The following is a 57671-nucleotide window of genomic DNA, read 5'->3' as shown; positions in this document are numbered from 1 at the left end:
AGATTTCAACCTGTTATACCCTGACTTCAATGATAGCCTGGACCCGATAGTGCCTAAAAACACCCACTTCGATCCGGTTACCGTAAAAGCAGTAGCGCCACCTGACAGCATTATCAAACTGGCCGGTGCCTTACAACATTTTAAAGAAGAGAAACCAGATCCGGATAATGGTAGTAACAACTGGGCGGTAGCTGGTTCCAAAACCCGCTCCGGTGCGCCGATCTTGTGTAATGATCCTCACCTGGGCCTGAGCCTGCCTTCCCTCTGGTACGAAGTGCAACTGCATACACCGCAGCAAAACACTTATGGTGCTTCGTTGCCCGGTGCGCCCGGCGTGATCATTGGCTTCAATAACGATATTGCCTGGGGGGTAACAAATGGGGAAGAAGACGTAAAAGATTTCTACAAACTGCAATTCCGCAATGGCCGAAAACAGTATTTATTTAACGGCACCTGGCGCGATGCAGACCTTCGTATAGAAAAAATCAATATCAGGGGACAACAACCTTACTACGATACCGTTGCCTATACCGTATGGGGACCTGTTGCCTACGATAATACCTTCCCTAAAGAACAAAAAGAAGAATTTCAGTTCCTCGCCATGCGCTGGAAAGCCCATGATCCATCGAACGAACTGCGTACTTTCCTGCTCCTCAACAAAGCAAAAAATTACGACGATTACCTCGCAGCTATCAAAGATTTTCAATGCCCGGCACAGAACTTTGCCTTCGCATCCAAAGATGGTGACATCGCTATCTGGCACAATGGAAAATATCCTTTGCGCTGGAAGGATCAGGGTAAATTCGTGATGCCTGGTGATGACAGCACCTTTGCCTGGCAAGGGTATATACCACAAAACGAATTACCACATCTGCATAATCCTGCCCGTGGTTTTGTTAGCTCTGCCAATCAAAATCCGACAGACGATACGTATCCATACAATTTTGTCGGTGGATATGATTTGTTCCGTGGTAAGCGTATCAATGAAGTGCTGGCGGCAGATAGCCAGATCACTATCCAGGATATGATGGCTTTGCAAAATGACTACACCAATCTGCTGGCAAGGGCTGCCATTCCTGTATTTGGTGCACACCTTTCCCAATCATTACTCACAGCCGATCAGAAAAAATACTGGCAACTCCTCACATCCTGGAATCAGCAAAACACTGCTGACAGCAAGGCTGCGACTGTGTTCCAGTTAGTATGGAATAATCTGCAAAGCGAAATATGGGATGATGATATGGCACAGTTCGGAGAAGATGTATACCAGATGCCATGGGAAAAAACAACGCTGAATCTACTTATAAAAGATACTGCATTTCACTTTATTGACAACATCAACACACCAGAAAAAGAAACTTTCTCCGGGCTAATGTACGCTGCCCTGGCCAAAGCGGCGGATACTGCAAAAGCGTTGGAGGCCAAAAATAAGTTAGAGTGGGGGCGTTACCGTGGTACAGATATCAGACACATCACCCGAAGTATAGTTCCGTTTGGCGCATATCATTTATATACGGGTGGTGGCAGACATATAGTGAATTGTATAAAGGAAAATCATGGTCCTTCATGGCGTATGATCGTGCAGATGGGAGACCCTGTAGAAGCTTACGGGATCTATCCTGGCGGGGAAAGTGGTAACCCTGGAAGTCAGTATTATGATAATGCGGTGCAGGATTGGGTGAATGGGAAATATTATGTGTTGCATTTGTTTAAGCGCGACCAGCGCGAGGATCCGGCTGTGAAGTATAGAATGATTTTAAATTAATTTAAAAAATAATTGCGTTTGGATTTGGAAGAAATAATTTAATTCCTATCTTTGCACTCCCAATCACGAAGAAAGGGAATGATTCCGTAGCTCAGTTGGTAGAGCAATACACTTTTAATGTATGGGTCTTGGGTTCGAGTCCCAACGGGATCACCTCATGGGACAAGTCTAAATTTATAAGACTTGTCCCATTTTCTTTCCCCCCAAAGCCTTATCCATACTGTATATTAGCTGAACTGCAAAATTTATTCTCGGAGTTCGATATGCGTCACCAGTAAATTCTAGTTTTTTCGGGGTATATCGAACTTATGATCTGCTGCTGGGTTTCTATTCCCCCATATTCATATAAAGAATCAAGTTGTGAAAGGTTTTTCATACCTTTTTCGAGAATCCCTTCAATGTTATAGTTCTTCTTCGGAACCTCCCTCAACCGATCCTCTAGCTTTGCAATTGACTGTTCATATTCCTCTTTACTTTCGTAATAATCCTGATCTGTGATTTTATTTTGGAATAGGCACTTGCGGGCTTCCCTTATTAGTTCGGTATAAGCATCGATCTGAGAAAGTAAACTTTTTCTTTCGTCATTGGTGCTTTTAGTTTGGGCTTCAAAATAGTATTCTAAGGCAGGACGGAAAATGTCACGAAATGGAGATTGTGGCACAAACTTGCGAAGCTCTTTAGAAAAAAGCTGATTCGCTCTCTCTGCGGGAAAACGGCATCCGCATGAGGTTATACAGTGGTAATAATGATAATGTTTGTATTTGCCCTTCGATGCGCTGCCAGTCAGTACCCTACCGCAACGTGGGCAGACCAAAAAAACGCGTAGCGGCAGTTTGGTGTCTACCACCATCTTTGTACGTTGTTTTTTCCGTCGTCCATCAAGAATTTCCTGTACCTGATAAAAAAGGGTTGAAGATATGATGGACTCGTGTTTTCCTTGAACAAATATGCTTTCCTCATCCCGGTATTTAGGAATATGAATTTTACCACAATAAACAGGATTACGGATTGCAACCCAAAAATTATTCTTACAACACTTCAAGCCCCTTTTACGCGCCATATTCAGGATCTGTTCTGTATTGAATCTACAGGCCGCAATTTCTTCAAAACCCATTTCATTATCTCTGCCTCCGGTGGGAATGGACATATATATTTGATCTTTCCGGTTTCGTCAGTTTTATTTTGATAGCCAATAGGGGCTGTTCCCATCCATCGCCCTTCCTTCCTAGCACGGCGCATCCCATAGAATACATTTAAGGCCCGGCGGTCGTTTTCTGCTTCAGGGACAGCTAAGTAAACCGCCATCATGATTTTGCTTTCTGGTACTGTCATGTCAAGCGGTTGCCCGATATTATAGTGGTATCGTATATGCGGTATCATTGAAAGGACTTGTCAGAGTTGTTTTTATCATTGACCGTGAAACTGGACGGTATGATATTCTGCTGTGTACTGATCATGCATTGCCAGCAACGACTATACTAAAATATTACAAACTGCGGTTCCAGATTGAATTTTTAATCCGGGATGCCAAACAGCATGCAGGGCTGGATGATTGCCAGGCACGGGATCTAGCTAAGCTATCTTTTCATTATAATATGGTACTCAGTGCCGTCAGTATTGCCAAAGCCGCTTGCTGGATCAGACGACCTATTGACCTGAGAGGTCCCTTTTCTATGCGAAATATTAAAGTCGCCTGGTACAACAGATTTTTGACGGAAAGAATTTTTTCAAACTTAGGCCTGGACCTGAATTGCAGAAAAATAAAGCGGCTATATCACCAATGCCTGGATACGGGTAATTTAGCTGCTTAGATCTTACCTAACTATTGATGTATAATTTTATTAGAGTATCGGCGAAATCAAGAGAAGTAATAAAAAACTCGCATTTGGCGCGGGGTAAGACCCGGATTTTCTCCCATACTAATGGCTGTTAAGTTAATGTAAAAGTCTGGCTCAAAAATGATGATGGGTACAAAATGTTATAAGATGGAACTGATGAAAATCGTTTCATCGGCCTGAAATGGCCAGGGAGCTTATCATTACGCTGCTATTTCGCTCTGCTAGATAAAATTTGTCAAGAATTTACAAAGTTTAGAAATTATCTAAAAATAAATCCTCTATATTTACCATACGTTTGATAATCTTAACACTGATTTGTTAATCTTTCTAAATAGCCAGACATGAAACTTCCCTACGATAAAAGACTGTGAATTTGCTCAGGACCCGAGTATAATGTTTGCTTTTTTGTATCAAGGGTAGTTGGCAGTTGCCGGATAGTAAATATTTTTTCTCAACCTACGCCTGAAGTTACCCTGTGTCGTTAAGGTAGGACTCCTTAATCATTTTCGGGGATGCCTGTGAGGTGATATGGTAGCGATTTTTCAGAAGTGAAAAATTCTAATGTAATCATGTATTTAATAGCCTATTGACCCTTTTAAGCAGATTTGTTAATCTGTCTGAATGATATCATTCCGGCATTTTCGTGCTTATGCCCCATCGTTTTTTATTCAAAAATCCTTTTTTATGTAAATGATAGTTAGCTCATTTATAGATAAAAAATAACCCGATCAGAATAATCAATGAGAGTGCCCTATTCTTTTGCACGCCACCATGCCGGATAAATAATGACGCAATAAACTAGCAAATGGCAACCTATTTGAATGATGTCGCTATCATAGGGATGGCATGCCGGTTCCCTGGAGCGAGCAACTATGAACAATATTGGAGGAATCTGATCTCCGGAATTTCCAGCGTACAGGAGATTCCCGCTACGAGATGGAGATGGGAAGACTATCAGGGAAATCCCTTAACTGAAAAGAATAAAAGCAACAGCAAATGGGGCGGTTTTATAGATGATGTTGATCGTTTCGATCCCGGGTTTTTTGGACTTTCCGGGAAAGAAGTGGAAGCAATGGACCCGCAACAAAGGATAATGCTTGAATTATCGTGGGCTTGCTTCGAGGATGCAGGTATCAATGTAGCTCGTCATTCGGGAGCCAAAATAGGAATTTATACAGGCGTCTTTAATTTTGATTATAAAGAGATACAGGAGAAAGGGAACAATAATAGTATCGAAGCGCATCACTCGACGGGAACAGCGGCTGCTATCATACCTAACCGGCTTTCCTATTATTATAATTTCAGCGGACCGAGTGTGCCGGTGGACACTGCATGTTCTAGCTCCCTGCACGCCATTCATTTGGCCATCCAATCACTGCAACAAGGGGAATGTACAATGGCCCTTGCAGGTGGCATCAATCTTATTCTTACACCTACGCGGCATATTTCTTTCTCTAAAACAGGGATGTTATCTCCCACCGGATCATGTAAAACATTTGATGAAAGTGCTGATGGGTACGTAAGAAGCGAGGGCGCGGGATTTCTGTTACTGAAACCATTAACAAAAGCACTGGAAGACGGAGACACTGTTTATGCCGTCCTGAAAGGAAGTGCGGTGAATCATGGCGGCAAAAATTATACGTTAACCTATCCCAATCCTGATGCACAAGCAGCGGTGATTAGGGATGCCATAAAAAAGGCAGGCATTGGAGCTGAAACGCTTACTTACATTGAAGCACATGGAACAGGCACTCCCAAGGGAGACCCAATAGAATTTAAAGGACTTCACAAAGCATTTGAATCTGTATCGGGAAACGGAGCTACAGCCCTAAAACCTTTTTGTGGCGTGGGGTCCGTGAAAGCAAATATCGGACATCTCGAATCGGCAGCAGGTGTGGCCGGTGTGATAAAAGTTGTTTTGGCGATGAGGTACGGGCAGCTTCCCGGACTACATCATTTCAAAAAACTGAACCCCCGCATTTCTATTGAAGACAGTCCATTTTATATAGTAGATAAATTGCAGGAATGGGAGCGTATTGTAACGGCAGATGGTAAAATGCTCCCTCGCAGGGCCGGCGTTAGTTCATTTGGATTTGGTGGTACCAATGCGCATGTGATACTGGAAGAAGCGCCTGTTTTACCTTTATCGCCGGGCGCCGCTACTGACTTCCCGTTATACTTAATTTGTTTGTCGGCCAAAACAGACCAGGCATTAAAACGTAAGGTGACTGAACTGCTACAATGGCTGGAAGTGCCGGGGGGCGGGGTTAGTATTAAAGACATTAGCGCCACCTTGTTGGCGGGCAGGGAACATTTTGACATACGTATCGCTATCCTTGCTGCTGGTATTGAGCAGTTGAAAAGTGTGCTGGAAACAATCAGTGAAGGGAAAAGTTCTCCGGAATACTATAGACGAAAAGCAGATATCAAAGATTTACTGAGCCCTGTTTTGATGGAAGAAATTAGCAGGAATATCGTGAGGGAGCTATCAGCCGATAGTAGTATCAGTAAGGAATCATATATACAGAAGATTAAAATACTGGCGGAATTATATACACATGGTAATACGCCGGATCTGAATAGTTTATTTGTTGGGCATGATATCTCGCGGATTGCTTTACCTACTTATCCATTTGAAAAGGAACACTACTGGACAGGAGAAGAGGAGGTAGAAAGTAGTACTGCGGAAAAGGAAAGTCTGCGTTTTTCATGGCTTCACCCTTTGTTGCACAGGAATACATCCGATTTCTCAATGCAACAGTATACGGCTGTTTTTAATGGAGACGAATTTTTTTTTAAAGATCACGTTGTAAGTGGATTAAAAATATTGCCCGCGGTAGGATGCCTTGAAATGGTAAGGGCTGCAGTGGAAAACGCGACGGCCAGCCAACGGCAGGATAGGTCAACCATTGTTTTAAAAAATGTGGTGTGGGAACGACCAGTGATTGTACAGGATGAGCCACTGGAGGTAAACGTTTCACTCATTCCTGTAGCGGCAGATGAGATAACCTATGAAATTTATGCTACACCTGCAACTGCAACTGATAAAATAATATACAGCGAAGGAAGTATCAGTACGTTACCGGCATTGGCATCGCCGGTTATCAATTTGGAAGAACGTTCCCAGGTATGCAATAACCTGCGCTATACGGCGGAGGAATGTTATGATGTTTTCAGTAAGATGGGCTTTACATACGGCCCGGGACACCGATTGCTGGACCATGTGATGTTGGGAGATGATCAGGTGCTTGGAAAAATCTCATTAACTGCAGCTATGAATAATAGTTTGCAGCAGTATGTATTGCACCCTGGCCTGATGGACGCTGCGCTGCAGGCGGCACTTATCCTGGCCGGAAGACAACGCGGAGGAACAGATGCCGCCCCACAACTATTATTGCCTTTCGCTTTAAAACAAATAACTATTTATAAAGCCTGTACCGCGGGGATGCGGGTCTGGGTGAGGTATAGTCATGGCGAAAGAAAAAATGAAAAAATTCATCACCTTGATATTGATATCTGTGATGAAGCGGGAACTGTTTGTGTTGCAATGAAGGAAGTGGCTTTTAGAGCTGGTAAAATTACCGCAGACCATGCGATAGGTGGAGCGGATGCAATTTTTACTCCAAGGTGGTTGCCCGCTGCCGATATAGGTCAGCAATTGCCGGAATTACCTGGTAAACATATCATATTGTTGTGCGAACTGGAAAATGTTCCTGTCAGAGAGCTGGAAGATATGTTGGGGGGCGCTGTATGCCGGCAGTTGGAGTCAGACCAGCAACACCTGGGTACAGCGTATACGGATTACTGCATGGCAGCATTGGAGGCCATTAAAAATATGCTGCTGGAAAAGTCCAACAGGAATATATTGGTGCAGATCGTTGTTGGTACTAACGGCGATACCAGCGTTTTTGCAGGTTTGTCAGGCTTGTTGAAGACAGCCCAACAGGAGTATCCATCGTTAAAAGGACAGTTGATAATGGTACCGGCTGTTATTTCAGCAGCAGTACTGGCAATACAGCTGAAAGAGAGTATGCGTTTACCATCGCAGGATATCAGGTTCCTGGGTAATCAACCAGAGGTATTATCATGGGAGGAACTGCCTGCGACAGATGAAACCATTGTACCCTGGAAACCGGAAGGAGTGTATCTGATTACAGGTGGAATTGGCGGCGTGGGATTAATTTTTGCAAAAGAAATGCTCCGTGTTTGTAAAGGTGTAAAACTGGTACTGAACGGGCGCTCTGCATTGAGCAGAGATAAACAACGGGAGTTGGAAGCCCTGCAATTATCAGGAGACGTTGCTTATATGCAAGCGGATATCAGTAAGGAGGAAGACTGCCGTCATTTAATGGAACAAATTCAATCCTTATATGGCAGGTTAACTGGTATTCTTCATGGAGCCGGGGTATTGCGGGATAGCTTTATTATCAAAAAATCAACGGCTGAATTACAGGACGTTTTTTCTGCCAAAGTAACCGGATTGATAAATTTGGATAGCTGCAGCAGGCAAATGAATCTTGATTTTTTTGTGCTGTTTTCTTCGGTGTCCGGCGTGTTCGGGAATACGGGCCAGGCGGATTATGCGATGGCGAATGTATTCATGGACAGGTATGCGGAGTACCGTAATGACCTGGTAAAAAAAGGTGTTTGCCAGGGAAAAACAATCGCAGTAAACTGGCCCTTATGGCAACGGGGCGGTATGCAGGTAGATAATGCCACCTTGCAGTGGATGAAAAATAAAACCGGTATGGTGCCTATAGCAGCCGATACAGGTATCCGGGCTTTATATAAGATCATAGCCAGTGGAAAATCCCAGGCACTGGTGTTAAAGGGAGATATAGACAAAATAAAAACTATACTTATTCCGGGGCGTCCCGCAAAAAGCGTGTCACAGAAGATACTACAAGCCTATCTGGTAAAAACAGTTGCTGTTTTACTCAGTGTTCCTGCAACAGAAATTGACGTTGACGCGGAATTTATTGAATATGGATTGGACAGGGTTGCAATGGTGGCCGTTACAGATCAGCTGAATAAAACATTTCAGCTGAAACTGACGGGCAAGTCGCTATTGGACCTTCTTACGCTCCGAGAGGTGGTGCAATACCTGTTGGAACAAATGGACAATGATTTCATTGACCAATTAGACCGGTTTGCGGCAGGGGAACCAATCAATGAAACGCCCATTCCGGCTGAGGAGCAGCTGGTTTCTTTTACAGAAGACCAGTTGCAGGAGAAAACGGAACAGTACCTGATGAAGTTTCTTTCCAGGGTGCTGAAAGTACCTACCAGCAAAATGGAAGCCGGTGCACCCATGGAAAAATACGGGATTGATTCGGTGATGGTAATACAGTTAACAAATCAACTGGAGGATGTGTTTGGTCCCTTATCCAGGACATTATTTTTTGAATACCAGCATATCAAATCACTGGCAGGGTATTTTATCGAAAATCATCATAAGCAGCTGCTGGCATTGCTGGGGCAGCATAAATCTGTACAGCAGGAGCATCCGCAAAAGCAAATTACAAATGTTGCTCATCCGGCCGCTACGGTTAAGCCTTTGAAAAACCGGCTGATACCAATAGCTGTGCCTGAGCAAAAATTGAATCAGTATCTGGTACCGGAGCCGGAGTCCGACATCGCTATTGTTGGTCTGGGCGGCCGGTATCCCCAGGCTGCCGATATAGCGGCTTTTTGGGATAACCTGAAAGCAGGGAAGGATTGTATTACCGAAGTACCCAAAGAAAGATGGGACCACAGTTTATATTATGATGCGGATAAAAATAAACCCGGAAAGGCGTATAGCAAATGGGGCGGTTTTATAGACGGGGTGGATCTGTTTGATCCCTTATTTTTTAATATCTCTCCACGGGAGGCAGAGCGGATGGACCCGCAGGAGCGTATTTTCCTGGAGTGTGTGATGGCCACGCTGGAGGATGCAGGCTATACCCGTGAAACGCTGGCGGCGAACCGGAACAATGGCCTGGAGGGCAATGTAGGCGTCTTTGTGGGTGTGATGTATGAAGAGTACCAGCTGTATGGTCTGCAGGCAGGTCAGGAAGGACTGTCACCGGCACTGTGGGGCATTGCATCTTCTATCGCTAACCGGGTATCTTATTACTGCAATTTTCATGGTCCCAGCCTGGCTGTTGATACCATGTGTTCTTCTTCACTGACAGCCATTCACCTGGCTTGCCAGAGTATTATCAGGGGGGATTGCGAGCTGGCGATAGCTGGTGGTGTCAATGTTTCCGTCCATCCTAATAAATATATCTTCCTGAGCCAGGGAAGATTTGTGTCCAGCATTGGTCGTTGCGAAAGTTTTGGCGAAGGAGGAGATGGTTATGTGCCAGGTGAAGGCGTAGGAGCGGTGTTGTTAAAACCATTGTCTAAAGCTATTGCCGACGGAGATCATATCTACGGTGTTATCAAAGGCAGTGCTGTTAATCATGGCGGTAAAACCAATGGTTATTCTGTGCCCAATCCGGGAGCACAGTCGGGCGTGATCAGCCATGCATTCAAAAAGTCAGGTGTTGATCCCCGCAGTATCAGTTATATAGAAGCTCATGGTACCGGCACCTTCCTGGGTGATCCGATAGAGATAGCCGGATTAAATAAAGCATTCCGGGAGTTTACGTCAGATAAACAATTTTGTGCTATTGGCTCAGCAAAATCCAATATTGGGCATTGTGAGAGTGCTGCTGGCATAGCGGGGCTGACAAAAATCCTGCTCCAGCTAAAACACCGGCAACTGGTACCGTCTTTACATTCGGCTGTATTGAACGTTAACATCGATTTTGCCAATAGTCCTTTTGTGGTGCAGCAGGAGCTATCCCCGTGGGAGCGGCCCTTATTGGAGAAGAACGGCCGTATGGAGGAATGTCCGCTGCGTGCAGGAATCTCTTCATTTGGCGCCGGAGGCTCGAATGCACATCTGGTGATAGAGGAATACCGGGTTACGTCATCTTCACCGGCATCCACAGCTGGCCCATATATGCTGGTCTTGTCAGCCCGTACGGGAGAACGTTTAAAAGCCTATGCGGAGCGGTTATTACATTACTTCACCTCTCCTGCAGGGGAGTCGCTGCAGGATATCGCCTATACGCTGCAAACAGGCCGTGAGGATATGGAAGAGCGTATGGGTATGTTGGTGCACACCCGTGAAGAAGCTACGGATAAATTACAACGATATATAGCCGGGGAAGAAGATATAGAAGATCTCTATACGGGCCAGGTGAAGAAAGATAAAGAGAGTTTATGGTTGTTGACTGATGAAGATTTTCACCAGGGTGTAGTCAGCTGGATCCGGAAAGGGAAGTATGGCAAGTTACTGGAGCTTTGGACGAAAGGATATCATCTGGACTGGCATCTTTTATATCCATCCGGAATGGCGAAGAAGGTGAGTCTTCCTACATATCCCTTTGCACGGGAACGTTACTGGTTCAGTAAGAAAGAAACTACGGTAGCTGCCCCTGTTATTGCTGCTACCGGGGAGCTGCGTTTTTTAACGAAAAGCTGGCAACCCTTGTCTGTCCGTTCTCAGCGCGCGAGAAAAGGGCGTATACAGATCCTGGTAACCGCCGCCACCCGTTCATTAGGCGCAGCGGTGGCCGCTCAGCTGGTAAACAGCGACGTTATTGGCATAGAAGATATTGGCCGCTGGGATGCAACTAGTGAGGGACTGATTGACCTTACCGGCTGCGAAGCGCAGGCAATGCCCGGGCTGCACTGGTTACCCGTTATCCAGCAATTTATAGAAGAGAAATCCCGGGAGGGTATCCGTTTACTGGGCGTGACGTTTGACCTGGAGCGGTATGGAAACAAAAAAGTTCAGGTATCGGGAGCATTGCATGGGGGTTTGTACCGCATGCTGGGCGCGGAATACCGGCAGGTAAGTTCCTGCCACCTGGACGTGTTGTCTGAAGTGCCGGTGTCAGTAGTTGCGGAGCAGATAGCGGCAGCGTATCTGTTTGCCGGAGGCCATACTGAAATCAGTGTCCGGGAGGGCCAATATTATACAAGTGTTTTAACGGAACAAACACTGAAAAGCAAAGCGGAGAAAAGCATTGTTTTCGGAGAAAATGAGGTGTTATGGATCACAGGAGGTACCAGGGGGATAGGTTATTTGTGTGCGGAACATTTTGTACGGCACTATGGTGTTCGCCGTTTGGTACTAAGCGGTCGTGAAGTGCTGCCAGCACGTGAGGAGTGGGCCCGTGTGATTGCGGCAAACGGAGCACAGGCGTCGAAGCTAAAAGGTATACAACACCTGGAGTCGCTGGGAGCTACGGTCGAAATTCTTACTGTAGACATCACGGACGCTGCGGCAGTATCTGCACAGGTGACGGCTGTTAAAACCCGTCATGGCCGGATCGTCGGCGTTATCCATGCGGCGGGGGTTATAGACGCGGAAACGCCTGCGTTTATAAGGAAAACCCAGGCTGGAATAAACGCGGTATTGTCTGCTAAAGTAAAAGGACTGGAGGTATTATATGGATGTTTGCGGGAGGAGCCGTTACAGTTCTTTGTGATGTATTCTTCCGTCTCATCACAGATACCGGTATTAGGTGCCGGTCAAAGTGACTACACGATGGGCAATGCTTATATGGATTACTTCGCGCAGGGCCATCAGGAAGGTTTCCCTGTGTTAAGTATTCAATGGCCCAGCTGGAAAGAGACAGGGATGGGAGAGATAAAGAATAACGTATATGCACAGACGGGATTACTGAGTCTGAGTAATGATGCTGGTTTGTCATTGCTGGATGATATCCTGGCTGACGGAAGTCATCCTGTGATTATGCCGGCGATTGTGAATGTATCGCAATGGTCACCTGGTAGTTTGCTGGAAGTAGCTACTGTAAAACCACAGATCCGGGAAGCCGCAGCCACGGCGGTAGCGGTAAAAAATACAACCGTTGTTAAAACGGACCAGATTACGCCAACAATAGATTGGCTAACAGAAATATTTACCCGCGAGTTAAAAATAGAGAAGAGCCGTTTTGAAATAAGCCGGTCGTTCCCCGACTACGGAGTAGACTCCGTGTTGTTATCCCAGATTCTCGGACAAATAAATAAACAATTAGGCGAACAACTGGACCCTTCTGTATTAATGGAATACAGCAGTGTAGAGGAGTTGTCGCGTTGGCTGGAAAAGAAATATTCAGCCTCCCTGTCAGCGTTGTTAACAACACCAGAACCGGTAGCAATGGAGCAGTTAGCGGAAGCGCCGGTAGTATCCTTGCCTGCTGCTGCTATCTCTGTTGCTTCAATGCAGCCATTGCAGGAGTTAGCGGAAGCGCCGGTAGAATCCTTGCCTGCTGCTGTCTCTGTTGCCTCAGTGCAGCCGTTGCAGGAAGAAGCGATTGCAGTAGTCGGTTTATCCTGCCGTTTTCCGGGAGCAGATAACCTTGCCGCTTACTGGCGTTTGTTGTCTGAAGGACGGTCTGCAATTTCAGGAGTGCCCTATGAACGCTGGGGATATAAGAGTGATCATGTGGCAGGGTTAATAGATAAGATGGGCTACTTCGATGGGGCCTATTTTATGATATCTCCTGAAGATGCAAGGGCGATGGACCCACAGGCTTTGTTGTTGCTGGAAGAGAGTTTGTTTGCATGGCATCATGCGGGTTATACCTTGGCAGACATCAAAGGAAAACCAATTGGGGTATACATTGGTGGCCGTAGCCAACACCGTCCGTCTGACGAGCTTTTACAGGAAGCCCAAAACCCGATCATGGCGGTAGGCCCCAATTATTTAGCAACTAATATCTCCCGCTTTTTTGATTTACGGGGTCCTGCCCTGGTGGTGGATACTGCGTGTTCATCAGCCCTGGTAGGCATGAACCTGGCGGTGCAGGCATTGCAGAGCGGAGAAATAGAAGCGGCGTTAGTAGGAGGAGTAGGATTGCTGGATACGGATAACGCCCACCGGATATTTGCTCAGCGCAATCTGTTAAGCAGCGATGGGCATTTCCACATCTTTGACCAGCGTGCCGGTGGCGTAGTACTGGGAGAAGGTGCCGGTACGGTTATCCTCAAACGGGTAAGTCAGGCAGTGAAAGATGGCGATGAAATTTATGCTGTCATCAAAGGTATTGCGATCAATAATGATGGGAGAACGGCAGGTCCTGCCACACCCAATATACAGGGACAGAAGGAAGTAATGAGTCGCGCATTGTTGCGCAGTGGCATCGCTGCCAGCGACATCAGTTATATAGAGGCCAATGGCTCCGGCTCGGAAGTGACTGACCTGCTGGAACTGAAGGCCATATCCGCCGTATATGGTGGCACTGCTGCCTGTGGACTGGGCTCTATGAAACCCAATATAGGCCATCCGTTATGTGCGGAAGGAATAGCCGGTTTTATCAAGGTGGTGCTGATGCTGATGCATCAACAGCAGGCGCCCTTTTTATCCGGTCAGCAGGGATTAGCACATTATGATCTGTCAGCTACTCCATTTTACTTTAACCGGGAACTTCAGGATTGGAAAGGAAATATTGCAGCATTGAATTGTTTTGCAGATGGAGGTACCAATGCACATGTCATTATAGCTGCCGCAGATGAGCAACTGTTGACAGGACATATCAAACGCCGCACGCCATTGCCTGTTCCCATACTTCATCGCAATGATACCTGCTCTGGTGTTGATCACACAAAGGTGAAAGATATACCGGAAGTAGCGACAGAAAATATAATCAGTATCTGGAAAAGTAAAATATTGCAAGCTTAGTTATGGAAGATCGTTTTCTGATAAGTTTTGATAACCCTATTGTAGTGCATCATAAGGTGCATGGTCAGCATATCTTACCAGGATTGGCATACATTGATATCCTGTATCAGCTATTCAGGGAACACGGTTATCAATATACGAATTTGAGTCTCCGGAATCTGTCTATATACAAACCGTTGATCGTTACAGCGTCATCTGATGTGCTGTTGCATATTGTTTGTACAAAAAATGAGGCAGGTTTATGGGATATACGTATTAACGGATTTGGGCAACAGGATGGTGTAACCCTGGGTGATCCAGTGCTATATGTAACGGCTGAAATGGATACTACTCTCGTATTTGCAGAAGATACTATAGATATCAATGCCATAAGGCAGCAAAGTGAAGGAAATACGCAACTGTGGGATATTTATGCACACTTCACCAGGAATGAACTCGTACATACAGGTCTTATGCAGGCGAGGGGAGATATTTATAAAACTGGTGATGCATTAGTAATGGAGGTGACGCCGGCCCATAGTGCAGTGCAGGTATCTGAAAAATTTATGTTTAACCCGATATTGATAGATGGCAGCGGTGTGGGGTGTTTGGGGATGATATTGCAACAGTTGGAAGAAGAACATTTGTTTCTTCCTTTATCCTTTGAATCATTTTATGCAACCGCATTGCTGCAGCAGCACTGTTTTACGAGATTTCGTCATTCCTCATTGATCCGGAAAAAAGAGTTGCTCTATATGACGCTCGAATTTTTTAATACTGCCGGAAAAAAAGTAGGTGAACTGAAGAATTTTGTTTGCAAGCTGATACGTAACAAAGCTCCTTTTCTCCCGGCAGAAAGTATGCACACACACCAATTATCCGCTCATGAATCACTGCATGTCTTTTTAAAAAATATCATCGCAAAAAATCTGAATAAGGAAGCAGCTACTGTTGGCATAAACGTAAGTTATTACGACCTGGGTTTAGCTTCTTCCAATATGCTGGAGATTATTCATTTGATTAAAGATAAAATGAATATCTCGCTGCCACCTACGTTGTTGTTTGAATATACCACGATAGCGGAACTGTCTTCCTATTTATTGGAAAATTACACCGTGCCAGCCATTGCTGGCGATGAAAAAACGGCCGGAAAAGAGCAGGTCATCGCGAACCATCAGGACGGAGGGAGAAGTCCCCTCATACCGGAAAGTACAGCAATAAAGCCTACAGATGTCGCTATCATAGCAGTAGAAGGCCGTTATCCGGGGGCGAATAATATAGCCGCTTTTTGGGAGAATCTGAAGGCCGGAAAAGATTGTATCACAAGCGTTGATAGATGGAATGAAGCATGGTACGAAAGCGTGCCTGCGACATTTAATAAGAAATATTGCTACTGGGGAGGGTTTATCGATGACGTTGACAAATTTGATCCGGCATTTTTTAATATATCTCCCCGGGAAGCCGAAATAATGGACCCTATGCAGCGTCTTTTCCTGGAGGCTGTCTGGAACCTTTTTGAAGGGGTTGGGTATACGCCGGAAATATTGCGTAATAAATATAATTCTAAAGTAGGCGTTTATGCCGGGGCAATGTATCAGCAATATCATCAGTTTAATGATGATATTAACAAGGCCGCGGAAGCTTCTTTATATACATTCAGTGCTATTGCTAACAGGGTATCTTACTTTTTTGATTTGCAGGGGCCCAGTATGGCAATCGACAGTATGTGTTCTTCCAGCTTGTCAGCCATACATATTGCCTGCGAAAGCCTTATTAACGGAAGCGTACAACTCGCGGTGGCAGGTGGTGTGAATCTTTCCCTGCATCCGCTGAAATACCTGGGGTTAACGCAATTGGAGCTGGTGGGCAGCAGTGCCGGCAGCCGGAGTTTTAGTGAAGGGGATGGTTATTTGCCCGCAGAGGGAGTAGGCGTTGTGCTGTTAAAACCATTGAGTGCAGCCATTGCTGATGGAGATCCGATTCTGGCGGTAATAAAATCTACTGCGGTTAGTCACGGTGGACGGTCAAATGGCTTTTCTGCACCTAATCCTAAAGCACAGGTAAAACTGATGGAAGATAATTTTTCCAGGGCCGGCATTGATCCGCGTTCCATTAGTTATGTGGAAGCTTCTGCAAACGGATCCCAGTTGGGAGATGCAATAGAGATATCGGCTCTGAATAAGTTCTACGGCAGGTTTATTAAAGAAAATAATTTTTGTGCAATAGGTTCGGTAAAATCCACTATCGGGCACGCGGAGGCTGCATCGGGTATGTCTCAGCTTACCAAAGTATTACTGCAATTACAACATCAACAATTCGTGCCGTCTATTGCAGGCGGGATAGTAAATCCTGATATTGATTTTAGTGCCGGCCCGTTCTATTTGCAGAAAGAACTTGCCGCATGGCCACGGCCGGTATCCGATATCAACGGCGTATTGCAGGAGCTGCCAAGACGTGCCACTATTAGCTCTTTTGCTGCCGGGGGCTCCAACGCGCATGTAATCCTGGAAGAATATATTCATCATACTGAAGTACAAGCTCCTGCTATTACGGAGGATGTACCTGTATTGATGGTGTTTTCAGCGAAAGATGCTGAAGGGCTGCGCGCTGTAGTGCAACAGTCGGCAGATTACATAACGGGGAAAGGGACGATAAGTTTACCTGATATGGCCTACACTTTACAGGTGGCAAGGGAAGCGATGCCATACCGGTTGGCAGTAATCATTAATGATCAGCAAACATTGATGGAAGCGCTGGGTGTATACCTGTCTTTGGCAGATATAAAGGATTGCTCCTATCCGCTTTTTGCCGGTAATCCTGCGGTTTATAATCCTGATGAAGCACTGCATGCGGCAGCGCTGCGTAAGGGAGATGCTGAGCAAATAGCCCGGCATTGGGTGCGGGGAGGGATGGTTGACTGGGAACTGCTGTACAAAGGAGCAAACCGGAAGAAGCTGTCGCTGCCAACCTATCCGTTTAAAAAAAGTAGCTACTGGATGCCTGGCCAAATTTCTCCGGCCGGCAATAAGGTTGTTGCGACGCAAAGAAAACAGCCATTTGAAATAGATAAGGCGCAAAGCCGGCTGCAGAATGCGCAACAGTTTATTATTCATTTTTTGTCGCAGGAGTTGAGTCTGCCTTTAGTGCAGCTCACTATCCAAAAGGATTTACATGAATTGGGTGTTAACTCACTCATTGCTGTCAGGTTGTTGAGAGGAGTGGAGAAATATTTCGACATAAAGGTCTCCTTTAAGTCATTGCTGGAATATAGAACGATTGCTCAGTTGGCAGCTTTTGTTGCCGGTAAAGATAATGATAACGTGGAGAGTGCGCCTCTTGTACAACAGGACCATGATCAGCAGGATCAGGCGCTGATAGAGGCACTTGAAATGTTCAGGGAAGGCGTAGTGGATTTTGAAGGTATAAAGGATTTAATCGGATAAAAAATGCCATAATATGAATAAAGACGAGATTTTGATGGCTTATAAGAACGGGCAGTTTTCTACAGTTGAGGCGGCCGCTAAATTGCGGAAGTTGAAACAGGTGACGCATGATATGCCTCTTTCAGAAGGACAGCAGGGGTTATGGGCATTACAAAAAATAACCCCCGCATTAAGTGCCTATAATGTTCCTCTGTGCCTGCGTATCGGAACCTCACTGGATTTGCCTGCTTTGCAGCAAGCGTTTAATTTTTTGTTTATTCAACATCCTGTTCTGGCTACTTTGTTCAAAGAAGTAGACGGAAAGGTTTATCAGGTAACAGATACCGGGATAATACCGGAATTTCATCATAAAAGTGTTGCAGGCTGGAAAAAGGAGGATGTGGTTGTTTTTCTGAAAGAGCAGGCGAAACAACCTTTCTCGCTGGACAAAGGACCACTGGCACGGATGCATGTTGTATCCCTGGCAGGGAATGAACATTTTGTGATGATAACAGTTCATCATATTGTTTTTGATGGAGGTTCTATTTATCCGTTGCTGAAGACATTTATCGATGCTTATTTACAGTTGCTGTCGGGCAAGCGCCTCAAGCCCGTACCTGCTGTGGCAGACTTTATGAACTATGTGGCGTTGGAACAAACCATGTTATCCCATGATGCCGGAAGAAAGCAGCTGGTTTATTGGGAGGAGCAGCTGGGGGGAGAGCTGCCTAAGCTGGAATTGCCAGCGGATATACCCCGTGCCGTTTCGAATAACATGCATACCGAAAGCATCAGGATCACACTGCCTGCATCGCTCGCCAATAAGATCAGGACATTTGCAGTACAACAACAGCTGAACTTATCAGTTGTATTTCTGGGCATTTTTAAAGCACTATTGTATAGATATACCGGTGAGCCGGATATTATTGTAGGAATGCCTGTAACCGTGAGGCCGGAAGAGCGTTTTGATGCAATGGTAGGCTTATTCGTGAATATGGTCGCGGTGAGAAGCCGGCAGATGGACAGACTTACTTTTACGTCGTTTCTGAAACAATTGCAATTAACCCTGGCTGAAGGTGTGGATAATGCAGCTTATCCCTTTGCTTTATTGTTTAAACAGTTGAACGTATCCCGTGCAGATGCGGGAGCACCGATTTTCCAGGTAGCTTACGCCTATCAAAATGTTTTTGCCGCAGATGGGATACCAGCCCTTTTGGCAAATTATGATCATGTGCTTCCCCTGGAATGGGTGGAGGCAATTCATCAGGAGGCAGGATATGAGGTAGAGCTGGAGGTGTTTGAGCTGAAAGAGGGATTCGCCCTGCAACTGAAATACAATGCCAATGTATGGAGTTTTGACGCCATTTCTCAAATGATGGATCATTATCTGATGCTGGCGGAAGGAATTGTTGCTGATCCTGCATTAAAGTTACATGAGTATCCTTTATTATCTGCGGAGGCGGAAAGCAGCGTTAATGATTTGCTCCGGTCACCTGTGGCGCATCATCAGGATGATCGCTGTTTTCATGAAATGGTGACGGCGATCGCGGCTGCCAGGCCCGAAGCAATTGCTTTGCTGTACAAGGATTACAGTATTTCTTATAAAGAGTTGGAGGAACGGGCTAATCAGCTGGCTGCCTACCTGATAAGGCGAGGATTGAAACAGGAACAGCCGGTAGGTGTTTATCTGGACCGTTCGCCTGCAGCAGTCATTAGCTTTCTGGCTATTATTAAGGCAGGAGGTGTTTATCTACCATTGGATAGCGCTCATCCTTCAGATCGCCTGGAATTCATGATGAAGGATGCTGGTATGAAATTCCTGATTAGTGAAAGTGCTTTACAGGAACGGCTTCCGGATATTGGAGCAAGCCTTGTTTTGTTGGACCGCGATAACACGCTTATCCTGGAAGAGAAAAACTCGGCGCCACCATTGAAGATACCACTTACCGCACTTGCCTATATTATTTACACTTCGGGTTCTACCGGGATGCCGAAAGGAGTGATGGTGGAACATAAAGGACTGCCTAATCTGATCCGTGTACAAAATAATTTGTTCGGGGTAGGCAATAACAGTGCTGTTTTACAATTTGCTTCCCTGTGTTTTGACGCAGCGGTATGGGAAATTTGTATGGCGCTGGGACTGGGTTCCACGCTGGTGCTGGCAGATAAGGAGTCGCTTGTGCCCGGAGAAAAACTATTTGAAACGCTCACCCGTTATAAGGTGACGCATGTGACCCTGCCACCGAGTGTACTGGCGGTACTGCCCCAAAGGGAATTGCCGGCGCTTACAACTATTGTCGTAGCTGGCGAAGCTTGTCCCGATAAGCTGGTAAAGGAGTGGTCGACAGGCCGGAGGTTCTATAACGCATACGGACCTACCGAGTATACGGTATGTGCGTCTGTTTCTGCGGCTTTGGACGGAACCTGCAAACCGGATATTGGGAAGCCTGTTGACAATACACGTTTTTATATTCTTGACGCATATGGAAATTCACAGCCGGTGGGTATTCCGGGGGAATTATGTATCGGAGGCCGGGGACTCGCAAGAGGGTATATTAACAGACCTGAACTGCATAAGGAAAAATTTATCGCTGCCGGCGGGAACAATAAAATCAGTGAAAATATTTATAAGACCGGCGACATTGTCAGGCTATTGCATAATGGTAATGTTGAGTTTTTAGGAAGAATTGATACACAGGTAAAGGTACGGGGATTCAGGATCGAGCTGGAGGAAATAGAAAGCCATATCTGTACTTATTCAGGTATTCAAAACAGTGTAGTCGTGGTCAATAATCAGCAGGGGAATAACCAGCTGATAGCTTATTATACAGCGGACCCGGTTGCGGAAGTCAGTGATAATATAGCACAGGAATTACGGACGCATTTGTTGGCCGGACTGCCTGAATATATGGTGCCTCATGTATTTATAAAATTAACCTCCATTCCTTTAACTGTTAACGGAAAAATTGACAGAAAGGCTTTAGCCGGCAGAAAATTAAAAGTAAATAAACCGGCTACACAACCGGCGCCGCAATCGGGCCTGGAGAAGAAGATATTGGCCATATGGCAGGATATCCTGAAAACGACGCAGATAGGCATGGAAGACGGTTTCTTTGAGGCCGGCGGAGATTCTATTTCAGCTGTAATATTAGCCGAAAGAATCAGTAAGGAACTACATTGCGAGTTTACGCCAACTACGCTATTCAGGTATAGTAATATCCGCGAAATCAGCCAACATCTTTCAGCGCATAACCCTCTGGCCGATCGGGAGATAGAAAGAGGGGAGCAGGAAAAACCGGCGGAGTTTTCAGCACAACAGCAAAATGAGGCGCTCCCTGATTATTATAAAGATAGTGTTGCTATTATCGGAATGTCGTGCAGCTTTCCCGGAGCTGATAATAAAATAACATTTTGGGAAAACCTATGTGCGGGAAATGAAAGTCTTCGGTTCTTATCGGCTGAAGAATTGTCGGCACTTGGCATTGATCATAAAACTATCCATCACCCTGATCTGGTGGCGGTTCAGTCTCCAATAACGAATAAAGCCGGGTTTGATCCTGCGTTTTTTAATATTTCACCTAAGGATGCAGCATTGATGGACCCGCAGTTGAGGCATCTTTTGCTGCATTCATGGAGTGCTGTAGAAGATGCTGGATACCATATAAAGGAAGTAACAGATACCGGCGTATTTATGTCTGGCAGCAATAATATGTACCAGGGATTATTACCGGCAACAACTACCGGGCCTGCCAGGATAATGGAGGACTCAGATGAATATGTTTCGCTGCTGTTGGCGCAAGGTGGTACTATTCCTACAATGATTTCCTATAAGCTTGGATTAAAAGGTCCCAGTTTATTTGTACATGCCAACTGTTCCTCTTCCCTGGTGGCATTGCATACTGCTTATCAGCATTTGAGAAACGGGGAGATAAAACATGCATTAGTAGGCGGCGCCACTATTTTTGCCACTGACATGGCCGGATATATACATCAGCATGGCTTGAATTTTTCAAGTGATGGTCATTGTAAAACATTTGATGCCGCTGCAGATGGAATGGTTGCCGGAGAAGGAGCCGCCGTTGTTTTCCTGAAAAGGGCGGTGGACGCTGTAAATGATGGAGATCACATATATTCTTTACTCCGGGGAATAGCCCTTAACAATGATGGTGCTGATAAAGTTGGGTTTTATGCGCCCAGCGTGAAGGGACAGGCAGCTGTCATTAAAAACGTTTTAGAAACTACTAAAATTGATCCTGCATCCATTATCTACGTGGAAGCGCATGGTACCGGCACTAAATTGGGTGATCCTATCGAGCTGGCGGCATTGAGCGAAGTATATGAAACCTATACAGATAAAAAACAGTTCTGTGGTATTGGATCTGTAAAAACGAACATAGGACACCTTGATACAGCAGCGGGACTTGCGGGTTTCATAAAGCTGGCATTGGGATTACAGCATCGTTATATTCCTCCCACCATTAATTTCACTAATGCTAATAGGGACATTGATTTTGTTAACTCTCCGTTCTATGTAGCGGATAAAGCTATAAAACCGGCGCAAAGGGGTATTCCGGAAAGAGCTGCATTAAGTGCATTCGGTCTGGGAGGAACCAATGCCCATGCTATTCTGGAAGCATTTACGCCACTATCCGGCAGTCTGGATAGGGGGCAAGGTAATGACCGTACTTATATTATTCCGCTGTCTGCCAGAAACAAAGAAAGATTATTGGCATATGCCTCATTGATTTACTGGTTTGTTGCCAAAAAATGTAACAACGATCAGCTTGATCCTGTACTGTTAAGGGATGGTATACAAGCCATGGTAGCGCAGGCTACAGGAGTGGACAATAGCAGTATCGGCGCGGATCAGGACCTGAGTGAACTGGGCATGGATGCTTTTCGTATTTCCCGCCTGCTTCATGACATTAATGACAGATGGGGCGTAATGTTGGCTGTTAAAGACGTAACACAGTTTTTTACAATCGGCGATCTTGTTGCAGATGTAATGGGTCAGCGTTGTGCTGATGAAGTAGCTGTGGGCAGAAAAGAGGAATTCAGTTTGCCGGATTTTGCGTATACACTGCAAGTGGGAAGAGTGGTGATGGATTATCGCGTCGCTTTTTTAGTGGAAGAAGCTTCCGATCTGTTGACGCAACTCAGGCAGTTTGTGGCAGGGAATGAAACGGCTCCGCGTTGGTTTACGGGAGAGGGCAAGTCAGCTGCGGGCTCCGGGCAGTTAATCAAAAATGAGGAAGATGCCAGGGAACTGATGGAGAAATGGATAGAAAGGAAAAAGTTTGATAGGATCGCTGAATTATGGGCTGGAGGCTTTGCTGTTGAATGGGACCTGTTATACAAAGTATCCAGGCCCGGGAGAATGAGCCTGCCTACTTATCCCTTTATTATGGACCCTTATTGGGTGCCGGTAATGTCTGTCACGGTAAAAGATAATAATACAAACTACGGCAGGGAAGTGCTTCATCCCTTGTTGCATAAAAATACATCAGATATTGCTGGCCTGCGGTTCAGCAGTTATTTTAATCGTGAGAGTGGCCATGAGGAAGGTATGACAGCCGGTGTGGCCGTTTTAACAGAGATGGCCGTAAGTGCTGTGGCACAGGCCACTGGTATAGATTGGTCGCAGACCGGCATACAGCTAAAAGACATGGCTGTTACCCCTTGCGGGTTGACGGAAAAAACACAGTTGGATATCCGTTTGTATCCGTTAGCTGGAGGAGAATTGGCTTACGAGATATATGGTGTCACCGCAGCTACTACTGAACAGGAGTTGTGTATGAGCGGTGTGGCCGCAACGTTTGCCACTGTTGAGCGGCGTGCGGAAGTCCTGTCGCTGCCAGCTCAGGAACCGCTTAACAAACAGGAGTGTTATGAAAAGCTGGCGGCGTTGGGCAGGAAGGACAGTGCCGGACAGGGACTGGATTGGGTTATAACAACAGCCATGCAAGCATTTGCGGGTATTCATGCTCCGGAGGGAATATTATCTGGTCCGTGGATGCTGCATTCTGCTGTATTGGAAAGTTGCGTAGAGGCGTGTTTGTTATGGCAAGAAGCAGCTACAGATAACGCCGCTTTGGCCACTGTGGTATCCGTATCGGCCGTAGAGATATTTGATAAGATGGGCAGCCGTATGATAGCGCGGATAGCCAATAATACAGGCAATAGTTTTGATATAGACCTGTTTACGGAGGAAAAAGTACTGAGCGCACGGATAATGGGTGTGTGTCTTCAGGCAGCGACGAAAAAAGCAGTTAATACTGCTACACACGAAGTGCTCACTTTTGAAGAAAACTGGGAGCCGGCGATATTAAAAACAGTAGCCGGAGGCAAAACTATCAGGAGGTTGTTATGTTTCCTTAACGGGGAGGCGGAGCAGGCAGCTTTTGAACAGGCCTTATCCGGTCAGGTTAGTGGCGCCGCTGTGGAGTTTGTGTCCGCGGGGAATAGCTATTGTCAGCAGAGTGCCCATCATTACAGTATGCCGGCAGATGATAGGGGAAGTTACACTCAATTACTGGAAAACATTTATAGCACACAGGGAGATATAGATGGGGTGATATATATGTGGGAGGCGGCATCAGATTTGGCGTCCATCGTTTATCTCATCCAGGCGCTGAAGGGCAGGGATGTGCGTTTGGTATTAGGTGCGAGCCTGGCAGGAGACCTGGCAGCTGTCCATGCTTGCTCATTGATAGGTTTTGAGCGGTCGCTGGGATTTGTAATGCCAGGCCTGCGTTTGTCTGTATTGTATGAGGCAGATCGGTTGCCGGTAGGTGTAACGGTGCAGCATATATTACAGGAATGGGAACAAACAGGCAGCGTTTTATATCGCGGCGGTACCCGTTACATAAAAAAAATAAGCCCCTCCTCTTTATTATCCGGCCAGCCGGTATTTAGGACGGGTGGCGTGTATCTGATTACGGGCGGTTTTGGTGGCCTGGGTCTTTTACTGGCAGGTTACTTATCTGAAAAGTATAAGGCCCGTTTGATCCTCACTGGACGTTCAGCCCTGGATGCACGGAAACATGCTGTCATAAAGGAGCTGGAATCATCAGGCAGCCGCGTAATATATATTGTTGGGGATGTGTGCGATCGTGAAGCCATGAAGGCAGGCCTAAAGGCCTCCTGCGAAGTATTGGGGCCGTTAAACGGGGTGTTGCATGCTGCTGGTATTGAAGGCGGTGGTAGTATTGCGGATAAGGATTTCCGTTCTTTTATGGAGGTGGTTCATCCAAAGATCAGGGGTACTGTGGTATTGGATGAATTGTTGGAGCAGGAAGTCCTTGACTTTGTATGTTATTTTTCGTCATCGTCAGCTATCCTGGGAGATTTTGGTACCTGTGACTATGCGGTGGGCAACCGTTTCCAGATGGAATATGCGGCATACCGTAACAGCCTGGTGGCCGCCGGCAAACGGCATGGACAAACCGTTGCTATCAATTGGCCGGCATGGAGAGATGGAGGTATGGGAGCAAATGACAAATCAGCTGCCGAGATGTACCTCAAATCAAGCGGACAAAATTTTCTGGAGATCAGCGAAGGATTGCAGCTGCTGGAGCGGATCTTGTCATCCGGTAAAGAACAGGTACTGGTAATAAATGGTAATCCGGACCGGGTACATCGTTTTCTGGGCCTGGAAGAGGCTTCGGAAGATATATTAACAGAAGAGGTAACAGTGGTTGCTGCGGGCAAAGGGCGCAGGCCGGAGATGAAAGGACTCTCAGTAACGGCCTGTGTAACACTGGACCTGCGTGAGCAAATAGGTGATATACTAAAATTATCTCCCCAAAAAATCGACCCGGAAGAGAACCTGGTGGATATGGGATATGATTCTATCAGCCTGACTAAACTGGCTACATCACTCAGTAAGCATTATGAGCTGGAGATAACACCCGCCCTGTTTTTTGGATATGCAACGTTGAATAGACTGTGTGATTATTTCATGAAAGAGCACACAGAACAAATGACGTTATTTTATCGCGGGGAGGTGATAAATACTCAACAAAGGCTGGCTGAAACAAAACGACAACCTTTTCCGCCATCCCCGGCGCCTGTCAACCGGCAAGGCTGGCCGGTACATTCACCGGGTACAGGTCCGGAGCCCATTGCTATCATCGGTATCAGCGGCCGTTTTCCGGATGCCCGTAACGTAGATGAGATGTGGGATATTTTATCCGGTGGTAAAACCGCCGTGGGAAAAATACCTGCCGACAGATTCGACTGGCAGTCATTTGGGGGAGATGCTGTTAATAATACCGAAGAAATCAATGCTATATGGTGCGGTAATATACCTGGTGTAAAAGAGTTTGATCCTTTATTTTTTGAGATATCGCCACGGGAGGCAGAAACGATGGACCCCCGTCAGCGTTTGTTATTGCAGGAATCCTGGAAAGCGCTGGAAGATGCCGGTTATGGCGCCACACAGCTGAAGGCCGGGAAAGTAGGTGTGTTTGTAGGCGTGGAGCAAGGCGATTATCAGCTGATAACTGGTGGAGATGCTTTAATAACGTCCAATCACGATGCAATACTGGCAGCCCGGATATCGTATTTTTTGAACCTGGATGGCCCTGTGGTGGCTATCAATACGGCTTGTTCATCCGGATTGGTGGCGGCGCACCAGGCGTGTCAGAGCCTGAGAAGTACGGAGTGCGATACGGCTATTGCTGCCGGCGTAAGCCTTATTCTTACGCCGATGTCGCATGTTGGTATGAGCAAGGCTGGTATGTTATCTGAGGATGGCAAATGTTTTGTGTTTGATAAACGGGCAAACGGTATCGTGCCTGGTGAGGCCGTGGTGGCGGTGGTGCTGAAGCGTCTTTCCCGTGCGCTGGAAGATGGCGATCCGGTGTATGGCGTTATCAGGGGCAGTGGTATCAATTATGATGGTAAAACCAATGGTATTACGGCTCCCAGCGGAATAGCGCAAGCCAGTCTGCTGAAAGAAATTTATGACAGGAATAAAATAAACCCTGAAGAAATAACATATGTGGTGACACACGGAACGGGAACCAAACTGGGAGACCCCGTGGAAGTGAACGCATTGAATGACGCGTTTAAGAAATATACCGACCAACAATCTTACTGTGCACTTACTTCTGCCAAAACAAATTTTGGACATACTTTGGCCGCTTCGGGCCTGGTAAGCCTTGTCAACCTGGTACAGGCAATGCGTCATAACACCATTCCGGCGAGCCTGCATTTTGAACAGAAGAACGACTACATACAGTGGACATCCAGTCCATTTTACGTTAACCAGCAGAACCAGACATGGTTACCACGGGCGGGTAAGCCGCTCATGGGCGCAGTCAGCGCTTTTGGTATGAGTGGCACCAATGCGCATATGGTAGTTCAGGCGCAGGAAGGTGCTGTGCGGCAGCAGCCACAGAATTTACCGTATTATCTTCTGCCGTTATCCGCAAAAACAGCTGCATGCCTTGAAGAAAAAATCAGCGATATGGTTGTTTTCCTGGAAAGTGGCAAAGCGGATCCGGTAACCATGAATGAGCTGAGTTATACGTTGCAGCAGGGGCGACAGCATTTCAACCACCGTTGCGTTATTGTGGTCGCTAACCGGCAGGAAGCTATCGATACCTGGAAGTTGTTGTTGCAACAGGGAAGCGCGGCCAATATTTTTAAAGGAGCTACCGGATGGGAGACAACAAAAGATGACAGGTTGCAACAACAGGTAGCTGCGCTGCTGGCGCAAAGTGAACTGGAACGTACTGTTCCCGCAGCTTACCGCAACAGTGTCTATATATTATCTGATCTATACTGTAAGGGATATGATATAAACTGGACCGGATTGTATGGCGCCAATACCCCGGCACGTGTCCATCTGCCTACTTATCCATTCTCAAGAGAAAACTATTGGGTAACGGCGGATGAAAATAAGCTAACAGAAACAAACGTAATCCATCCATTATTGCATCAAAATACTTCCGATCTGTCGCAACTGCGGTTTACAACTGATTTCAGCGCCATGGAGACATGGTTGAAATATGATGGTGCTACAGTCGCTGATCAGTTTTTCCCGGGATTGGCTTACCTGGAAATGGCGCGGGCTGCGGCAACAAATGGGGCTGTCATGGCTGCGGATAACAACAGGAATGGCATACAGCTGTCACAGGTGGAATGGGCCTGGCCGCTATCAATGAAGGCTTTGCCGATGCGGTTACACACTGCCCTGTTCGAAGAACCTGATGGTATCATGGGATTCGAAGTTTACCAAACGAATGAAAAAGATCCGGAAGATCCGGTAGTGTTTTGCCAGGGGTATGCATCTTCCTTTAAATCTGCTGGAGCTCCTGTTATTCCGCTCCGGGAAATAAAAGAGGAGTGGGAACGGAAATCAGCAGATAAGCTGTTGATTGATCTTTCACAACGGGGTATTTCCGGAACGGCACGACATCCCTTTATTGTGGACCCTGTTTTAATACATAGAGTACTGCAATCCGCAGCTATATCGATAAAGGGCATCGATAACAAAATCGGCGATCTCTTGCCGGTTTCATTACAGTCACTTGAAATATTTGAGGCAAATAAAAAACCTATGTGGGCTTTACTTCAATTTAAAGAACAGCATACAACGCTGCATCTTAATATCTCTTTGTGTGATGAAGAGGGAGGCGTAAGTCTTCGTATGAATGGTCTGATAGCCCAGTTGCAATAATCCGGGTAATTACGAATTGTTTATTAATCAAATGAAGATTTAGGATGAAAAGGCAAGAAATTTCAGATTACACGGGGAGCTTATTATTGCTTCAATCATATTGGAAGACTATTGAAAATGCTGATGATATCGCTGCTGCCCATGATAAACAGCTGATATTGTTTTGTGAAGGGGAAGAGTTATGCTGCAGTGCTGTCGAAGCGGAACTGGAAGGGGCTGAATGCCGGACACTGAGATCGACCGCATTACAAATGGCCTCGCAGTATGAAGACTATGTCATCACTGTTTTTAATGAAGTCAGGCAGATCCTGCAGGAGAAATCGAACAGCAAGGTATTGTTGCAGATAGTACTGCGCAACGATGCAACGACGGCGGTTGTATCAGGATTGTCTGGGTTGTTAAAGACGGCGCAGCTGGAAAATCCACGTTTGAAAGGGCAGGTAATAACGGTGGCCTCAGCGGATGTGCCGGTCGTAATAGCAACAAAGATCCGGCAAGCGATGTCTCTGGAAGCAAATGAAATCCGTTTTGAAGGAAACAGGCCACAGGTGCTTTCATGGGATAACCTGGTGGTTAATGATAAAAGGACGATTCCCTGGAAAAAAGGAGGTGTATACCTTATTACAGGCGGAATGGGAGGACTGGGGCTCATTGTAGCAAAAGAAATCCTGGAAGCAGGTACAAATGCAAAGGTCGTACTCACGGGGCGTTCACACCCTGATGCAGATAAACAACAGCAGTTGTCGGCGCTGGAGTTGCTTGGTGAGGTAGTGTATATACAGTCAGATATAACCAGCCGTACAGATACTGAGTTGTTAATAGAGAAGATCAGCAAAATATATGGGGGATTAACCGGTATTCTGCATGTGGCAGGCGTGAACCGTGATAATTTCATTATTAAAAAATCAGTAGCGGAATTTCAGGAGGTAATGTCTGCCAAGGTGAGGGGGCTTGTTCATTTGGACGAAGCCACGGCTGCAATGCCGCTCGATTTTATTGTGTTGTTCTCCTCTATTTCCGGATTGTTAGGCAATATAGGGCAGGCAGACTATGCTACTGCCAATGCTTTTATGGACAGGTATGCGGTTTACCGCAACCATCTTGTGCGGGAAGGGATCAGGAAAGGCAGAACAATAACCGTTAACTGGCCTTTATGGGAACAGGGTGGGATGCAGATGGACCCGCATAGTATTCAATTTCTACAGGAAACTACCGGTATTATACCATTAAAAAATGCCACTGGTATCGAGGCATTATACCGTGTGCTGACGGCTGCCTCCGAACAGGTAATGGTATTGGAAGGAGATGTAATTGCTATACGCAAACAATTTATTTCAACAATTATGAAATCTCATATTGGCCAGGTGGAAATACCTGGTGAAACAATAGATCAGGCATTGCTCCGGGAAAAAACATTAAGTCAGCTGACCGCGCTTTTTGCCGAAGTCGGAAAACTGGACCAGGACATTATTGACGCGCGCGCTCCGCTGGAACATTATGGAATAGATTCACTCATGATTAACCAGTTGAATAAGAAACTGGCCACCATATTCAGTGAATTATCGAAGACATTGTTTTTTGAATATAATAGCCTGCAGTTATTGTCGGAATACCTGGTAACGGCATATTCCCATCAATGTATCATCTGGACGGGATTGAATAACAAAAACGATCGTGTTCAGCCAGCTCCGGCCAATGATCAGCGGGAAGAGAAAAACTTTTCCGTGCTGACATCTTTTGCTAAGAAAAAGGCAAAAAACGTTGTTCGTGAAAAAGAACAACTGAAGGAACAAATTGCGATTATAGGTTTAAGTGGGCGTTATCCGGGAGCTGCGGATATGAAAGCTTACTGGGAAAATTTAAAATCTGGTAAAGATTGTATTACTGAAATACCAAAGGATCGTTGGTCGCTGGATGGTTTTTTTAATGAAAACAAACAGGATGCCGCCCTTACTAATATGAGCTACAGCAAATGGGGCGGGTTTTTGGAAGGGTACGCCGATTTTGATCCGTTGTTTTTTAATATATCGCCTAAAGAGGCTATGAATATTGATCCGCAGGAAAGATTGTTTATTCAGTCGTGTTGGAACGTATTGGAAGATGCCGGTTATACCAGGGAACAACTGGAAACCATGTACCAGTCAAATGTTGGTGTATTTGCGGGTGTTACCAAAACAGGGTACGATTTGTATGGGCCTGACCAATGGAGGGCGGGAAATATTGTATTTCCGCATACCTCTTTCGGGTCTGTTGCAAATCGTGTTTCTTACCTTTTGGGTTTTAAAGGGCCGAGTATGCCGGTTGATACCATGTGTTCTTCTTCCCTTACCGCTATTCATGAAGCTTGCCGGCATATTCTTGACAATGAATGTGAAATAGCTATAGCTGGCGCCGTTAATCTTTATCTGCATCCCGCCTGTTATGTAGCATTGTGCTCCCAGCAAATGCTATCGGTAGATGGTAAATGCAAAAGTTTTGGTAACAACGGCAATGGTTTTGTTCCAGGAGAAGGTGTAGGAGCGGTGTTGTTAAAGCGGTTGTCGAAGGCAGAGGCAGATGGTGATCATATTTATGGTATTATCAAGGGCTCTGCCATCAATCATGGTGGGAAAACAAATGGTTATACGGTGCCTAGCCCGGTAGCGCAGGGGCAGCTTATTCGTTCGGCCATAGAGCGGGCAGGTATTAATGCCAGAACAATTAGTTATATAGAAGCACATGGCACGGGAACCGCACTGGGCGATCCCATTGAAGTAACAGGCCTTGAGCAGGCTTTCAGAAAAGATACCGGCGAAAATCAGTTTTGTATGCTGGGGGCGGCAAAGTCCAATATAGGCCATCTGGAAGCGGCTGCCGGCATAGCGGGATTGTCAAAGGTACTATTGCAAATGAAAGCAAAACAGATTGCTCCCAGTTTGCATGCCGCTGTATTAAACCCGGATATTAATTTTTCAAAAACACCGTTTGTCGTTGCGCAGGAATTGACAAGCTGGGAACGGCCAGTGATAGAAATAGACGGCATTACCAGGGAGTATCCAAGGATAGCGGGGATTTCATCTTTTGGCGCGGGAGGTTCTAATGCCCATGTCATTATCGAGGAATATATTGATACCACAGATGCTTCCACTTTTCAAATTAATAACCGGCAGGCCGGCGTATTTATTCTGTCCGCTAAAAACGAACAGCGCCTGAAAGAAAGGGCTGCACAGCTATTGACGCTGTTGAAGGATAACAGGGAATATGATACCCGGCTGTCAGAGATAGCATATACCCTGCAGGTGGGAAGAGATGCGATGGATGAACGTTTGGGCATTATAGCCGTTTCCGCGGAAGACCTGGTTCAAAAGCTAAGTGGTTATCTGTCCGGCGCCAAAGGGTTGGCGGACGTATTTACGGGCCAGGTAAAACGTGGGAAGGCATCATTTAACGGCTATGCGGGCGATGAGGATATGGCGGCCACTATTAGTGCATGGGTGGCTAAAATGAAGTATGATAAGCTGCTGGACCTTTGGGTGAAGGGCTTTGTTTTTGACTGGACACGGTTATACGATGGCGCCCTGCCCCGCCGTATCAGCCTGCCTGCTTATCCTTTCTCCCGTGAACGTTACTGGATACCAGCTAACAATACGTTGCCTGTAACAGGCACACAAAGTACTCTTCATCCGCTTGTTCACCGTAATACCTCTACGTTATCTGAACAACGTTTCAGCTCGTTTTTTACGGGGAATGAATTTTTCCTGGCAGACCATCTTGTGCAGGGCCATCGTATGCTGCCTGGTGTTGCCTACCTTGAAATGGCCCGGGAGGCTGTTGTACAGGCACTTGGAGCGGAAGATGCCGTTGGTGTACGGTTGAGAAATGTAGTATGGTCACGTCCGGTGATGGCAGGTCCTGGCGGAAAAGAAGTGCATATCAGCGTTTTCGAAGAAGATAATGGGCAGATAGGCTATGAAATACATAGTGAAGATGAGGCAGGAGAACCGGTGATACATAGCCAGGGAACAGTGGTGGCGGGATTGCCGGAGACGCCTCCGGTACTGGATATTGAAGGTTTGCGTATTGCCTGTGATCAAGGGTTGTTGTCCTCTGCTGTTTGTTATGAATCATTCCGGCAGGTAGGCCTTAATTATGGTCCCGGGCACCAGACGATAAAAGAGATATATGTCGGCGATCAGATGGTGCTGGCAAAACTAAGATCAACAGGTACGGCTCCCTACACGTTGCATCCGGGTATGCTGGATGGAGCGTTACAGTCTTCCATCGGTCTGATCATGGAAGGTACCGCTATTCCCGCCAAACCGATGTTGCCTTTTGCTTTGCAGGAAGTAGCAGTATATGGTCCGTGCAGTTCGGATATGTGGGCCCTGATTCGCTATAGTGAAGGTAGCGGAGCAGCTGATAAAATACAGAAACTGGACATCACGGTTTGTGATGAAACGGGTAAAGTATGCGTAGCATTAAAAGGTTATTCCTCCCGGGTGTTTGATAGAGAAGGGGTTCAGGCGGCTGCGGCTGCGGGGCCGGGCAGGTTGTTGCTGGTGCCCGAATGGAAAGCGGCGGTAGCTCCGGCAGCAGATACGTCGGTAGCTCTGGCAGCAGATACGGCAGCGGCATTACATCAGGTGATCGTTTGCCATACAGCAGACAATGATTTTACGGATCTCTCCTCGTATTTACCGGGTGTTGCCTGTAGTTTATTATCCATTCCATCAGCAGGTGCGGCGGAAGGATTTACGGGTATGGCAATAACGGTGTTTACGCATATACAAAAATTATTAAAGACAACATCAACAAAAGATCCAATACTGGTACAGCTGGCAGTATGCGGAGAAGGAGCAGCTGCTTTGTTCCAGGCCTTGTCTGGCTTGCTGAAGACGGCCCGGCAGGAGTATCCGTTGCTGAAGGAGCAATTGATAGCTGTACCAACTGCTGTCCCGGTGGCAACACTGGCAGCGCAGCTGAAAGAAAGCATGTATTTACCTGCTCATGATATCCGCTTCATCAGCAATCAGGCGGAAGTAATGTCATGGAAGGAATTATCCGCGCGGGATAATGCTATGGCTCCGTGGAAGGAAGGAGGAGTATACCTGATCACCGGAGGAATGGGCGGAGTAGGATTACTTTTTGCGAAAGAAATACTGAGTGTTTGTAAAGATGTAAAAATAGTGCTGAACGGGCGTTCTGTCCTGGGCAGGGAAAAGCAGCAGGAATTGGAGTCGCTGCAGTCCCAGGGAACGGTAACGTATATACCGGCAGATATCAGTGATCGCGCAGCATGTGAGCAGCTAATGGACAACATCCGGTCTTTGTACGGAGGGCTGACGGGCATCCTGCATGGTGCGGGGGTATTGCGCGACAGTTTTATTATTAAAAAAACGGCAGCGGAGTTATCGGAAGTGTTGTCTGCGAAAGTTAGTGGTCTGGTGAACCTGGATGTCTGCAGCCGGGCAATGGAGCTGGACCTTTTTGTGTTGTTTTCTTCTGTATCGGGTGTACTGGGCAATGCGGGGCAGGCGGATTATGCGATGGGTAATGCTTTCATGGACCGTTATGCTGTGTACCGCAATGAATTGGCGGGCAAAGGCATCTGCAGCGGCCGTATGGTTTCAGTTAACTGGCCGTTATGGAAAGAAGGCGGGATGCAGCTGTCAGCAGCAACGATACAGTTGCAGACAGAAACAACGGGTATGCAGCCTTTGCAAACAAGCACGGGTATACGCACATTATATGAAATACTGGCGGGGGATCATGATCAGGTAGTCGTGTTGGAAGGCAATATCCGGAAGATAAAAGAAAAAGTAATGCCTGTTTTTCTAGGTACAACTTCACCTAAAAAGCAGCCTGTTCCTGTTGTCACTGAAGCGTTGATTAAAGCTGGTTTGCAGCAGGAAGTGAAAAAGATATTGATACAATTGGTATCTGTGTTGTTAAAAGTGGATGAAGAAAATATTGAAGGCAACGCAGAATTGAGTGAGTATGGTTTTGATTCCATTAGTTTTACCCAACTGGCGAATAGGCTTAACCATGAATATGACCTGGGTATTACACCAGCTGTATTTTTTGAATATTCTACACTGGACGAGCTGTCCGCTTATCTGGAGAAAGAACATACTACTGTTTTTGCTGCAAAATTAGTTGTGCAGGATGAGCGGGTGGATATTGTTGATGAAGTAGCGGCGACTAAGGAACCTACCAGTTTTCAAACAGGAAAACGCAAACAGTATTTTGTTTCCCGGCACCCCGAGCCTCCTGCAAGAAAGGAAGGGCCGGAGCCATTGGCTATCATCGGTATTAGTGGCAGGTTTCCTATGGCAGATAATGTACAGGAACTGTGGGAGAATCTTTATAAAGGAAAAGATTGTATCGGAGAAATTCCATTAGGCAGGTGGGATTGGAAGGAATATTATGGGAATCCATTAAATGAATCAAATAAAACAAATATCAAATGGGGTGGATTTATTGAAGGAATGGAGGAATTTGACCCGCTCTTTTTTGGTATCTCTCCCAGGGAAGCAGAATTTATGGACCCCCAGCAACGATTGCTGATGATGTATGTATGGAAGGCCATAGAAGATGCCGGTTATGCCGCTCAAAGCTTATCAGGGTCTAAAACCGGTATTTTTGTCGCTACTGCATGCAGTGGTTATAATACCATGATTTCGCAGGCCAATATTCCCATTGAAGGATATTCTTCTACAGGTATGGCGCCTTCCGTAGGGCCTAACAGGATGAGTTACTTTCTAAATTTTCACGGCCCCAGCGAACCGATAGAAACCGCCTGCTCCAGCTCTTTGATAGCTATTCACAGGGCGATGGAGGCTATTAACGCAGGCTCCTGCGATATGGCGGTAGTAGGTGGTATCAATACCATTCTTACACCCGAGGCGCATATAAGTTTTAACAAGGCGGGCATGTTGTGTGAAGATGGAAGATGTAAAACTTTTTCCAGTAAGGCAAATGGATATGTAAGAAGTGAGGCTGTCGGGATGATCTTCTTAAAAAGACTTAGTGCCGCAGAGAAAGACAATGACCATATTTATGGAATCATTAGAAGTACCGCTGAAAACCACGGGGGAAGAGCTAATTCACTTACCGCTCCTAATCCTAAAGCACAAATGGAATTGCTGAAAGCGGTGTATACAAAGGCGGGCATCTCTCCGGACACCGTTAGTTATATAGAAGCGCACGGTACCGGCACTGAGCTGGGAGACCCTATTGAAATAAATGCATTGAAGGGCGCATTTAAAGAACTGTACCAGGCCGCGGGAATTAATGACAAAGCAGTTCCGCATTGTGGTCTGGGGTCTATTAAAACGAATATAGGGCATACAGAACTGGCTGCGGGCATTTCCGGCGTAATGAAAGTGATATTGCAACTACAGCATAAAACACTGGTTAAAACGCTTCATTGCGATACTATTAACCCTTTTATACAACTCCAGGATACTCCTTTTTATGTAGTGCAGGAAAACCGTGTATGGAACAGACTGGTAGATGCTCGTGGAAAAGAAATTCCCCGTCGTGCAGGCGTGAGTTCTTTTGGTTTTGGAGGTTCTAATGCGCATGTAGTAATTGAAGAATATATTGGCGCCACAGACACTTCTACTTTTCAAATTAATAACCGGCAGGCCGGCGTATTTATTCTGTCCGCTAAAAACGAACAGCGCCTGAAAGAAAGGGCTGCACAGCTATTGGCACTGTTGAAGGATAACAGGGAGTATGATACCCGGTTGTCAGAGATAGCATATACCCTGCAGGTGGGAAGAGATGCGATGGATGAACGTTTGGGTATTATAGCCGTTTCCGCGGAAGACCTGGTTCAAAAGCTAAGTGGTTATCTGTCCGGCGCCAAAGGGTTGGCGGACGTATTTACGGGCCAGGTAAAACGTGGGAAGGCATCATTTAACGACTATGCGGGCGATGAGGATATGGCGGCCACTATTAGTGCATGGGTGGCTAAAATGAAGTATGATAAGCTGCTGGACCTTTGGGTGAAAGGCTTTGTTTTTGACTGGACACGGTTATATGATGGCGCCCTGCCCCGCCGTATCAACCTGCCAGCTTATCCTTTCTCCCGTGAACGTTACTGGATACCAGCTAACAATACGTTGCCTGTAACAGGCACACAAAGTACTCTTCATCCGCTTGTTCACCGTAATACCTCTACGTTATCTGAACAACGTTTCAGCTCGTTTTTTACGGGGAATGAATTTTTCCTGGCAGACCATCTTGTGCAGGGCCATCGTATGCTGCCAGGCGTGGCCTACCTTGAAATGGCCCGGGAGGCTGTTGTACAGGCACTTGGAGCGGAAGATGCCGTTGGAGTACGGCTGGAAAATGTAGTATGGTTACGCCCAGTGATGGCAGGTCCTGGCGGAAAAGAAGTGCATATCAGCGTTTTCGAAGAAGATAATGGGCAGATAGGCTATGAAATACATAGTGAAGATGAGGCAGGAGAACCGGTGATACATAGCCAGGGAACAGTGGTGGCGGGATTGCCGGAGACGCCTCCGGTACTGGATATTGAAGGTTTGCGTATTGCCTGTGATCAAGGGTTGTTGTCCTCTGCTGTTTGTTATGAATCATTCCGGCAGGTAGGCCTTAATTATGGTCCCGGGCACCAGACGATAAAAGAGATATATGTCGGCGATCAGATGGTGCTGGCAAAACTAAGATCAACAGGTACGGCTCCCTACACGTTGCATCCGGGTATGCTGGATGGAGCGTTACAGTCTTCCATCGGTCTGATCATGGAAGGTACCGCTATTCCCGCCAAACCGATGTTGCCTTTTGCTTTGCAGGAAGTAGCAGTATATGGTCCGTGCAGTTCGGATATGTGGGCCCTGATTCGCTATAGTGAAGGTAGCGGAGCAGCTGATAAAATACAGAAACTGGACATCACGGTTTGTGATGAAACGGGTAAAGTATGCGTAGCATTAAAAGGTTATTCCTCCCGGGTGTTTGATAGAGAAGGGGTTCAGGCGGCTGCGGGGCCGGGCAGGTTGTTGCTGGTGCCCGAATGGAAGGCGGCAGTAGCTCCGGTGGCAGATACGGCGGTAGCTCCGGCAGCAGATACGGCGGTAGCTCCGGCAGCAGATACGTCGGTAGCTCCGGTGGCAGATACGTCGGTAGCTCCGGCAGCAGATACGGCAGCGGCATTACATCAGGTGATCGTTTGCCATACAGCAGACAATGATTTTACGGATCTCTCCTCGTATTTACCGGGTGTTGCCTGTACTTTATTATCGATTCCATCAGCAGGTGCGGCGGAAGGATTTACGGGTATGGCAACAACGGTGTTTACGCAAATACAAAAATTATTAAAGACAACATCAACAAAAGATCCAATACTGGTACAGCTGGCAGTATGCGGAGAAGGAGCAACTGCTTTGTTCCAGGCCTTGTCTGGCTTGCTGAAGACGGCCCGGCAGGAGTATCCGTTGCTGAAGGAGCAATTGATAGCTGTACCAACTGCTGTCCCGGTGGCAACGCTGGCAGCTCAGCTGAAAGAAAGCATGTATTTACCTGCTCATGATATCCGCTTCATCAGCAATCAGGCGGAAGTAATGTCATGGAAGGAATTATCCGCGCGGGATAATGCTATGGCTCCGTGGAAGGAAGGAGGAGTATACCTGATCACCGGAGGAATGGGCGGAGTAGGATTACTTTTTGCGAAAGAAATACTGAGTGTTTGTAAAGATGTAAAAATAGTGCTGAACGGGCGTTCTGTCCTGGGCAGGGAAAAGCAGCAGGAATTGGAGTCGCTGCAGTCCCAGGGAACGGTAACGTATATACCGGCAGATATCAGTGATCGCGCAGCATGTGAGCAGCTAATGAACACCATCCGGTCTTTGTACGGAGGGCTGACGGGCATCCTGCATGGTGCGGGGGTATTGCGCGACAGTTTTATTATTAAAAAAACGGCAGCGGAGTTATCGGAAGTGTTGTCTGCGAAAGTTAGTGGTCTGGTGAACCTGGATGTCTGCAGCCGGGCAATGAAGCTGGACCTTTTTGTGTTGTTTTCTTCTGTATCGGGTGTACTGGGCAATGCGGGGCAGGCGGATTATGCGATGGGTAATGCTTTCATGGACCGTTATGCTGTTTACCGCAATGAATTGGCGGGCAAAGGCATCTGCAGCGGCCGTACGGTTTCAGTTAACTGGCCGTTATGGAAAGAAGGCGGGATGCAGCTGTCAGCAGCAACGATACAGTTGCAGACAGAAAAAACGGGTATGCAGCCTTTGCAAACAAGCACGGGTATACGCACATTATATGAAATACTGGCGGGGGATCATGATCAGGTAGTCGTGTTGGAGGGGGATGTCACCAGGATAATGTCAACGTTTACGCGTGCCATGATTGTTGCTGTGGCACCAGGGCAGTCGCTTCCTGATAACGTTTCCACAGAAAAAAGACAACAAAAAATACTATCATTTTTGGTGAATGAGGTGGCAGAACTATTGAAGGTGCCCATCACTGAGATTGATACGGACGCGGAATTTTTGGAGTATGGATTAGAACGTGTGTTAATAGGTACCGTTGTCGATCAATTACAGGCGGTATTGCATATTGAAGTATCAGCTAAAACTTTCTTTGAATACAGGTCCATCCGGGAGGCTGCTATAAGCCTTTCAAATATGCAGCAGGAAAAAATACAGCCCCGTGAGACTACAAATGTGCAACAGGAAAAAATACCGCTCCATGAGACTACAGTGCCTCTTACAACGGCAAAACCGGATACTGAAAAAGCGATTCTTTATTTTAAGAAATTATTGTCTGCGATATTGAAACTGTCTGTCCACGAAATGGATGAGCATGCGCCCATGGAGAAGTATGGAATTGATTCTTTCATGGTGTTGAAACTCACGGGAGAGCTGGAGAAGGTGTTTGGCCCTTTGTCGAGAACGTTGTTTTTTGAATATCAGACAATAGAAGCGATAGCGGGATATTTTAAAGAACAATATCCGGATCAGTTACAAGGCTTAACAGGGGCGAAAGAAAGACCAGTTGCGATTGTTGCTAACGAAGAAATGAATGTTGCCACCGCGCCGGAAGTAATAAAACGGAAGCAGCGTCGTTTAGGTGCTCCCGTTAATTATACTGCGAAGGAGAAGGAAACAGAAGAGACGGATATTGCTATCGTGGGACTGGCAGGCAGATATCCCCAGGCAGTTGATATAGTAGCCTTCTGGAACAACCTGAAAACAGGAAAGGATTGTATTACGGAGATACCCAAAGACAGATGGGACCACAGTCTATATTATGATGCGGATAAAAATAAACCTGGAAAAACGTATAGCAAATGGGGTGGTTTTATAGAGGGGGTAGATCAGTTTGATCCTTTATTTTTCAATATTTCCCCCCGTGAAGCAGAAATAATGGACCCTCAGGAACGTATTTTCCTGGAGTGCGTGATGGCCACGCTGGAGGATGCAGGCTATACCCGTGAAACGCTGGCGGCGAACCGGAACAATGGCCTGGAAGGCAATGTCGGCGTTTTTGTGGGCGTGATGTATGAAGAGTACCAGTTATACGGGGCACAGGAAACAATTCAGGGCAGGCCGCTGGCCATCCCTGGTAATCCATCCTCGGTTGCTAACCGGGTATCTTACTATTGTAATTTTCATGGTCCCAGCCTGGCTGTTGATACCATGTGTTCTTCTTCACTGACAGCCATTCACCTGGCTTGCCAGAGTATTATCAGGGGAGATTGTGAGGCGGCGGTAGCAGGCGGTGTGAATGTTTCAGTTCACCCCAATAAATACCTGATGCTGGGTCAGGGAAGATTTGTTTCCAGTATTGGCCGTTGCGAAAGTTTTGGGGAAGGAGGAGATGGTTATGTGCCAGGGGAGGGCGTAGGAGCGGTGTTGTTAAAACCATTGTCTAAAGCTATTGCCGACGGAGATCATATCTACGGTGTTATCAAAGGCAGTGCTGTTAATCATGGCGGTAAAACCAATGGTTATTCTGTGCCCAATCCGGGAGCACAATCTGGCGTGATCAGCCATGCATTCAAAAAGTCAGGTGTTGATCCCCGCAGTATCAGCTATATAGAAGCTCATGGTACCGGCACCTTCCTGGGTGATCCGATAGAGATAGCCGGATTAAATAAAGCATTCCGGGAGTTTACGTCAGATAAGCAATTTTGCGCCATCGGCTCAGCAAAATCCAATATTGGGCATTGTGAGAGCGCTGCGGGTATAGCGGGGCTGACAAAAATCCTGCTCCAGCTAAAACACCGGCAACTGGTACCGTCTTTACATTCGGCTGTATTGAACGTTAACATCGATTTTGGCAATAGTCCTTTTGTGGTGCAGCAAGAGCTGTCCCCGTGGGAGCGGCCCTTATTGGAGAAGAACGGCCGTATGGAGGAATGCCCGCTGCGTGCAGGAATCTCTTCTTTTGGCGCCGGAGGCTCAAATGCACATCTGGTGATAGAAGAATACCGGGTTACGCCATCTTCACCGGCATCCACAGCCGGCCCATATATGCTGGTCTTGTCAGCCCGTACGGGAGAACGTTTAAAAGCCTATGCGGAGCGGTTATTACATTACTTCACCTCTCCGTCAGGGGAGTCGCTGCAGGATATCGCCTATACGCTGCAAACAGGCCGTGAGGATATGGAAGAGCGTATGGGTATGTTGGTGCACACCCGTGAAGAAGCCACGGATAAATTACAACGATATATAGCCGGGGAAGAAGATATAGAAGATCTCTATACGGGCCAGTTGAAGAAAGATAAAGAGAGTTTATGGTTGTTGACTGATGAAGATTTTCACCAGGGTGTAGTCAGCTGGATCCGGAAAGGGAAGTACGGCAAGTTACTGGAGCTGTGGACGAAAGGATATCATCTGGACTGGCATCTTTTATATCCATCCGGAATGGCGAAGAAGGTGAGTCTTCCTACATATCCCTTTGCACGGGAACGTTACTGGTTCAGTAAGAAAGGAACTACGGTAGCTGCCCCTGTTATTGCTGCTACCGGGGAGCCGCGTTTTTTAACGAAAAGCTGGCAACCCTTGTCTGTCCGTTCTCAGCGCGCGAGAAAAGGGCGTATACAGATCCTGGTAACCGCCGCCACCCGTTCATTAGGCGCAGCGGTGGCCGCTCAGCTGGTAAACAGCGACGTTATCGGCATAGAAGATATTGGCCGCTGGGATGCAACTAGTGAGGGACTGATTGACCTTACCGGCTGCGAAGCGCAGGAAATGCGAGGGCTGCACTGGTTACCTGTTATCCAGCAATATATAGAAGAAAAATCCCGGGAGGGTATCCGTTTACTGGGCGTGACGTTTGACCTGGAGCGTTATGGAAACAAAAAAGTTCAGGTATCGGGAGCATTGCATGGGGGTTTGTACCGCATGCTGGGCGCGGAATACCGGCAGGTAAGTTCCTGCCACCTGGACGTGTTGTCTGAAGTGCCGGTGTCAGTAGTTGCGGAGCAGATAGCGGCAGCGTATCTGTTTGCCGGAGGCCATACTGAAATCAGTGTCCGGGAGGGCCAATATTATACAAGTGTTTTAACGGAACAAACACTGAAAAGCAAAGCGGAGAAGAGCATTGTTTTCGGAGAAAATGAGGTGTTATGGATCACAGGAGGTACCAGGGGGATAGGTTATTTGTGTGCGGAACATTTTGTACGGCACTATGGTGTGCGCCGGTTGGTACTAAGTGGTCGTGAAGTGCTGCCAGCACGTGAGGAGTGGGCCCGTGTGATTGCGGCAAACGGAGCACAGGCGTCGAAGCTAAAAGGTATACAACACCTGGAGTCGCTGGGAGCTACGGTCGAAATTCTTACTGTAGACATCACGGACGCTGCGGCAGTATCTGCGCAGGTGATGGCTGTTAAAAGCCGCCATGGCCGGATCGGTGGCGTAATCCATGCGGCTGGTATCATAGACGCGGAAACGCCTGCATTTATAAGGAAAACCCAGGCTGGAATAAACGCGGTCTTGTCTGCTAAAGTAAAAGGCCTGGAGGTATTATATGGATGTTTGCGGGAGGAGCCGTTACAGTTCTTTGTGATGTATTCTTCCGTCTCATCACAGATACCGGTATTAGGTGCCGGTCAAAGTGACTACACGATGGGCAATGCTTATATGGATTACTTCGCGCAGGGCCATCAGGAAGGTTTCCCTGTGTTAAGTATTCAATGGCCCAGCTGGAAAGAGACAGGGATGGGAGAGATAAAGAATAACGTATATGCACAGACGGGATTACTGAGTCTGAGTAATGATGCTGGTTTGTCATTGCTGGATGATATCCTGGCTGACGGTAGTCATCCTGTGATTATGCCGGCGATTGTGAATGTATCGCAATGGTCACCTGGTAGTTTGCTGGAAGTAGCTACTGTAAAACCACAGATCCGGGAAGCCGCAGCCACGGCGGTAGCGGTAAAAAATACAACCGTTGTTAAAACGGACCAGATTACGCCAACAATAGATTGGCTAACAGAATTATTTACCCGCGAGTTAAAAATAGAGAAGAGCCGTTTTGAAATAAGCCGGTCGTTCCCCGACTACGGAGTAGACTCCGTGTTGTTATCCCAAATTCTCGGACAAATAAATAAACAATTAGGCGAACAACTGGACCCTTCTGTATTAATGGAATACAGCAGTGTAGAGGAGTTGTCACGTTGGCTGGAAAAGAAATATTCAGCCTCCCTGTCAGCGTTGTTAACAACACCAGAACCGGTAGCAATGGAGCAGTTAGCGGAAGCGCCGGTAGAATCCTTGCCTGCTGCTGTCTCTGTTGCTTCAATGCAGCCATTGCAGGAGTTAGCGGAAGCGCCGGTAGTATCCTTGCCTGCTGCTGTCTCTGTTGCCTCAGTGCAGCCGTTGCAGGAAGAAGCGATTGCAGTAGTCGGTTTATCCTGCCGTTTTCCGGGAGCTGATAACCTTGCCGCTTACTGGCGTTTGTTGTCTGAAGGACGGTCTGCAATTTCAGGAGTGCCCTATGAACGCTGGGGATATAAGAGTGATCATGTGGCAGGGTTAATAGATAAGATGGGCTACTTCGATGGGGCCTATTTTATGATATCTCCTGAAGATGCAAGGGCGATGGACCCACAGGCTTTGTTGTTGCTGGAAGAGAGTTTGTTTGCATGGCATCATGCGGGTTATACCTTGGCAGACATCAAAGGAAAACCAATTGGGGTATACATCGGAGGCCGTAGCCAACACCGTCCGTCTGACGAGCTTTTACAGGAAGCCAAAAACCCGATCATGGCGGTAGGCCCCAATTATTTAGCAACTAATATCTCCCGCTTTTTTGATTTACGGGGTCCTGCCCTGGTGGTGGATACTGCGTGTTCATCAGCCCTGGTAGGCATGAACCTGGCGGTGCAGGCATTGCAGAGCGGAGAAATAGAAGCGGCGTTAGTAGGAGGAGTAGGATTGCTGGATACGGATAACGCCCACCGGATATTTGCTCAGCGCAATCTGTTAAGCAGCGATGGGCATTTCCACATCTTTGACCAGCGTGCCGGTGGCGTAGTACTGGGAGAAGGTGCCGGTACGGTTATCCTCAAACGGGTAAGTCAGGCAGTGAAAGATGGCGATGAAATTTATGCTGTCATCAAAGGTATTGCGATCAATAATGATGGGAGAACGGCAGGTCCTGCTACACCCAATATGCAGGCACAGAAAGAAGTAATGAGTCGCGCATTGTTGCGTAGTGGCATCGCTGCCAGCGACATCAGTTATATAGAGGCCAATGGTTCCGGTTCGGAAGTGACTGACCTGCTGGAACTGAAGGCCATATCCGCCGTATATGGAGGCACTGCTGCCTGTGGCCTGGGCTCAATAAAACCCAACATAGGCCATCCGTTATGTGCGGAAGGAATAGCCGGTTTTATCAAGGTGGTGCTGATGCTGATGCATCAACAGCAGGCGCCCTTTTTATCCGGTCAGCAGGGATTAGCACATTATGATCTGTCAGCTACTCCATTTTACTTTAACCGGGAACTTCAGGATTGGAAAGGAAATATTGCAGCATTGAATTGTTTCGCAGATGGAGGTACCAATGCACATGTCATTATAGCTGCCGCAGATGAGCAACTGTTGACAGGACATGCCAAACGCCGCACGCCATTGCCTGTTCCCATACTTCGCCGCTATAATATGAGATCCGGTTTGCAGGGAAATCAACCTGCCATTTCCGGACATAATCACAGTGGGTTACATCATAAAAACAACACTGCAGGAAAGAAAAATAAATTCTGGAAACAAATAATCTAACAGGTATAATGAAGGAGCAATTTATTATTGATATCAATCATCCGGTTATCTGTAATCATAAGGTTTATGGGAAGGAAATGTTGCCGGGGCTGGCGTATATAGATATGTTATACCAGGTTTTCAGGGAACATGGTTATAGTTTCGATTCGTTGGAGCTTAGAAATGTAGTTATTCATCATCCGTTGACGGTGACTGAAGCATTGCCTGTTGCCCTGGAAGTGAGATGTACGGAAGATAGTAGCCGCTGTCAATGGCAAATTACGATAGAAGGTACAGCGCATGCTGATGACGTGTCGGTTGCTAATACAATATGTTATGTAACAGCGGAGATGCACCAGGTGCCCCTGGTTGATTTTGATGAGCAGGTACAGTTGGATATTATCAAACAGGCTGCCGTTGTAAATCTCGATAAAATATACCAACAGTGTCATGATCAGGATTTGTGTCATACGGGATTGATGAAAGCGCATGGAGATATTTATGTAGATAAAGAAGCCCATTATATAGACATTTCGGCAGCGTGGCCGGCTGAGGAAGAAGACAGTTTAATGTTCCATCCTGCTCTTATTGATGGCAGCGCTATTGGTGCGTCTGAACTGATGGCTGCTTTATGGCCGGATGAACAGCAATTGTATCTCCCGCTTTATTTTGAATCTTTTAAGGCGTCCCATCTTTTTGATAGGCGGGTCATGGCCAGAATACAGGCATCTACCGTGCAACGGTTAAACGAGTTGCTTTATGTGACCATCGATTTTTTTAATGCGACGGGTGTGAAAATCGGCGAACTGAAGAAGTTTGCTTCTAAGTTGATCCGGCATCCACAACATATTGATATGGGGCCGAAAACGGTTGTTATACCTGGTGAAAAGGAGGAAACAGCGGCTGTTAATACCTCCAACGGATTGTTATCTGTGGAGAAATTTTTGAAGAATTTAATTGCGCGTCATCTTGCGGTACCTGCTGAAATAATAGATATACAGGCAGGGTATTATGAAATGGGATTAGGTTCTGCTTCGCTGCTGGCGGTTATTCAGGATGTTGAAAAGAAATTGAATGTATCGCTGTCACCCGTTTTGTTGTTTGAATATCCGTCTATTCCTTTATTATCAGCCCATCTCCTGGAACATTATCCGGCAGCATTCCATCAGTTGAAGGAAGAACCAGCTGGTATGCCTGTCACTCCAATGACAGAGCGTATTATTCATCCTGTTGTTTCAAAACAAACAGAAGATGTGCGGGAAGTTGTTCTGGTAGCGGAGGAGATCGCGGTCATTGGTATTGGCGGACGTTATCCCGGTGCTGATAGTATTGCGGAGTTCTGGCAGAATTTATTGGACGGGAAAGACTGTATTACAGAGATACCTAAGACACGTTGGAATTGGGAGAATTATGAAGAGATGACTACTCCATCGGGAAAAAAGATTTCCAGGTGGGGTGGATTTATAAATCATGCTGATTGTTTTGATGCGCAATTCTTTCGGATTTCCCCGCGGGAGGCGGAAATAATGGATCCACAGGAGCGTGTTTTTCTGGAAGTTTGCTGGGAAGCAATTGAGGATGCCGGTTATACCCCTGATACGTTGGTGGCGCCACAGGGACCTGACAAACGACAGGCTGTTGGTGTATTTGTGGGGGTGATGCATAAAGATTATACGCTGGTAGCGGCAGAAGCGGTGGCCAAAGGGTTAGTATTTCCCTTATCGCTGAATTATGCGCCTATTGCTAACCGTGTATCTTATTTCTGCAATTTTCACGGGCCCAGTATGGCAATAGATACTGTTTGTTCCTCGTCGCTCACGGCACTTCACCTGGCACTGGAAAGCATCAGGAGAGGAGAATGTGAGGTGGCACTCGCCGGTGGAGTGAACTTATCATTGCATCCCCATAAATATCTCTCCTATGGTATGTCCGATATGCATTCAAGTGATGGGTACTGTCATACCTTCGGAAAAGGAGGGGATGGTTATGTGTCGGGAGAGGGGGTAGGAACTATCCTGCTCAAACCATTAAGCAAAGCCCTAAAGGATAAAGACCACATCTACGCTGTTATTAAGGGCAGTGTCATTAATCATGTGGGAACCGTCAGCGGTCTTATGGTACCCAGTCCGGTTGCACAGGCCAATATGATCTCTGCATGTATGGAAAAAACGGGTATCCATCCGCGCACTATCAGTTATGTAGAGGCCCACGGAACGGGTACCTCCCTGGGAGATCCCATCGAAATTCAGGGGCTGGTGAAAAGTTATGGGCAATATACACAAGACAAGGAATACTGTGCGATAGGTTCTGTAAAATCAAATATAGGTCATGCAGAATCTGCAGCAGGTATCAGTGGCATCAGTAAGGTAATATTGCAGTTGTACCATAAAACGCTGGTACCTTCTCTTCATTCGCTGGAAGTGAATCCATACCTGCAGTTATCGCAGACACCCTTTTATATCCAGCATGAAACGGAACACTGGAAATGTCCTGTAGTTGAAGAAGAGGGGCAGAAAAAAGTATACCCGCGCCGGGCTGCAGTAAGTTCTTTTGGTGCTACGGGCTCTAATGCACATGTTATACTCGAGGAGTATATAGCCACGGAAAATACTCATCATAATATTACTCCAGGTAAGGATATACTCCGGTTAATTCCGCTGTCGGCCAAAAATGAAGAACGCCTGCAAGAATATGTTTTAAAGGTATTGGATTTCCTTAAATACTCTTTTTCATCGACTAAGAAAGAGGTATCGGATAATGTGGAAACAGCGTCCCCAATATCCCTGACATCACTTGCCTATACATTGCAGGTAGGTAGGGAAGCCATGCCGGAAAGGATTGCTTTTGTTGCGGCAACAATGGAGGAGTTGATTGCTTCGCTGGAAGCTTTTTCACAGGGTCAAAAAGATATATCCAACTGTTGGCGGGGAAACGCTAAAAAGAACAGGGAGTCTTTGCATTTTCTGACTAATGATGAAGATGCCGGGGAACTGATCCAAAAATGGATAGATAGAAATAAGGTTGAAAAGCTGGCAGAACTCTGGGCGCAAGGGTTTTCTATTGACTGGAAGTTATTTTATAAGGCTGCAAAACCACAACGTGTCAGCCTGCCTACTTATCCTTTTGCAAAGGAACGGTATTGGGTACCGGTTGTCAATGATACAATAAAGGATAATCATACAAATTACAGCAGGGAAGTGCTTCATCCCTTGTTGCATAAAAATACATCAGATATTGCTGGCCTGCGGTTCAGCAGTTATTTTAATCGTGAGAGTGGCCATGAGGAAGGTATGACAGCCGGTGTGGCGGCTTTAACAGAGATGGCAGCAAGTGCTGTGGCACAGGCCACTGGTATAGATTTGTCGCAGACCGGCATACAGCTAAAAGACATGGCGGTTACCCCTTGCGCGCTAACGGAAAAAACACAGTTGGATATCCGTTTGTATCCGTTAGCCGGAGGAGAATTGGCTTACGAGATATATGGCATCACCGCAGCTACTACTGAACAGGAGTTGTGTATGAGCGGTGTGGCCGCAACGTTTGCCACTGTTGAGCGGCGTGCGGAAGTCCTGTCGCTGCCAGCTCAGGCACCACTTAATAAACAGCAGTGTTATGAAAAGCTGGCGGTGTTAGGCAGAAAGACTCGTGCCGGACAGGGACTGGATTGGGTTATCACAACAGCCATGCATGCATTTGCGGGTATTGATATTCCGGAGGGAATATTATCTGCAACAGATCCGTGGATACTGCATCCTGTGGTATTGGAAAGTTGCGTAGAGGCGTGTTTGTTATGGCCGGAAGCAGCTGCAGCAAATGCCGCTTTGGCCACTGTGGGATCTTTATCGGCTGTAGAGATATTTGATAAGATGAGCAGCCGTATGATAGCGCGGATAGGCAATCATACCGGCGATAGTTTTGATATAGACCTGTTTACGGAGGAAAAAGTACTGAGCGCCCGGATCACAGGCGTGTGTCTTCAGGCAGCGACGGAGAAGGCAGTGAATACTGCTACGCACGAAGTGCTCACTTTTGAAGAAAACTGGGCGCCTGCGATATTAAAAACAGTAGCCGGAGGCAAAACTATCAGGCGGCTATTATGTTTCCTTAACGGGGAGGCGGAGCAGGTGGCTTTTGAACAGGCGTTATCTGGTCAGGTAGCAGGCGCCGTAGTAGTGTTTGTATCCGCAGGGAATAGCTATTGTCAGCAGAGTGCCCGTCATTACAGTATTCCGGCAGATGATAAAGGAAGTTACGCTCAGTTAATGGAGAGCATTTATAGCACACAGGGTGATATAGATGGGGTGATATATATGTGGGAGGTAGCATCAGATTTGGCGTCCATCGTTTATCTCATCCAGGCGCTGAAGGGCAGGGATGTGCGTCTGGTATTAGGTGCGAGCCTGGCAGGAGAGCTGGCAGCTGTCCATGCTTGCTCATTGATAGGTTTTGAGCGGTCGCTGGGATTTGTAATGCCAGGCCTGCGTTTGTCTGTATTGTATGAGGCAGATCGGTTGCCTGTAGGTGTAACGGTGCAGCATATATTACAGGAATGGGAACAAACGGGCAGCGTTTTATATCGCGGCGGTACCCGTTATATAAAAAAAATAGGCCCCTCCTCTTTATTATCCGGAGAGCCGGTGTTTAAGACGGGTGGGGTGTATCTGATTACGGGCGGTTTTGGTGGCCTGGGTCATTTGCTGGCAGGTTACTTATCTGAAAAGTATAAGGCTCGTCTGATCCTCACGGGCCGTTCAGCCCTGGATGCAGGGAAACAAGCTGTGATAAAGGAACTGGAATCATCAGGCAGCCGGGTAATATATATTGTTGGGGATGTGTGTGACCGTGCATCCATGCAGGCAGGCATAAAGGCTGCCTGCGAAGTATTGGGGCCGTTAAACGGGGTGTTGCATGCTGCTGGTATTGAAGGCGGTGGTAGTATTGCGGATAAGGATTTCCGTTCTTTTATGGAGGTGGTTCATCCAAAGATCAGGGGTACTGTGGTATTGGATGAATTGTTAGAGCAGGAAGTCCTTGACTTTGTATGTTATTTTTCGTCATCGTCAGCTATCCTGGGAGATTTTGGTACCTGTGACTATGCGGTGGGCAACCGTTTTCAGATGGAATATGCGGCATACCGTAACAGCCTGGTTGCTGCCGGCAAACGGCATGGACAAACTGTTGCTATCAACTGGCCTTTATGGAGAGATGGAGGTATGGGTGTAAAGGAAAAAGTCCAGGTGGAGATGTACCTCAAATCAAGCGGACAAAATTTTCTGGAGATCAAGGAAGGATTTGAGCTGCTGGAGGGGATTTTGTCATCGGGGAAAGAACAGGTACTGGTAATAAATGGTAATCCGGACCGGGTACATCGTTTTCTGGGCCTGGAAGAGGCTTCGGAAGATATATTAACAGAAGAGGTAACAGTGGTTGCTGCGGGCAAAGGGCGCAGGCCGGAGATGAAAGGACTCTCAGTAACGGCCTGTGTAACGCTGGACCTGCGTGAGCAAATAGGTGATATACTAAAATTATCTCCCCAAAAAATCGACCCGGAAGAGAACCTGGTGGATATGGGATATGATTCTGTCAGCCTGACTAAACTGGCTACATCGCTCAGTAAGCATTATGAGCTGGAGATAACGCCTGCCTTGTTTTTTGGATATACCACACTGAATAAGCTGGGTGAGTATTTCATGAAAGAGCACACTGGACTGATGACATTGTTTTATCGCGGGGAAGTGACGGCGGTGCAACAAAGATCAGGGGAAAATAAAAAAGTTTCGCTTCCGGTTCCGCCATCCCCGGCGCCTGTCAACCGGCAAGGTTGGCCGGTACATTCACTGGATACAGGTCAGGAGCCCATTGCTATCATCGGTATTAGCGGCCGTTTCCCGGACGCCCGTAACGTAGAGGAGATGTGGGATATTTTATCCGGTGGTAAAACCGTTGTGGATGAAATACCTGCCGACAGATTTGACTGGCAGTCATTTTTCGGAGATACCGTTAGTGATCCGGGAAAGATCAACACTAAATGGTGCGGTTGCATACCTGGTGTAAAAGAGTTTGATCCTTTATTTTTTGAGATATCGCCACGGGAGGCGGAAACGATGGACCCCCGTCAGCGTTTGTTATTACAGGAGTCCTGGAAAGCGTTGGAAGATGCCGGTTATGGCGCCACGCAGCTGAAGTCCGGAAAAGTAGGTGTGTTTGTAGGGGTAGAGCAAGGCGATTATCAGGCGTTAGCGCTTAAAAACGGGAATATCACGTCCAATCATGACGGGGTGCTGGCATCCCGGTTGTCGTATTTTTTGAACCTGGATGGCCCTGTAATAGCGATTAATACGGCCTGCTCGTCTGGACTGGTGGCCGCGCATCAGGCCTGCCAAAGCCTACGTAATAAAGAATGTGATACGGCTATTGCTGCCGGCGTAAACCTGATGCTTACACCCATGTCATATGTCGGCATGAGCAGGGCTGGGATGTTATCAGAAGACGGCAAATGTTTTGTGTTTGATAAACGGGCAAATGGTATGGTGCCAGGTGAGGCGGTAGTTGCGGTGGTGCTGAAGCGTCTTTCCCGTGCGCTGGAAGATGGAGATCCGGTGTATGCCGTTATCAGGGGCAGTGGTATCAATTATGATGGTAAAACCAATGGTATTACGGCTCCCAGCGGACTTTCGCAAGCCAGTCTCCTGAAAGAAGTATATGATAGAAGTAATATAAACCCTGAAGAAATAGCCTATGTAGTAGCACATGGGACGGGAACAAAGCTGGGAGATCCCGTGGAGGTGAACGCGTTGAATGATGCGTTTAAAAAATACACGGACAAACAATCTTACTGTGCGCTTACTTCAGCCAAAACAAATTTTGGGCACACATTTGCTGCTTCGGGCCTGGTCAGCCTTATCAACCTGGTGCAGGCGATGCAGCATAACACTATCCCGGCAAGCCTGCACTTTGAACAAAAGAATGACTTTATACAATGGGCATCCAGTCCATTTTATGTTAACCAGCAGAACCGGACATGGTTACCACAGGCGGGTAAACCATTGACGGGCGCAGTCAGCGCTTTTGGAATGAGTGGCACCAATGCGCATATGGTCGTTCAAACGCAGGGAAGTACTGCGCGGAAACAACCACATAGTTTACCATATTATCTTTTGCCATTATCCGCAAAAACAGCAGCCTGTCTCGAAGAAAAAATCAGCGATATGATCCTTTTCCTGGAAAGCGGCAAAGCGGACCAGGCAACCATGCATGAGCTGAGTTATACGCTGCAACAGGGCCGCCAGCATTTAAGTCACCGTTGCGCCATTGTGGTGGCCAGCCGGCAGGAAGCTATCGATACCTGGAAGTTGTTGTTACAACAGGGCAGTGCCTCCAATATTTTTAAAGGGACTACTGGATGGGAGACAACAAAAGACGATACGTTACAGCAACAGGTAGCTGTCCTGTTGGCGCAAAGTGAACAAGAACGTAACATTCCTGCTGCCTACCGCAACAGTATCTATGCAATATCTGATCTATACTGTAAGGGATATGAAATAAACTGGACCGGATTATATGGCGCCAATACCCCGGCGCGTATCCACCTGCCTACTTACCCTTTTGCAAAAGAAAGTTATTGGGTAGCGGAAGACAGGGACAACGATGTCACATTAAATATGTTTGCGACGCCCGCAAAAGCAGCTACTACTGACCAGATTCGTTTTTTGGAAAAAAACTGGCAACCCTTATCTATCCGTTCTCAGCGCGCGAGGAAAGGGCGTATACAGATTCTGGTAACCGCCGCCACCCGTTCATTAGGTGCAGCAGTGGCCGCTCAGCTGGTAAACAGCGACGTTATTGGCATAGAAGATATTGGCCGCTGGGATGCAACTAGTGAGGGACTGATTGACCTTACCGGCTGCGAAGCGCAGGCAATGCCCGGGCTGCACTGGTTACCCGTTATCCAGCAATTTATAGAAGAGAAATCCCGGGAGGGTATCCGTTTACTGGGCGTGACGTTTGACCTGGAGCGGTATGGAAACAAAAAAGTTCAGGTATCGGGAGCATTGCATGGGGGTTTGTACCGCATGCTGGGCGCGGAATACCGGCAGGTAAGTTCCTGCCACCTGGACGTGTTGTCTGATGTGCCGGTGTCAGTAGTTGCGGAGCAGATAGCGGCAGCGTATCTGTTTGCCGGAGGCCATACTGAAATCTGTTGCCGGGAGGGCCAATATTATACAAGTGTTTTAACGGAACAAACACTGAAGAGCAAAGCGGAGAAAAGCATTGTTTTCGGAGAAAATGAGGTGTTATGGATCACGGGAGGTACCAGGGGGATAGGTTATTTGTGTGCGGAACATTTTGTACGGCACTATGGTGTGCGCCGTTTGGTACTAAGCGGTCGTGAAGTGCTGCCAGCACGTGAGGAGTGGGCCCGTGTGATTGCTGCAAACGGAGCACAGGCGTCGAAGCTAAAAGGTATACAACACCTGGAGTCGCTGGGAGCTACGGTCGAAATTCTTACTGTAGACATCACGGACGCTGCGGCAGTATCTGCGCAGGTGACTGCTGTTAAAAGCCGCCATGGCCGGATCGGAGGTGTAATTCATGCGGCGGGGATTATAGACGTGGAAACACCTGCGTTTATAAGGAAAACCCAGGCTGGAATAAACGCGGTCTTGTCTGCTAAAGTAAAAGGCCTGGAGGTATTATATGCATGTTTGCGGGAAGAGCCGTTACAGTTCTTTGTGATGTATTCTTCCGTCTCATCACAGATACCGGTATTAGGTGCCGGTCAAAGTGATTACACGATGGGCAATGCATATATGGACTATTTCGCGCATGGCCATCAGGAAGGTTTCCCTGTGTTAAGTATTCAATGGCCCAGCTGGAAAGAGACCGGAATGGGAGAAATAAAAAGCAAATCATATACGCAAACGGGGTTATATACACTCAGTAATCGTGTGGGGTTGGAGATGTTAGACCGTATTCTGCAGGACAGGAGTCATCCGGTGATTATGCCGGCAGTGGTGAATATAGCGCAATGGGCTCCTGGTAGTTTGTTGGAAGTGGCGGAAGTAACCCCACCGCAACAGGTAGTGCAGCCAGTAAAAGCTACTGCGCTAAAAACAGATCTGTTTGTATCCACGGTAGACTGGCTGACAGAAATATTCACCAAAGAATTAAAGATTGACAAGAGCCGTTTTGAGACAAGACGACCTTTCCCTGATTATGGGATAGACTCTGTTTTGCTGTCGCAGATACGACGGCTAATCGAAATACCATTAGGCGAACAATTGGACCCATCCGTATTGTTGGAGCATTCCAGTATAGAACATTTGTCAGTATGGCTGATAGGAAAATACAATGCGTCGCTGTCTGCATTGCTAAATGATACCGCTGTAGCAAGTGAGGCGCGGGCGGTAGTAGTTGAAAATGTTGCGGCGGATGTAGAACCTGTGCAGCTAAATGCTGACATCACACCGTCACAGGGAGTAGTGGAAGATATCGCTGTAGTAGGGTTGTCCTGCCAATTCCCGGGGGCGAAGGACCTGTCCGGGTACTGGCAGTTGCTTTCAAAAGGTCAATCGGCTATAAATCCAGTCCCATTTGAGCGTTGGGGATATAGTAATGAATATTACGCCGGGCTGATTGATGAGATAGGTCATTTTGATGCTCCTTATTTTATGATACCACCGGAAGATGTCAGTGCGATGGACCCGCAAGCATTGTTGTTGCTGGAGCAAAGCTTGTTTGTCTGGCATCATGCGGGCTACACAGCCCAGGAAATTAAAGGAAAGTCTGTGGGCGTGTACATCGGCGGGCGTAGTCTACACCGTCCGGATGAGGATAGTTTGTTACAGATGAGAAACCCGATTGTGGCATTGGGCCAGAATTACCTGGCAACGAATATCTCCCGGTTTTTTGATTTACGGGGCCCCAGTATGGTCGTTGATACGGCTTGTTCGTCAGCCCTTGTAGGAATGAACCTGGCAGTACAGGCATTACAAAGCGGAGAAATAACCGCTGCTATGGTAGGCGGAGTAGGACTGCTTGGAACGGATAATGCACACCGGATGTTCCATCAACGAAACCTTTTAAGTAAAGATGATAAGTTCCACATATTTGATCAACGTGCTGCCGGTATTGTGCTGGGAGAAGGTGCTGGTATGGTTATTCTCAAAAAGGTGAGTCAGGCTGTTCGTGACGGAGATAAAATATATGCCGTTATTAAAGGAATTGCAATCAACAATGATGGCAGAACAGCAGGACCAGCCACTCCTAATATACAGGCACAAAAAGAAGTAATGACACGCGCGTTGTTACAAAGCAACAAACTTCCGGGGGAGATAGGCTATATAGAAACGAACGGATCGGGCTCGGAAGTAACGGATCTCCTGGAACTAAAGGCAATGGAAGCGGTTTATCGCTCCGGTGTGAGTGCACCATGTGCATTGGGATCAGTGAAACCCAATATCGGCCATCCATTATGTGCAGAAGGCATTGCCGGGTTTATTAAGGTGGTGCTGATGTTGATGGAGAAACAACAGGTGCCTTTCCTGTCGGGAGAACAGGCGATGCAACATTACAACATACAATCATCTCCTTTTTATTTCAACAGGCAGCTATCTGATTGGGATGGAGGCATCGCTGCCTTAAACTGCTTTGCAGACGGAGGTACCAATGCACATTTGATACTGGCTGCCTGGGAGGAGCAGGTGGCACATAACGTCAGCAGACGTCCGTTGCCTCCCCCCGCATTAAACAGAAAAAAAGTACAGCAAACAACAACCCCCCAACATCCACAGCAGGTATTGAAAACCAATACTGTTATTACTGAAAAAACGATCTGGGAAACTTATAACTAAGACTAAAATTTTTGTGATGATTGCAGAAAAAATCACTCTATCATTAAAGAACCCTATGATTGCCAATCATAGAGCCTACGGCCAGGATTTATTACCTGGACTTGCCTATATAGACCTTATTTATCAATTATTCCGTAAGCATCAGTATCATTTTAACGAACTGGAATTACGTAATCTGTCTATTCATTATCCGCTTACAATTGAAGGTGATGCCAATGTGCTTTTGTCTATAGCATGCACACCTGCCGGTTCACAGCAGTGGAATGTAAAGGTGGAAGGGCTGCTTCAGAAAAAATCGGGGGAGCAGGAATCAAAGCTATATGTTACGGCAGAAATGCATCGTATCGAGCCTGTTGTGTTTGAGGAAAAACTGGATGTTGCGTTTATGAAAAAGCAGGCAGTTGAGATCGTGGACCTGGAGGAAATCTACGCACGTTCCAGAAGCCAGGAGCTCATACATATCGGATTCATGAAGGCAGATGGAAATATTTATAAAGCAGAAAATTATACCTGTATAGATCTTTCTATTCCGCGGGAAGCCATGCCTTCCGGAGAAAGTTTTATGTTTCATCCTACCCTGATAGATGCCAGTGGAGTAGGTGCTGCCGATCTGATGGCTGTGTTGGTAGATAATGAGCAACGATTGTTTCTACCATTGTTTTATGAATCTTTCCGTGCATCGGAGTTGTTCTGGAAAACCTGTATTACGAGGGTTCAAAAATCTTCTATCAGAAGAAAAAATGAACTCCTTTATATGACGATGGAATTTTTTGATCAGGCCGGGAATAAAGTAGGAGAATTAAAAAACTTTACTAATAAACTGGTAAGAGGCGCGGGGCTGATCAATCCTGATCGAAAAGAAACGAGGGCAGCGGCCGCACCGCGAAAAACGGCAGCAGGTCATCAGGGTACCTCTGGAGCTGCCGGTGAATCGGGCAGCTATGCGGAAAGTGAAGCATTTATCAGGGGACTGATGGGGGCCAGGATGAAAACAGATCCGGAAGATATAGGAATAGATATCGGTTATTATGAAATGGGCCTGGACTCTCCGGGGCTGCTGGAAATAGTGAAAGCGATCGAAACGAGTAAAGGTATTGTGCTGGCGCCTACTTTATTGTTTGAATACACTACGATCAAAGAGTTGGCTGCCTACCTGGTGACGAGTTATCCCGATAAGTTTGGGAAAGATCCCGCACCTGTTGAACAGCAAACAGGCGCACCAAAAGAAACTGCTTCTTTCTATGCCACAAAAGAAGCCCTTCCACAGGAAGAAGAGATTGCGGTGATTGGTATTGGCGGACGTTATCCCGGTGCAGATAGTATCGCTGAATTCTGGCAGAATTTGCTGGACGGAAAAGATTGTATTACGGAGGTGCCTAAAACACGCTGGAATTGGGAGAATTATGAGCAGATTTCTTCTCCGTCAGGAAAGAAAATTTCCAAATGGGGAGGATTTATCAATCATGCTGATTCTTTTGATGCGCCGTTCTTTCGTATTTCCCCGCGGGAAGCGGAAATAATGGACCCGCAGGAACGTGTCTTCCTGGAGGTATGCTGGGAGTCAATGGAAGATGCTGGTTATACGCCCGATACCCTGGTTACGCCCCGTGGCCCCGATAAGCGGCAAGCCGTAGGTGTATTTGTGGGGGTTATGCATAAAGATTATACGCTGGTAGCGGCGGAAGCGGTAGCCAAAGGGTTAGTATTTCCCTTATCGCTGAATTATGCGCCTATTGCTAACCGCGTATCTTATTTCTGCAACTTTCACGGCCCCAGTATTGCCATAGATACCGTTTGTTCTTCATCGCTTACGGCGCTTCACCTGGCACTGGAAAGTATCAGGAGAGGAGAAAGTGAAGTAGCCCTTGCCGGCGGGGTAAACCTGTCGTTACATCCCAATAAATACCTTACCTATGGTATTGCGGATATGCATTCAAGTGATGGCTACTGTCATACATTCGGAAAAGGAGGCGATGGCTATGTATCTGGAGAAGGGGTGGGAGCGATATTACTTAAACCATTGAGTAAGGCGCTGAAAGATAAGGACCGGGTCTATGCGGTGATCAAAGGAACGGCTATCAACCACGTGGGGACAGTAAGCGGCATGATGGTTCCCAGTCCGGTGGCACAGGCAGATATGATTTCCGCCTGTATGGATAAAGCGGGTATTCACCCCCGTACTAT

At 46.8% G+C, this 57671-nt stretch carries 9 protein-coding genes and 1 tRNA gene (2 of these 10 running past the window's edge); 9 read left to right on the top strand and 1 reads right to left on the bottom strand.

Annotated features, from left to right (window positions below; translation table 11 throughout):
• Nucleotides 1-1765, top strand: partial view of a penicillin acylase family protein gene (locus SIO70_RS25840; protein WP_320575662.1) — the 3' portion only. The gene continues 659 nt to the left of window position 1, outside the view; the window shows 1765 of its 2424 coding nt (coding positions 660-2424); the start codon falls outside the window, past its left edge; it ends in the stop codon at nt 1763-1765.
• 80 nt (nt 1766-1845) lie between these two features.
• Nucleotides 1846-1918, top strand: a tRNA-Lys gene (locus tag SIO70_RS25835).
• 115 nt (nt 1919-2033) lie between these two features.
• On the opposite strand, the gene SIO70_RS25830 is transcribed toward SIO70_RS25835, so the two are convergent.
• Nucleotides 2034-2912: a recombinase family protein gene (locus SIO70_RS25830; protein WP_320575660.1), complete on the bottom strand. Its 879-nt coding sequence runs from the start codon at nt 2910-2912 to the stop codon at nt 2034-2036.
• A 232-nt stretch (nt 2913-3144) separates the two neighbouring features.
• Between SIO70_RS25830 and SIO70_RS33520 the strand changes: the two genes are divergently transcribed.
• The 7 genes from SIO70_RS33520 to SIO70_RS25800 all read left to right on the top strand — a co-directional run.
• Nucleotides 3145-3576, top strand: coding sequence for a transposase (locus SIO70_RS33520; protein ID WP_414017880.1), 432 nt, complete (start codon nt 3145-3147; stop codon nt 3574-3576).
• A gap of 832 nt (nt 3577-4408) precedes the next feature.
• A complete protein-coding gene (locus tag SIO70_RS25825) occupies nt 4409-14329 on the top strand; it encodes an SDR family NAD(P)-dependent oxidoreductase (protein WP_320575658.1) in 9921 nt (3306 codons plus the stop codon).
• A 2-nt stretch (nt 14330-14331) separates the two neighbouring features.
• Nucleotides 14332-17751: a beta-ketoacyl synthase N-terminal-like domain-containing protein gene (locus SIO70_RS25820; RefSeq protein ID WP_320575656.1), complete on the top strand. Its 3420-nt coding sequence runs from the start codon at nt 14332-14334 to the stop codon at nt 17749-17751.
• 13 nt (nt 17752-17764) lie between these two features.
• On the top strand, nt 17765-28417 hold the full coding sequence (locus tag SIO70_RS25815) for a non-ribosomal peptide synthetase (RefSeq protein WP_320575654.1): 10653 nt from the start codon (nt 17765-17767) through the stop codon (nt 28415-28417).
• Between the two features lie 44 nt (nt 28418-28461).
• The gene (locus SIO70_RS25810; protein WP_320575652.1) at nt 28462-44655 is read left to right on the top strand and encodes an SDR family NAD(P)-dependent oxidoreductase; all 16194 of its coding nucleotides are present in this window, start codon (nt 28462-28464) and stop codon (nt 44653-44655) included.
• Nucleotides 44656-44663: 8 nt separating this feature from the next.
• A complete protein-coding gene (locus SIO70_RS25805) occupies nt 44664-55487 on the top strand; it encodes an SDR family NAD(P)-dependent oxidoreductase (protein ID WP_320575650.1) in 10824 nt (3607 codons plus the stop codon).
• Between the two features lie 16 nt (nt 55488-55503).
• Nucleotides 55504-57671, top strand: partial view of a beta-ketoacyl synthase N-terminal-like domain-containing protein gene (locus SIO70_RS25800; RefSeq protein ID WP_320575648.1) — the 5' portion only. It continues 2371 nt past the right edge of the window; 2168 of the gene's 4539 nt are visible here — the first part of the coding sequence; the start codon lies at nt 55504-55506; its stop codon lies off the right edge, out of view.

Origin of the sequence: Chitinophaga sancti, from assembly GCF_034087045.1 — a bacterium.
GTDB lineage: Bacteria > Bacteroidota > Bacteroidia > Chitinophagales > Chitinophagaceae > Chitinophaga > Chitinophaga sancti_B.
The sequence above is the reverse complement of the archived record's forward strand: the minus strand, read 5'-3'. Positions and strand labels throughout refer to the sequence as shown.

Bases quoted from the DNA above. Each gene is read 5' to 3' on its own strand.
- SIO70_RS25825 (WP_320575658.1), top strand. From the start codon at position 4,409: ATGGCAACCTATTTGAATGATGTCGCTATCATAGGGATGGCATGCCGG.
- SIO70_RS25820 (WP_320575656.1), top strand. From the start codon at position 14,332: ATGGAAGATCGTTTTCTGATAAGTTTTGATAACCCTATTGTAGTGCAT.
- SIO70_RS25810 (WP_320575652.1), top strand. From the start codon at position 28,462: ATGAAAAGGCAAGAAATTTCAGATTACACGGGGAGCTTATTATTGCTT.
- SIO70_RS25830 (WP_320575660.1), bottom strand. From the start codon at position 2,912: ATGTCCATTCCCACCGGAGGCAGAGATAATGAAATGGGTTTTGAAGAA.
- SIO70_RS25815 (WP_320575654.1), top strand. From the start codon at position 17,765: ATGAATAAAGACGAGATTTTGATGGCTTATAAGAACGGGCAGTTTTCT.
- SIO70_RS25805 (WP_320575650.1), top strand. From the start codon at position 44,664: ATGAAGGAGCAATTTATTATTGATATCAATCATCCGGTTATCTGTAAT.